The organism is Xenorhabdus sp. Sc-CR9, assembly GCF_963897815.1.
Taxonomy (GTDB): Bacteria; Pseudomonadota; Gammaproteobacteria; order Enterobacterales; family Enterobacteriaceae; genus Xenorhabdus.
In genome coordinates this window covers 1-57671 of the sequence record NZ_CAWQTY010000222.1, presented here as the reverse complement: position 1 = coordinate 57671, position 57671 = coordinate 1, and the positions used below count along the sequence as shown (strand labels likewise).

The 57671-nt window shown below is 44.7% G+C and carries 49 protein-coding genes, 1 tRNA gene and 3 pseudogenes (1 of these 53 running past the window's edge); 45 read left to right on the top strand and 8 right to left on the bottom strand.

The window, feature by feature from the left end; translation table 11 throughout:
- The 5 genes from AACQ81_RS17825 to AACQ81_RS17805 form a co-directional block, all read left to right on the top strand.
- Window positions 1-189, top strand: partial view of a pyridoxamine 5'-phosphate oxidase family protein gene (locus AACQ81_RS17825; protein ID WP_237385776.1) — the 3' end only. Its footprint begins 339 nt before the window's first position; only the last 189 of its 528 coding nucleotides appear in the window; the start codon falls outside the window, past its left edge; it ends in the stop codon at window positions 187-189.
- A 395-nt stretch (window positions 190-584) separates the two neighbouring features.
- A complete protein-coding gene (gene feoA / locus AACQ81_RS17820) occupies window positions 585-812 on the top strand; it encodes a ferrous iron transporter A (RefSeq protein WP_237385775.1) in 228 nt (75 codons plus the stop codon).
- 112 nt (window positions 813-924) lie between these two features.
- Window positions 925-3234: a Fe(2+) transporter permease subunit FeoB gene (gene feoB / locus AACQ81_RS17815; protein WP_237385804.1), complete on the top strand. Its 2310-nt coding sequence runs from the start codon at window positions 925-927 to the stop codon at window positions 3232-3234.
- A gap of 17 nt (window positions 3235-3251) precedes the next feature.
- Window positions 3252-3491, top strand: a complete 240-nt coding sequence (locus tag AACQ81_RS17810; RefSeq protein ID WP_237385774.1) for a FeoC-like transcriptional regulator — start codon at window positions 3252-3254, stop codon at window positions 3489-3491.
- A 445-nt stretch (window positions 3492-3936) separates the two neighbouring features.
- The gene (locus tag AACQ81_RS17805; RefSeq protein ID WP_237385773.1) at window positions 3937-4380 is read left to right on the top strand and encodes an OsmC family protein; all 444 of its coding nucleotides are present in this window, start codon (window positions 3937-3939) and stop codon (window positions 4378-4380) included.
- 66 nt (window positions 4381-4446) lie between these two features.
- On the opposite strand, the gene bioH is transcribed toward AACQ81_RS17805, so the two are convergent.
- Window positions 4447-5223 (bottom strand): pimeloyl-ACP methyl ester esterase BioH, encoded by a 777-nt coding sequence (bioH, locus tag AACQ81_RS17800; protein WP_237385771.1) that lies wholly within the window; start codon window positions 5221-5223, stop codon window positions 4447-4449.
- Between the two features lie 38 nt (window positions 5224-5261).
- Between bioH and gntX the strand changes: the two genes are divergently transcribed.
- The 8 genes from gntX (at window position 5262) to AACQ81_RS17760 (ending at window position 11796) form a co-directional block, all read left to right on the top strand.
- The gene (gene gntX, locus AACQ81_RS17795) at window positions 5262-5945 is read left to right on the top strand and encodes a DNA utilization protein GntX (RefSeq protein WP_237385770.1); all 684 of its coding nucleotides are present in this window, start codon (window positions 5262-5264) and stop codon (window positions 5943-5945) included.
- A gap of 59 nt (window positions 5946-6004) precedes the next feature.
- Window positions 6005-6580, top strand: coding sequence for a Fe-S biogenesis protein NfuA (gene nfuA / locus AACQ81_RS17790; RefSeq protein ID WP_237385769.1), 576 nt, complete (start codon window positions 6005-6007; stop codon window positions 6578-6580).
- Window positions 6581-6848: 268 nt separating this feature from the next.
- Complete coding sequence (gene glpE, locus AACQ81_RS17785) at window positions 6849-7172, top strand: thiosulfate sulfurtransferase GlpE (RefSeq protein ID WP_237385768.1); 324 nt, start codon at window positions 6849-6851, stop codon at window positions 7170-7172.
- A gap of 82 nt (window positions 7173-7254) precedes the next feature.
- Window positions 7255-8103 (top strand): rhomboid family intramembrane serine protease GlpG, encoded by an 849-nt coding sequence (glpG, locus tag AACQ81_RS17780; protein ID WP_237385767.1) that lies wholly within the window; start codon window positions 7255-7257, stop codon window positions 8101-8103.
- 169 nt (window positions 8104-8272) lie between these two features.
- Window positions 8273-9031, top strand: coding sequence for a DeoR/GlpR family transcriptional regulator (locus tag AACQ81_RS17775; protein WP_237385766.1), 759 nt, complete (start codon window positions 8273-8275; stop codon window positions 9029-9031).
- A gap of 267 nt (window positions 9032-9298) precedes the next feature.
- A complete protein-coding gene (gene glpD / locus AACQ81_RS17770; protein WP_237385765.1) occupies window positions 9299-10795 on the top strand; it encodes a glycerol-3-phosphate dehydrogenase in 1497 nt (498 codons plus the stop codon).
- A 248-nt stretch (window positions 10796-11043) separates the two neighbouring features.
- Complete coding sequence (locus AACQ81_RS17765; protein WP_237385764.1) at window positions 11044-11172, top strand: alpha/beta hydrolase; 129 nt, start codon at window positions 11044-11046, stop codon at window positions 11170-11172.
- A 63-nt stretch (window positions 11173-11235) separates the two neighbouring features.
- Window positions 11236-11796, top strand: coding sequence for a GNAT family N-acetyltransferase (locus tag AACQ81_RS17760; protein ID WP_237385763.1), 561 nt, complete (start codon window positions 11236-11238; stop codon window positions 11794-11796).
- 75 nt (window positions 11797-11871) lie between these two features.
- Here AACQ81_RS17760 and AACQ81_RS17755 read toward each other — a convergent pair whose 3' ends face one another.
- Complete coding sequence (locus tag AACQ81_RS17755) at window positions 11872-12741, bottom strand: hypothetical protein (protein WP_237385762.1); 870 nt, start codon at window positions 12739-12741, stop codon at window positions 11872-11874.
- A gap of 139 nt (window positions 12742-12880) precedes the next feature.
- Window positions 12881-13795: an alpha/beta fold hydrolase gene (locus tag AACQ81_RS17750; protein WP_237385761.1), complete on the bottom strand. Its 915-nt coding sequence runs from the start codon at window positions 13793-13795 to the stop codon at window positions 12881-12883.
- A 545-nt stretch (window positions 13796-14340) separates the two neighbouring features.
- Here AACQ81_RS17750 and yhfZ point away from each other — a divergent pair.
- From yhfZ to AACQ81_RS17710, 8 genes are all read left to right on the top strand, one after another.
- Entirely contained in the window at window positions 14341-15249 is a 909-nt protein-coding gene (yhfZ, locus tag AACQ81_RS17745; protein ID WP_237385760.1) for a GntR family transcriptional regulator YhfZ, read from the top strand.
- 54 nt (window positions 15250-15303) lie between these two features.
- Entirely contained in the window at window positions 15304-15666 is a 363-nt protein-coding gene (locus AACQ81_RS17740) for a PRD domain-containing protein (RefSeq protein ID WP_237385759.1), read from the top strand.
- Window positions 15667-15770: 104 nt separating this feature from the next.
- Window positions 15771-16943 (top strand): YhfX family PLP-dependent enzyme, encoded by a 1173-nt coding sequence (locus AACQ81_RS17735; protein ID WP_237385758.1) that lies wholly within the window; start codon window positions 15771-15773, stop codon window positions 16941-16943.
- A 409-nt stretch (window positions 16944-17352) separates the two neighbouring features.
- Window positions 17353-18234 (top strand): phosphotriesterase-related protein, encoded by an 882-nt coding sequence (locus AACQ81_RS17730; RefSeq protein WP_237385803.1) that lies wholly within the window; start codon window positions 17353-17355, stop codon window positions 18232-18234.
- A 129-nt stretch (window positions 18235-18363) separates the two neighbouring features.
- Window positions 18364-18726: a DUF2620 domain-containing protein gene (locus tag AACQ81_RS17725; RefSeq protein WP_237385757.1), complete on the top strand. Its 363-nt coding sequence runs from the start codon at window positions 18364-18366 to the stop codon at window positions 18724-18726.
- 10 nt (window positions 18727-18736) lie between these two features.
- The gene (locus tag AACQ81_RS17720; protein WP_237385756.1) at window positions 18737-20086 is read left to right on the top strand and encodes a YhfT family protein; all 1350 of its coding nucleotides are present in this window, start codon (window positions 18737-18739) and stop codon (window positions 20084-20086) included.
- Window positions 20087-20090: 4 nt separating this feature from the next.
- Entirely contained in the window at window positions 20091-21179 is a 1089-nt protein-coding gene (locus tag AACQ81_RS17715; RefSeq protein ID WP_237385755.1) for an aminotransferase class V-fold PLP-dependent enzyme, read from the top strand.
- A gap of 292 nt (window positions 21180-21471) precedes the next feature.
- Complete coding sequence (locus tag AACQ81_RS17710) at window positions 21472-22563, top strand: hypothetical protein (protein ID WP_237385754.1); 1092 nt, start codon at window positions 21472-21474, stop codon at window positions 22561-22563.
- Between the two features lie 420 nt (window positions 22564-22983).
- Here the strand turns inward: AACQ81_RS17710 and paaZ are convergent, their stop codons facing one another.
- Window positions 22984-25056: a phenylacetic acid degradation bifunctional protein PaaZ gene (gene paaZ / locus AACQ81_RS17705; protein WP_237385753.1), complete on the bottom strand. Its 2073-nt coding sequence runs from the start codon at window positions 25054-25056 to the stop codon at window positions 22984-22986.
- 326 nt (window positions 25057-25382) lie between these two features.
- On the opposite strand from paaZ, the gene paaA reads away from it, so the two are divergent.
- The 15 genes and pseudogenes from paaA to AACQ81_RS17625 all read left to right on the top strand — a co-directional run bounded on the left by paaA (window position 25383) and on the right by AACQ81_RS17625 (window position 40954).
- Window positions 25383-26333, top strand: coding sequence for a 1,2-phenylacetyl-CoA epoxidase subunit PaaA (gene paaA, locus AACQ81_RS17700; RefSeq protein ID WP_237385752.1), 951 nt, complete (start codon window positions 25383-25385; stop codon window positions 26331-26333).
- Window positions 26334-26395: 62 nt separating this feature from the next.
- Window positions 26396-26683 carry a 1,2-phenylacetyl-CoA epoxidase subunit PaaB gene (gene paaB / locus AACQ81_RS17695; RefSeq protein ID WP_092552587.1) on the top strand — a complete coding sequence of 96 codons (288 nt, stop codon included), beginning with the start codon at window positions 26396-26398 and terminating at the stop codon, window positions 26681-26683.
- Between the two features lie 12 nt (window positions 26684-26695).
- Window positions 26696-27472 carry a 1,2-phenylacetyl-CoA epoxidase subunit PaaC gene (gene paaC / locus AACQ81_RS17690; protein WP_237385751.1) on the top strand — a complete coding sequence of 259 codons (777 nt, stop codon included), beginning with the start codon at window positions 26696-26698 and terminating at the stop codon, window positions 27470-27472.
- An 18-nt stretch (window positions 27473-27490) separates the two neighbouring features.
- A complete protein-coding gene (paaD, locus tag AACQ81_RS17685) occupies window positions 27491-27994 on the top strand; it encodes a 1,2-phenylacetyl-CoA epoxidase subunit PaaD (RefSeq protein ID WP_237385750.1) in 504 nt (167 codons plus the stop codon).
- Window positions 27995-28008: 14 nt separating this feature from the next.
- Window positions 28009-29112, top strand: a complete 1104-nt coding sequence (gene paaE / locus AACQ81_RS17680; RefSeq protein WP_237385749.1) for a 1,2-phenylacetyl-CoA epoxidase subunit PaaE — start codon at window positions 28009-28011, stop codon at window positions 29110-29112.
- Between the two features lie 59 nt (window positions 29113-29171).
- On the top strand, window positions 29172-29945 hold the full coding sequence (gene paaF, locus AACQ81_RS17675; protein ID WP_237385748.1) for a 2,3-dehydroadipyl-CoA hydratase PaaF: 774 nt from the start codon (window positions 29172-29174) through the stop codon (window positions 29943-29945).
- A 3-nt stretch (window positions 29946-29948) separates the two neighbouring features.
- A complete protein-coding gene (gene paaG, locus AACQ81_RS17670; RefSeq protein ID WP_237385747.1) occupies window positions 29949-30746 on the top strand; it encodes a 2-(1,2-epoxy-1,2-dihydrophenyl)acetyl-CoA isomerase PaaG in 798 nt (265 codons plus the stop codon).
- A gap of 2 nt (window positions 30747-30748) precedes the next feature.
- The gene (locus tag AACQ81_RS17665; protein WP_237385746.1) at window positions 30749-32380 is read left to right on the top strand and encodes a 3-hydroxyacyl-CoA dehydrogenase; all 1632 of its coding nucleotides are present in this window, start codon (window positions 30749-30751) and stop codon (window positions 32378-32380) included.
- A 69-nt stretch (window positions 32381-32449) separates the two neighbouring features.
- The gene (pcaF, locus tag AACQ81_RS17660) at window positions 32450-33664 is read left to right on the top strand and encodes a 3-oxoadipyl-CoA thiolase (protein WP_237385745.1); all 1215 of its coding nucleotides are present in this window, start codon (window positions 32450-32452) and stop codon (window positions 33662-33664) included.
- 102 nt (window positions 33665-33766) lie between these two features.
- A complete protein-coding gene (paaK, locus tag AACQ81_RS17655; RefSeq protein WP_237385744.1) occupies window positions 33767-35110 on the top strand; it encodes a phenylacetate--CoA ligase PaaK in 1344 nt (447 codons plus the stop codon).
- 241 nt (window positions 35111-35351) lie between these two features.
- Window positions 35352-36078: pseudogene (locus tag AACQ81_RS19795) on the top strand (IS110 family transposase); the annotation flags it as partial.
- A gap of 802 nt (window positions 36079-36880) precedes the next feature.
- Complete coding sequence (locus AACQ81_RS17640) at window positions 36881-37417, top strand: hypothetical protein (RefSeq protein WP_237385742.1); 537 nt, start codon at window positions 36881-36883, stop codon at window positions 37415-37417.
- 16 nt (window positions 37418-37433) lie between these two features.
- Entirely contained in the window at window positions 37434-38690 is a 1257-nt protein-coding gene (locus AACQ81_RS17635) for an MFS transporter (protein ID WP_237385741.1), read from the top strand.
- A gap of 273 nt (window positions 38691-38963) precedes the next feature.
- Window positions 38964-40085, top strand: coding sequence for an ISAs1 family transposase (locus AACQ81_RS17630; protein WP_237385740.1), 1122 nt, complete (start codon window positions 38964-38966; stop codon window positions 40083-40085).
- Window positions 40086-40279: 194 nt separating this feature from the next.
- A complete protein-coding gene (locus AACQ81_RS17625) occupies window positions 40280-40954 on the top strand; it encodes an HAD-IB family hydrolase (protein ID WP_237385739.1) in 675 nt (224 codons plus the stop codon).
- Window positions 40955-41556: 602 nt separating this feature from the next.
- Here AACQ81_RS17625 and AACQ81_RS17620 read toward each other — a convergent pair.
- Both AACQ81_RS17620 and AACQ81_RS17615 read right to left on the bottom strand, forming a co-directional pair.
- Window positions 41557-41940, bottom strand: a pseudogene (locus tag AACQ81_RS17620) (IS110 family transposase); the annotation flags it as partial.
- A gap of 143 nt (window positions 41941-42083) precedes the next feature.
- A pseudogene (locus AACQ81_RS17615) lies at window positions 42084-42668 on the bottom strand (IS982 family transposase); the annotation flags it as partial.
- Window positions 42669-42807: 139 nt separating this feature from the next.
- Between AACQ81_RS17615 and paaX the strand changes: the two are divergent.
- From paaX to AACQ81_RS17590, 5 genes are all read left to right on the top strand, one after another.
- Window positions 42808-43737: a phenylacetic acid degradation operon negative regulatory protein PaaX gene (paaX, locus tag AACQ81_RS17610; RefSeq protein ID WP_237385738.1), complete on the top strand. Its 930-nt coding sequence runs from the start codon at window positions 42808-42810 to the stop codon at window positions 43735-43737.
- 455 nt (window positions 43738-44192) lie between these two features.
- On the top strand, window positions 44193-45374 hold the full coding sequence (locus tag AACQ81_RS17605) for a M20 metallopeptidase family protein (protein ID WP_237385737.1): 1182 nt from the start codon (window positions 44193-44195) through the stop codon (window positions 45372-45374).
- 488 nt (window positions 45375-45862) lie between these two features.
- Complete coding sequence (treB, locus tag AACQ81_RS17600; RefSeq protein WP_237385736.1) at window positions 45863-47296, top strand: PTS trehalose transporter subunit IIBC; 1434 nt, start codon at window positions 45863-45865, stop codon at window positions 47294-47296.
- 50 nt (window positions 47297-47346) lie between these two features.
- The gene (gene treC, locus AACQ81_RS17595; protein WP_237385735.1) at window positions 47347-49011 is read left to right on the top strand and encodes an alpha,alpha-phosphotrehalase; all 1665 of its coding nucleotides are present in this window, start codon (window positions 47347-47349) and stop codon (window positions 49009-49011) included.
- A 396-nt stretch (window positions 49012-49407) separates the two neighbouring features.
- The gene (locus AACQ81_RS17590) at window positions 49408-49734 is read left to right on the top strand and encodes a lysozyme inhibitor LprI family protein (RefSeq protein ID WP_237385734.1); all 327 of its coding nucleotides are present in this window, start codon (window positions 49408-49410) and stop codon (window positions 49732-49734) included.
- Window positions 49735-49825: 91 nt separating this feature from the next.
- Here the strand turns inward: AACQ81_RS17590 and rsmJ are convergent, their stop codons facing one another.
- Complete coding sequence (gene rsmJ, locus AACQ81_RS17585) at window positions 49826-50569, bottom strand: 16S rRNA (guanine(1516)-N(2))-methyltransferase RsmJ (protein WP_237385733.1); 744 nt, start codon at window positions 50567-50569, stop codon at window positions 49826-49828.
- Window positions 50570-50575: 6 nt separating this feature from the next.
- The gene (prlC, locus tag AACQ81_RS17580; RefSeq protein ID WP_237385732.1) at window positions 50576-52618 is read right to left on the bottom strand and encodes an oligopeptidase A; all 2043 of its coding nucleotides are present in this window, start codon (window positions 52616-52618) and stop codon (window positions 50576-50578) included.
- Between the two features lie 224 nt (window positions 52619-52842).
- Here prlC and AACQ81_RS17575 point away from each other — a divergent pair.
- The 4 genes from AACQ81_RS17575 (at window position 52843) to AACQ81_RS17560 (ending at window position 57495) form a co-directional block, all read left to right on the top strand.
- Window positions 52843-52937 (top strand) — tRNA-Sec (locus AACQ81_RS17575).
- A 164-nt stretch (window positions 52938-53101) separates the two neighbouring features.
- Window positions 53102-54316, top strand: a complete 1215-nt coding sequence (locus AACQ81_RS17570) for a tyrosine-type recombinase/integrase (protein ID WP_237385731.1) — start codon at window positions 53102-53104, stop codon at window positions 54314-54316.
- A gap of 434 nt (window positions 54317-54750) precedes the next feature.
- Entirely contained in the window at window positions 54751-54957 is a 207-nt protein-coding gene (locus AACQ81_RS17565) for a helix-turn-helix transcriptional regulator (RefSeq protein WP_012987855.1), read from the top strand.
- A gap of 99 nt (window positions 54958-55056) precedes the next feature.
- The gene (locus AACQ81_RS17560) at window positions 55057-57495 is read left to right on the top strand and encodes a toprim domain-containing protein (protein ID WP_237385730.1); all 2439 of its coding nucleotides are present in this window, start codon (window positions 55057-55059) and stop codon (window positions 57493-57495) included.
- The last annotated feature ends 176 nt before the right edge of the window (window positions 57496-57671 follow it).

Below are 57671 nucleotides of genomic sequence, written 5' to 3'. Positions count from 1 at the left end.
GATGAAAATATCAGGAAGAAAAAAGCCCGTCCTATCAGCGATTATCAAGGCAATGCACCCCGCCGTTTCTATGAGTTGGAAATTCAGGCCTGGTGGGTATACGATTCGGATGCTTGGAGCCAGAATCAAGATGATGATCGTGTTCAGGTGCCACTGAGCGAGTTGCTTTCATCTGCGAAAATTCAATGACAGATAAATCGCCAGTGAAAATAAAAAACCATTCAATAAATTAATGAAAAAATAAAAATCAACAAGCTCCGTTTATTATTCGGGGCTTGTTGCAGCAATAGATCCTCCCCCATACCCTGTTATCAATTCTAATTACTTATCCATAAAATGAATTTTCCGAAATTTATTAGACACTGAACATCGTCATTTATTTTCAAAAAATCACCATTAATTTGATTAATATCAATTTGTTTCATGTCAATTCAGTGATAAATAACTCGTATTGATATTGCCTATTATTATCATTAATAATCTTAATTAATAATCACCGCCATAATTTTTTCTTGTGAATTTCCCTTTATTGAGGATAATAATTCTTATAATCACTTCTCTTTTCAGTTTTAACGGAGAGTTATATGTCATTTATTCCAGAGCGCAGATATAAAATTCTGGGATTTTCTCCAGATATTAATCCGGCTTATCGACAAAAATTGTTGTCAATCGGTGTCCTGCCCGGAGCAACATTTAAAGTTATTCGCATCGCCCCGTTGGGCGACCCAATACAGGTCGAAACAACCAAATCTAATCTTGCTCTTCGTAAACAAGATTTAGAATTACTTATGTTAGATGAAGCTCTGGACTAGCGAGGCTCAGGGTAAAGTATAAACCGGGTTCAAAACAGCCCCGGCTTACTCACTTCTCTCATCTCACATAACCGGATACAGAAGTATCGCCTCCTGATAGGCAGAAAGTATGATGAAACAATTAACCATAGGTCTGATCGGTAACCCCAATGCCGGCAAAACAACGCTTTTTAATCAACTCACAGGCTCGCGACAACGGGTAGGGAACTGGGCCGGTGTCACGGTAGAACGCAAAACAGGCCACTTTACCACCCATGACCATCAAGTCGAACTTGTCGATCTCCCCGGAACCTATTCTCTCACAACAATTTCGGAACAGACCTCCATTGATGAACAGATTGCCTGCCACTACATTCTTAGTGGCGAAGCTGATATGTTAATCAATGTAGTTGATGCATCGAATCTAGAGCGAAACCTTTATCTTTCACTTCAATTGATTGAGCTGGGCGTTCCCTGCATCATTGCGCTGAATATGCTGGATATCGCCCAAAACCAGCACATCAATATTGATGTCGCGGCATTGGAGCAACGCCTTGGTTGCCCAGTTATACCACTGGTTTCTACCCGTGCCACAGGGATCGATGTACTAAAAAAAACCATCGATAATTATCCGCAAAAATCTAATCCGGTGCAGGTCAAATTTCCCGATGCATTATTGCAGGAGATCGCCCTCCTTTCCGACCAGATTGCAGACAAATTCAACCTACAGCAACGCCGCTGGCTCGCTTTGCAAATACTGGAAGGCGATATTTATGGTCTTGAAATTTCAGGACTGACTCCGGCAAATCAGGCTGAAAGCAAGATCCGGTTGCAACAACAGATTGCAGAACCAGACCTGATCATTGCGGGTGCCCGCTATGAAGCGATTAACGAAATTTGTTTGTCCGTCATTGATACCCGCACAGCGACACCAAACAAACTGACCCGAGTGTTAGACTCTGTAATACTGAATCGCTGGCTGGGTCTTCCCATCTTTCTGTTTATCATGTATCTGATGTTTGTACTTGCCATCAATATTGGAGGAGCCTTACAGCCCATCTTCGACGGAGCATCTTCCGCTATTTTCATTGATGGAATGCAATGGCTGGGCTATACACTTCATTTCCCGAATTGGTTGACCGTTTTCCTCGCCCAAGGCATCGGCGGGGGTATCAATACGATGCTGCCACTGGTTCCCCAAATTGGCATGATGTACCTGTTCCTCTCCTTCCTTGAAGACTCTGGCTATATGGCACGAGCAGCGTTTGTCATGGACAGGCTGATGCAGGCAATCGGGTTGCCGGGGAAATCTTTTGTGCCCTTAATCGTCGGCTTTGGCTGTAACGTTCCCGCCGTGATGGGTTCAAGAACTCTGGATGCCCCGCGCGAACGTTTGATTACCATCATGATGGCTCCGTTTATGTCCTGTGGTGCAAGGCTGGCTATCTTCGCAGTTTTTGCTGCGGCTTTCTTCGGAAAAAGCGGTGCGAGTATTGTGTTCTCACTGTATATGTTAGGAATTGTTGTCGCCATTCTGACCGGGCTTCTCCTCAAACATACCCTGATGCGTGGTGAAGCATCGCCATTTATCATGGAACTGCCGGTCTACCATGTGCCTCATGCCAAGACTTTGTTGCTCCAGACCTGGCAACGTCTGAAAGGCTTTGTGATACGTGCGGGTAAAGTCATTGTCGCAGCAAGTATGTTTATTGGTGCCCTGAACAGTTTCTCTTTCTCTGGTAAGACGGTGGATAATGTCAACGAATCAGCACTAGCCTCAGTGAGTAAAGTGATTACACCAGTATTGGAACCCATCGGTGTACATCCCGATAACTGGCAAGCAACCGTCGGGCTTGTAACTGGAGCAATGGCAAAAGAAGTGGTGGTTGGCACCCTGAACACCCTGTATACCGCAGAAAACATTACTAAACAGCCATTTAATCCGGAGGAATTCAACTTACTGGATCAATTGGAAGATTCCGTAGCGGAAACATGGGGCAGTCTGAAAGAGACCTTTACCCTGAGTGCACTTTCCAATCCGATTGAGGCCAGCAAAGGTGATGGAGATATGGATCGCAGTACCATGGGAACAATGAGTGCTAAGTTTGGCTCTGCCATCTCCGCTTATAGTTACCTGATTTTTGTACTGCTGTACGTCCCTTGTGTTTCCGTCATGGGAGCCATTGCCCGTGAAACCAGCCGTGGCTGGATGAATTTCTCCATTCTGTGGGGATTGAATGTTGCTTACTCACTGGCTGCGCTGTTTTATCAGATCACTATGTTTTCAGCGCATCCTGAAAAGAGCCTCATTACCATTTTGGCCGTGGTTTTATTTAACATTATGATCTTTATTGGCTTACGGCGTGCACGCCGTAAAGTCACCGTAAAGTTCAATAACACCGCAGGGCGTAGCTGCGAATGCTCAAACGACAGCTGCCACTAATTGTATAGGAGCCATGGATGATTAGTCTGCTGAAAATCAGAGATGCTGTTGTCCTCAGTGGGCGTACTGATGCAAGGTCATTGAGCCATCAGTTTTCAGCACCGCTGCCGATGGTGGAAGCCATGCTCAAGCAGCTTGTCATGATGGGTAAACTGGAGGAAGTGGACGCTTCCTCCTGCCTCAGCGGTGGCTGCAAGCACTGCCCGGAAACGCAGAAATGCGAAACTAAAGTGTACCAATTGGCAGTCAAAAATTAAGGTATTGCCTGCTTTTACCTGACGACCGGAGACACAACTCTGCCCGAATTTCCACAATTTCCACAATTTCCACAATAAAATTACTTTTTTTCTCCGATATTTTTCACTTAAACTCCCCCAAACCAGCATTAATGTGCCCATGCCGATAAATACATTGAAATACCTAATTGCGTCAGAAAAACTGTGATAAATGCTATAAATATTATATGTGCCTTATTTATTTTAATTTCTACATCAAATTCCTTATCATCAAAAAAATAACATGATTTACATTCAGACAATCAATGTAAATCATGAATTGGCTAAAAATACCTCATTCAATGTTAAACAAAAAATAGAACAATGAAGGTCAAATTTATTCATCACTCAAAAATTGAAAAATAAAAATCATTTTATTATTATCTGATGTGCTATTTATCAATATTAATAACCTGAGGATAGTAACATGCCTAAAGAGTTATTTACTGCAACAATAGAGTCAGTGGGCCGTCTCAAAATGAAATGTTCATCGCGGGATTTTACCTTTCACGTAGACGAGCCTAAAAGTCTGGGTGGCACTGATGAAGCGATGAATCCTGTAGAAGCATTACTTTCTGCTTTTGGTGCCTGCCAGTGTATTGTGGCAAAAAGTTTTGCCCGCAAGCATAAAATCAATTTGATCGATATTCAGGTCAAAATGGAAGGAGAACTGGATACCGATGGCTTTACTGGCAGAAATAAAAACGCCAAAATGGGCTTTTCCAAAATTACCTCAAAATTTTATATTAAGGCAGACAACACTGAACAGGAGATTCACGACTTTATTGATTTTGTCGAAAGCAACTGCCCTGTTCTCGATACCATCGTTAATATGCCAGAAATTGTAACTGAAATTTATACTGACAAATAAATTCGCTTATTACCCATAACAGTTTAAGGTTATGGGTAATTTAATCTTATAAATAATTACTCGCAATTATATTCTCATACTGGCAGTAAAATTTGTTAATACTTCGATAAACTCATCAGGATGAGAAATAAAAGGCGCATGGGCCGCATGACGCATAATCACGGAATGCGTATTCGGCCACTCACTATCAAGCCGTTCTGCAATTTTGCGTGGCACAAGGCCATCAAGATAGCCATAAAGACGCAAGAAAGGTAATTGAAGATACGATAATTCAGCCCTTAAATCATCAGTACGCAAAATTTCCAAACCCGCATTGAGTACCTCCACCGCCGGCATCGGCTGATTCAGTATCACTGATTTCAATATACGGGCATCCTGACGAGCACTCTCTGTTCCCAATGTCTGCAATGCCAGAAAACGTTCGACTGTTTTCTGGAAATCGGCGCTCAATTGATACTCAAAGGCACCCAATACTTCAGGTTTAATGCCCGGCCACTCTGCATCAGAGCTGAATTTTGGTGAAGATGCCACAGTCACCAAGCCTGCAATTTGTTCGGGATGATCCAGGGCAATCCTGCTCGCCACCAATCCCCCCAAAGACCATCCTAACCACAGCGCATTCTCTGGTGCCTTCTGCCATACAATATCCGCCATTTCCGCCAATGACATGGCCGAATATGATTGGCTGCGCCCATATCCAGGTAAATCCACCAGATGCAAACGGAAATGCGAAGTCAATCGCATTTCTACTGAACGCCAAACCTCTGCATTTAATCCCCATCCGTGCAGCATCACAAGATCGCAAGGAGCATCACCGATTGTCTGCCAAAACAACTGTCCCATTGTTATTCTCATCTTATTTGTCGCCAAGGAAGGGAACTATGCTAACAATGGTTGGATACTGTTGGCTATGCCATCAAAATTTGTATTTTGCCCATCATGGAATCTGCCATGTGTGCCATCAGCAATTAAAGCGGCTGCAAAATGTCTGCCCGCGTTGTGCCCAGCCTTCGGAATCCAAAGGGATTCCCTGTGGACGTTGCCTCAAGCATCCCCCTCCGTGGCAGCAACTTATCGCCATTACGGACTATGCCCCACCGCTAAGCCAACTTATCCACCGCTATAAGTACCAAAATACCCCGCAACTTGCGACAGCGCTGGCCCGCCTGTTCTTGTTGCACTGGCTGCAAGGCTATCGTGAGGGTCGCTGGCATAAACCAGATAGCATACTGAGCATTCCTCCGCACAGAAAAAAACGCTGGCAACGGGGGTTCGATCACATTGCGTTAATGGCCCATCCCCTGTCCCGCTGGCTACAATGCCCGTATCAGCCCGACCTTTTGCAACGTTCACGTGCTACACTCACGCAGCGGGGCTTATCTGCCGCCCAAAGGAAAACCAATCTTAAGCATGCCTTTCTATTGCAGGGCGATTTTATCGATAAGCATGTCGCGATTTTCGATGATGTGATCACCACGGGCACAACGCTGCATGAAGCCTCACAATTGTTGATTCGTGCGGGTGCCCGCTCCGTACAGGCCTGGGCTATATGCCGAACCTTGTAGTTCCTTTATAAATGGGCGTATTATAACCAACTAGAACAGTCAACTATTGAGCAAATGACATGATTAATATTACTGAAGCAGCGCAAGCGCACTTTGCCAAGCTACTGGCAAATCAAGAACCGGGCACACAGATCCGCGTTTTTGTCATTAATCCGGGAACGCCGACCGCAGAATGTGGTGTTTCCTATTGCCCACCAGATGCTGTTGAAGCCACTGATACCGAACTGAAATTTGATCAACTGTCCGCCTATGTTGATGAAATCAGCGAACCTTACCTGGAAGAAGCGGTCATTGATTTTGTGACCGATCAACTTGGCTCCCAACTGACCCTGAAGGCCCCTAACGCCAAAATGCGCAAAGTGACCGATGATGCCCCACTGATTGAGCGCGTTGAGTATGTTCTGCAATCGCAGATTAATCCGCAACTCGCCGGACATGGTGGCAAGGTCAGCCTGATGGAGATCACCGATGAAGGTTATGCCATTCTGCAATTCGGCGGTGGCTGTAATGGCTGTTCAATGGTCGATGTTACTCTTAAGGAAGGGATTGAAAAGCAGTTGCTACAGATCTTCCCTGAATTGAAGGGAGTGAAAGACCTGACTGAACATCAGCGTGGTGAACACTCGTATTACTGATTATTTTTCTGTTTCTATACACAATGGATTTCAAGTTGCATCGCGGCGACAAGGGAGCGAATCCCCGGGAACATAGATAACTATGTGACCAGGGTGAGCGAGCGCAGCCAACAAAGAAGCAGTTTGAAAGACGAAGTGTATAACACTTTCCACCCTCATTTCTGAGCCTTTCCAATGTAAACATTGGGAAGGCAATCAGGTCATACCAGACGACTATTAAGAAACGAATATATTGGAAAAGAAATATTAGAAACTACATTGAGTATTTATGGACCATTTTCAAACGATAAACCCTGATCAGGCTTACCAGTATTGGCTTGATAAAACCGCTCTCATGGTGGATATCCGTGATCCACAAAGTTTTCGTGCCGGGCATGCAACAGGTGCATTTCATCTGACTAACGAGACACTCAATAACTTCTTGCAGGAAGCGGATTTTGACCAACCAGTCATGGTGATGTGCTATCACGGCCATAGCAGCCAAGGCGCTGCACAATATCTTATCAATATGGGTTTTGAAACCGTTTACAGTGTCAATGGGGGTTTTGACGTCTGGCAGAAGAACTACCCTCAAGCTGTCCATACCCTATGAACCTTTAGCACACGAATACTAATTTCAATGCGATTAGCCCCTGTGCGATTAACTTCAACTTAAGGCAGAGATAAGACGAGTCATGATCCACGTAACCTCAATATCCAATCCTCGACTGGCTCAGGCTTTTATTGATTATATGGCAATGCAGGACATTCATTTGACCATGCAGCCCACCAGTGAACCCTCGCTGGTTGAACTATGGCTGGAAGATGATAGCCAGTTAAGTCTGGTTGAGCAGGAGCTTCGCCACTTTGTCCGCGATCCACTCCATGAACGCTATCAGGAAGCCAGCTGGCAAACGGGCAAATCAGGCACTCTCTTTAAATATCGCAACAACTTGAACTGGAGTACCCTCAAAAACCAGTCTGGTCCCCTGACCATTGCCATAACCTCAATTTGCACCCTCGTTTACCTCTGGATACAGATTGCCGGCACACCCGATGTCATGAATTGGCTGGCATGGCCTAACGGTGATCAACATCTGGAATTATGGCGCTGGGTCAGCCACGCCTTACTGCATTTCTCACTCACACATCTTCTCTTTAATCTTGTGTTGTGGTGGTATCTCGGCAGTCAGGTAGAGAGAAAGATCAGCGCCGGAAAACTCTTTGAAATAACAATGGTTTCTGCGTTTTTCAGTGGATGGGCACAATCATTGTTCAGCGGTTCTCATTTCGGAGGACTTTCTGGTGTGGTCTACGCACTAATCGGGTATGTTTGGCTGACTGGTGAAATTTCACCCAAGCGTGGAATCAGCATTCCCAGAGGGTTAATCGCTATCTCTGTCATCTGGTTATTGGTTGGCTATTCCGATGTATTTTCATTAAACATCGCCAATGCCGCCCATGTTTCAGGGTTAATCATCGGGTTATTAATGGGCCTGTGGGATAATTTACGTAAACAAAAAAATCAAGAATATTCCAAATAATTTTGGTCAACTATACCTAATAGATTTCAAGTTGTAGCGCAACGGCAAGGGAACTGATCCCCAAGAGCATGGCCACCTGTGTAACTGAAGTAAGTGAGCATATCCACAAAGCAGCAACTTGGAAGATGAAGGAATATAATCCATCTATGCAAACCATTAGGGGAATTTCGTGAAGCAAACTCAGCGACATGATGCAATAATCGAGCTGGTGCGCCTTCAAGGTTATGTCAGCACTGAAGAGCTGGTTGAATATTTTGATGTCAGCCCGCAAACCATTCGACGTGATTTGAATGATCTGGCAGATAAAAATAAAATCCAACGCCATCACGGCGGTGCAGCATTACCCTCCAGCTCAGTTAATACCGCCTATCATGACCGTAAAATTCTGTGGTCAGATGAAAAAGCCCGTATTGCGCAGCAGGTTGCCACTCAAATCCCAAACGGTGCAACCTTGTTCATTGATATCGGAACAACCCCAGAAGCCGTAGCACATGCACTGCTCAATCATCGCGATTTACGGATTGTTACCAATAATCTCAACGTTGCAACTCTGTTCATGGGTAAAGAAGATTTTCGCCTGATTTTGGCGGGTGGTGAAGTTCGCTCCCGTGATGGTGGCATCATCGGCGAAGCGACACTGGATTTTATCTCTCAATTCCGCCTTGATTTCGGCATTCTTGGGATCAGTGGCATTGATAGCGATGGCTCCCTGCTGGAATTCGATTACCACGAAGTCCGTACCAAGCGCGCCATTATTGAGAACTCCCGCTGCGTCATGCTGGTTGCCGACCATTCGAAATTTGGTCGCAGTGCCATGGTTAATCTCGGAAATATGAACCTGATTGATTTCTTGTTCACGGATAAAGCCCCGCCGCCAAATGTCCAGAAAATCATCGAACAACATAGCGTCAAGCTGGAACTGTGCTAATTATCTTTTGTTAACAGGCGCTCCCCACCTGAAATATGGGTGGGGTTCTCGGCTCTCCCTTCTGTCATCTCCTTCCTGTAAATGTCCTTCAGATTTGTATCCTGTAAAATCCTTATTAATCTTATGAATACGATACAAATTTGTTATCTATATCACATGAGTATGTTTTTTCTGAGTTAATAGTTGGCGATTGATGGATTTTTGATTACAATCCCTGAGCGAAAACGAACATTAAAGAACTGTTTCGAACATTTCAGAGGGTATGCAATGGAAACCAAAGACTTGATTATCATCGGCGGCGGAATTAACGGCGCTGGTATTGCAGCAGATGCTGCTGGCCGAGGACTTTCTGTCCTGCTGTTGGAAGGTCAAGATTTGGCCAGCGCGACTTCGTCTGCCAGTTCCAAACTGATTCACGGTGGCTTGCGCTATCTGGAACATTATGAATTCCGTCTGGTCAGTGAAGCACTGGCAGAACGTGAAGTTCTCTTGAAGCTGGCTCCCCATATTGCATTCCCAATGCGTTTTCGCCTGCCACACCAGCCGCACCTGCGTCCAGCATGGATGATCCGCATTGGTTTGTTCCTGTACGATAACTTAGGCAAACGCGTTAGCTTACCGGGCAGCAAAGGACTGAAATTCGGTGCAAATTCAGTATTGAAACCGTCTATCTCCCGTGGCTTTGAATATTCCGATTGTTGGGTTGATGATGCACGTCTGGTGGTTCTGAACGCGCAAGAAGTGCAAAAACACGGCGGCGAAGTGCGTACCCGCACTCAAGTCACACGCGCATGGCGTGAAGATGGTTACTGGACGGTTGAGACCAAAGACCTGGCGACTGGGGAAGTCAACACATGGCGCGCGAAAGGCCTGGTCAACGCAACCGGCCCGTGGGTGAAAAATTTCTTCGATAACGGGCTGCAACTGAAATCACCTTATGGTATTCGCCTAATCAAAGGCAGCCATATCGTTGTTCCTCGTGTTCACGATGAACCGCAGGCTTATATTCTGCAAAATGAAGATAATCGTATTGTGTTTGTCATCCCATGGAATGGCGATTTCTCTATCATCGGCACAACCGATGTTGAATACAAAGGCGATCCAAAAGAAGTCAAAATAGTCGATCAAGAGATCGATTATTTGCTGAAAGTTTATAATGACCACTTCAAAAAGCAGTTGGGTCGTGATGATGTTGTCTGGACTTACTCAGGCGTTCGCCCATTGTGTGACGATGAATCCGATTCTCCACAAGCAATTACCCGCGATTATACGCTGGACGTGCAGGATGACGAAGGTCAGGCACCATTGCTGTCCGTATTCGGTGGCAAACTGACAACTTATCGTAAACTGGCTGAACACGCTCTGGAAAAACTGACACAGTACTATCCAAACGCAGGCAAGGCATGGACTAAAAATGGTCAGTTGCCGGGTGGTGAGTTGGAAGGCCATGACCGTGATGGTTACGCCCGTCTGCTGCGTCAGCGTTATAAGTGGTTGCCGGAAGGCGTAGCACTGCGTTATGCCCGCACTTACGGCAGCAACAGCAACATCATTCTGAAAGGCGCAGACACGCTGGTCGGTCTCGGTGAGTTCTTTGGTCATGGGCTATATGAGGCTGAATTGCGCTATCTGGTCGAGCATGAATGGGTCAGACAATTGGATGATGCTATCTGGCGCCGCACCAAACTGGGTATGTGGCTCACAGATGAGCAGAAACAACGTGTGGCTGACTGGTTAGCCCAAAACACTAAATCAGCTCAATAATAAGACTGAGTTAGCATAAAAATGGTGATAATTTGTTATCACCATTTTTAATTTAGCCGTTTTTTATCGCTCATCAATATTCCTCAAAAACATATTAAGTTTCGAAATCAACCATCCCTATTTTCTATTCTAATTCTCTTATTTTTCATAAAATTGAACTGGCTATACAACGTGCAATTTTTAATTGTCGTGATAATATTCTGTAAACCATTCTGCATGAATAAAATTCGTTATTCTGGAATACATTGATGACGGTAAAAACCTATTTAATCGTACCGGGATATACCAATTCCGGGCCAGACCATTGGCAATCCCATTTAGAAAGAAAATGTAGCAGGATATGGAGAATGGCTAGTCGGGGAACACATAATCAATGAAATGTCAGATAATGAACTCATTTCCAACTGATTAATTACCAATAAATAATTTTGGAGGTATCAATGTTAGCAATCCGGAAAGCAACAATAAAAGACGCAGCACTATTATCTCAGCTACTTGAAACAAGTTATCGTTTTCATTTTTCCGGTTTATGGCGCGATCAAGGTGAGTTAGACGAATATATTGCGGGAGAATGCTCAATAGAGCAAATATCTAACTCGCTTGAAACTCCCGATCACCAATGGTTTATTGCCGAATCCCGTCAGGCTATCAGATCAGACATAATGGACTCCAGCATAAAGCATCCTAATATCATCGGATTAAGCAAAATTATTCTCAATCAACAGGTTCCTGATAAAAACTCCACAGGTATCTATTTGCATAAACTCCATTTGATGCCAAATCAGACTGGGAAAAAATACGGTGATCAACTATTTGAACATATCGTAAAACTCGGTCAGGAAAAAAAACAAAAATGGCTTTGGTTAGACGTCTTAGAGCAGAATACATCTGCCATCAAATTTTATGCCAGAAAAGGAATGAAATTCCAGAGTAGCACTCTCTTTACCACTCCAAAACAGCAAAGCACAATGTATCTCATGGCTCGTCACTTATCCGATTGACTCCTTATGCTTAATAGGTTTTTAACTCGTAACATACTTTCTTAGAAAGAAAAATAAATATATTAAGGAGTCCAATCATTGAGTGAATTTTTTGGGGTCTATTTCAATATCAGCAAACTGACGTTTTAGATCAACATCAGTGAATTCGGGCCCCGAATAATATTTGTAATACTCTAATACCTCTTTACTGTATTTTTTTCCATAGATTAAACCAGTAAAAACTTCTGCAACAAATTCATTAGAATTATTTTTCTGTATAACATAATTACTCACTTCTTCAGCAATTCTTGCTGGAATAGTATATTTATCTTGCTCACTCATCTTCCTGCCTTCCCAAAATTTGTTGTGTGATGTTTTTTGCTGTGCATGAAGTATATGTCCAATTTCATGTACGATAGTAGCAACAACTCTGGTTAAATTAGACCTGACCTTAACTTCGTGATTCAGTTGATCCGGAACGCCGGATGTATCAACTCCAATCTTACCCATATGATTTTCATTTCTAAAGCTACTGAAGCTGAAACACCCGAAAGAAAGTGGACGAGATTTAATTTTACTCACTTGTTTAATTGCATTATCATTTATATGAAGGCATGGGCTGTTAATCCATACATTATTATTTTTCAATGTATTATAAGTTTCTTTATCTTCTATTTCTGGCCATCTGACTTCAATTCTTCCGATTTTTTCTATATAAACATTAATGATTTTTACTACTGAAGGTAAATTAGACACTTTTTTAATTATTTTATTAATAGCATAACTAATATAAGTAAGATATTCCTGTCTGATTTCATTGCGGAGATCTCTTAGCCCGTCAATAATTCTAATTTCAATCCCCAAGATATAACAATGTGCCAAAACAGAATTATTATTATAATAATGTAAAAAATCTATATCTTGATGCATAATGACTTGTATTACTTTAGATTTGTTATCATCCATAGAATTCTCTTGATATTTTGGTTTTTTAGGATTAAAAAATATCTTATAATGGGAGATTAAAAAAAATGAGTATAATCAATTATAATATCCAGTCAAGAAACTTAAAATAACAGAAAATTATAAATAAAAGATATTTTCTCTATTTCTCTATTCTGTGCACACCTCCTATTCCATGCAAAAATGGAATAATCTTCTCATGCATCGCTTGCATAAATTGTGGCGGGAAACTGTGCCCCATTTTGGGAATCGGTAAAAACTCTGAGCCAGCAATACGTCTGGCAGTATCTTCTCCACAAGCAATTGGCATCAAAGGATCATCCTCACCATGCACAACCAATGTTGGGCAACGAATTTGAACCAAAAGGTCAGCTCGACAGGAATCGGTCATGATTGCCAATATCTGCCGGAGTGAACCATTGGGATGATATCCGCCGCGACGCAAAGCCATTCGCAAATGCCGGAGCCACTTATCTCTATCTAAATCTAATAATTCAGCGGGAGAAACAACAATCGCCATGATTTTAAGTTGATGGGCAATCAGCTCATCTTCACTCATGCCATCAGGCTTAGACAATAAGGCCGCAATAATTTCTGGCTGGGGACGGGGAAGATAGCTGGCTCCACTTGAACTCATAATGCTGACCAAACTGGTGGATCGTTCAGGATAGGTTGCCGCGAACCTTTGCGCGATCATTCCTCCCATTGATGCTCCGATAATATGGGCATGTGGAATATTTAACGCATCAAGCACGCCCAGCGCGTCATCTGTCATATCCTGTATACTGTAAACAGCACGAACAGGCAGCCCTAAACAAAAACGAATTTTTTGCCAAAAAAGAGAACCCTGCCGAATGTGGTCAAATCTCTGACTTAGCCCGGCATCGCGGTTGTCATAACGGATCACACGAAAACCCGCCGCTACCAATAAGCTGACCATTTCATCCGGCCAATCAATAAGTTGCATTCCCAGCCCCATAATAAGCAAAACGACTGGGCGCGTTTCTCCCCCACTATCCTCAACTTCAATCGAAATGTGATTAGCGGTAATTTTCATAAGTGGCAACCTGTTGATTTATAATCATCATCTTTCGAGTTTCAGCTATGTTGGCTTCTCTCTCTTGCTGTCGTGATACAACTCGAAATCCATTAGTTATATATAAGCGGTTAAAAATATAAATCTAAAATAATCCAACTCTAATTATTGAGTACAATGAGAGAAAAAACTAATTTTTAATATATTTAAATAAAACATCCACACCCGATATTTTATTGATTCATGCAAAAATAAGGTGCAAAATATAGGCTAACTATTCTGTAACGTGATAAATAGCACAGCAAAAATCACTATCTAGACAGAAAAATATAGCAGGCAAATAGAGATAATGTCCTTATCTCCCTTATATTCTTCCACAGAGATGATTTTTATATCTTCAGAGCAAAATTAAAATATATATTCAAAATATTGTTATATTTAGACTTATTTAATTTTTAAATTTCCATTTTTTTTGTAATTTGGATTTTAATCCGCTTTCTTTAATTCGCTTATTGCGATTTATGTTCAATTTTATGAAGATAAATAAGAACGGATAAAAACTTGCAATGATGAGTCAAGCATTCATTAAAAAAGAGGGGATTGCACAAGCATTTTTAGCTCGTTACCTCCTCTCAGAAAAATCTGGCAACCGGCTGAAAACCATAGAATTATTATCTAAAGAATGTGGTTTGTCCGTGGGTTTAATGCAGTCAGCATTAAAATCTCTCGAACAAGCACAGGCGGTTGGAATTAAGCGTAGAGGTCGTAATGGTAGCTTTCTTGCACAGATAAACCACAAACTGCTTTTGGAGTATGCCGATATCGGCAATGTGGTCTGTGCGATGCCGCTTCCTTATACCCGCGCTTATGAAGGGCTGGCAAGTGGTCTGAAAGCATTGTGTGCTGGGGTTCCTTTTTACTTTGCACATATGCGGGGTTCAGACATACGCATTGAATGTTTACTGAGTGGTGTTTACGACTTAGCAGTAACATCAAGACTTGCCGCAGAGCAACATCCAGAAAATAAAGATCTATATATTGCGCTTTCACTAGGGACACAAAGTTATACAGACAGGCATAGGCTAATCTTTCGTCATGGCGAAATGGAATCTATTCGCCGCGTCGGGTTAGATAGTACCTCGGCAGACCAAAAAATAATGACAAATCAGTACTTTGATGGGAAGGAGATTGAATTGGTCGAGGTCTCCTACCATGAATGCTTGAATCAAATCATAAAAGGCCACATTGATGCGGCTATCTGGAACGTTGGACAAGGCCATGAATTGCTCGCACAAGGTCTGATGACACAACTCCCTGACGATAGCGAGTGTTTTATCAAAGCCTCTGAAGCCGTTATCCTTGCCCGCAAGGATAATATCCCCATTCAGCAACTCCTGCATACTATGGTTGATCGGGACGTATTGCTGAGCCATCAACAAAATGTAGTCGCGGGCATCATCGAACCTATTTATTGAAACTCGATCAGCCAAAATAAACAGCTTATTAACACCTGCATATAACAAAAAGCAATGATAGAACAACGGCTAACTATCCTGCTGCAAGGTGGCGTCATCGATCAAGATATCTACGATAACATGCTGGATGTTGTGCATACTCTGGAAGATATCTGGCTCATTCCTGTCCGCCATCCACAAGGTGAAATGGCACTGACCCACATGGCAAGTGCTTTCATGCGCTCGCGCCGTGGTGAAAGAGTTTCTCCGTTGGACAAAACGATACTGGCTAATATTGAACAATCCGAACTCTACGATCAATTAATCGCAATTCACCGCTCCCTCCTTGAAAAATTTACAGTAACGCTGCCTCCCAACGAAGAAGGCTATCTGTTAGTAAATTTATATGGTTTAATGCTTTCGGGCGAAAGAAATTAGCATTTGATTACTCCATAAATATTCAAAAAAATGAAAATTAATGAATCCACAGAACGTTTTGATTTTACACAGCCTTGCAGCTTTGCAGATACGAAGGGAAGCCTATGTTTATTGATTCATTGAAAAAACAGAACCCCAAATTAATTGAAGTTGCAAAAAAACTTTGGCAACAGGGCGTAATATTGCCAGATACTTATATCATTGATGTCGATCAGGTTTTGGATAATGGTCGCCGTTTGCTGAAAGTCGCAGAACAATACGGTATCGAACTCTATTTGATGACGAAACAAATTGGGCGTAATCCGTGGCTGACTAAAAAGTTGATTGAGCTTGGCTATCGCGGGGCCGTAGCAGTTGATTTCAGAGAAGCCTATAGCCTGAGCCAGCATGGTATACCATTATGTCATATCGGCCACTTAGTGCAGATACCGACACACTTGATAGAAACCATGCTCAGGCATAACCCGGATATCATCACGGTATTTTCTCTTGAAAAAGCACAAGCCATTTCGGACGCGGCGGAAAAATTAGGACGAGTTCAGCCTGTAATGCTGAAAGTATTTGATAAACGTGATACCGTCTTTCCCTGTCAGGAAGCTGGCATCACCTTTAATGAACTTGACGCTACTGTAGATGCCTTAAAACAGATGCCAGGAATTAAATTGAGCGGCCTGACTCATTTCCCTTGTTTATCATGGGACGCGCGATATCAAACAACTCTGCCTACCACTAATTTACTCACCCTCATTCGTGCACAAAATCGGCTTGAGCAACTCGGTATTAAACTGTCACAAATCAACGCACCTTCTGCCTCAAGCTGTAGCACCATCCCACTACTGGCCAAATACGGGGCTACCCACCTTGAACCAGGCCATGCTCTGACCGGCACAATTCCCGCCAATATCAGTGGTCGGGAGCCAGAACATATCGCGATGGTTTATGTCACTGAAATTTCGCATCACTATGATGGCAACAGCTACTGCTATGGTGGGGGTTACTATAAACGTGGTCATATGAAACATGCCCTGGTTTTCCCTGAGTATTCAATCTCTCCTAAGACAGTGCGCATATTACATTTGGGCGATCCTTACATTGACTATCATCTCCCACTGTCAGGCGCACATCCTATCGGCAGTCCGGTGATCATGTGCTTCCGCACCCAGATTTTCGTGACCCGCAGCGACGTAGCCCTTGTTTCAGGGATTCAGACAAACTCCCCTAAACTTGAAGGAATTTATGACAGTCAGGGAAATTGGAAAAATAGTGGCTATGCTTAATAATCCCTAAGAATAGGTATTACATATAATATTATTCCGCTATTAAATAATGCTATTTTAGCTATAGTAGATTTCCCGCATGATTCTGCCCAACTATTTTATAGAATGTTGATGAAGTGGCTATTTTGTGGAATAGCCATTTATATCCAATAGATTTCAATTTGTTACCTGAACATTGAAAAATAAAAGAGAAATAAATTCATTAATTCTGAAAATAATCATGAAATACTAAAAACAGACCGGGGATACACCCACACATTCCGCTTCGTATTCCTCATCCAGCATTGATGCAGTTGAAGGCACACTTGAGCAGCGGGATATCAAGTTGAACATCGGGGGTGACACACTGCAATCTTCATCAAGAAATCAGGCTGTTAATCATCATTCAGCAGTAAAAACAAATAGCAGCATTGACGCATCAGGCTATACCTATGTACATGAACATTTGCATATCGATCTCTCTGGTGTAAAAGGCAGTTTAGATTGCCGATTGGATCAATACGATCTTATCGTAGATGAGCTTCGCCATCTCTACACCCTCGGGGTACGAAATATCGTGGAGATGACCAACCGTTACATGGGGCGCAATCCGGCTTTTATGCTGAATTTAATGCGTGATACCCGCATCAATATCATTGCCTCGACAGGCTACTATAAACAGCCGTTTTTCCCCTCCCATTTCAACGAACTGAGTGTACAAGCGATAGCCAATGACATGATCGCAGAAATAGAAATCGGCATTGATGGCACCAAATTAAAAGCAGGAATAATTGCAGAGATTGGTTCCAGCCTTGGGCAAATCACGGAAGATGAGAAAAAAGTATTTGCGGCGGCGGCACGGGCACATCTGGCAACAGGCTGCCCCATTTCTACCCATACCACATTAAGCACAATGGGACGTGAACAACTGGCTCTGCTGGCAGGATTTGGCGTACCTCCTGAAAATATAGCCATCGGTCATTGCGATTTGAGAGACAATCTGGACACCATCATTCCATTACTGGAGGCTGGGGCATGGGTGCAATTCGATACGATCGGTAAAAATAATTACTATCCAGACAGTGGACGTATTGCCATGTTGCAGAAAATCACCCAGTGTGGATTACTTGACCGAGTCATGCTTTCCCAAGATATCACCCGCCGTTCTCATTTAAAACGCAATGGGGGAAATGGGTTCGATTACCTGTTAACTGTATTCGCCCCCATGTTGCTGGAGGCGGGGTTTTCACAAGTGCAGATAGACCAAATGTTACGTGATAATCCTGCGCGTTTTTTCCAACACAGCACGTAAAAACTTAAATTTATAAAACATATATACGATGGATTTCAAGATGCAGCCAACAAAGTTGTAATTTGAAAGACGACGGGTATAAATTTCTAAAAACAATACGATAGAAGATACAAAGAGAGGGATAACAGCATGAGATTTGTCGTTGGTGGACAAATAGAGAAAGAGGCGATCGCGGAAGGTATTCGTCAATTGGCAGGAGACAAAGCCATTTCCATTACCATCATGCATGACATTGAAGCGGCGATAGCAATTAAGAATGGCGATGCGGATTACTATTTTGGTGCATGTAACACAGGTGGTGGTGGGGCACTGGCGATGGCAATTGCCCTCATCGGTTTGAATCAATGTGCCACTATCGGCATGCCAGGTAAGATCCTATCTGATGACGAGATAATTACCCATGTAAAAGCGGGCAAAAAAGCATTTGGTTTTACAGGGCAAGATATTGATATCGTCCTGCCTGTGATCATCAATACCCTCATCTCACTGTAAGGAGCCTATTATGCAACATCTTCATGAGTTCCTGATGAGATTGATGGAAGTTGACCCTTTCAAGGCTGGGCTATTGGCCACAATTGGTGCCATTGCCGCCATGATGGCAAACCGTGGTATCGCCGTTTTTCATGATGGCCTGCGTCCTCTCCTGCCGGAATACCTTGAAGGTCGAATGAGCCGCAAAGTGCTCGCCGCAACCAGCTTTGCTCTGAGCATTGGTTTGGTTGTCGGTTTTGGCATTCCTTTTTCTCTTACCGCACCGATTGTTCTGGTTCACAGTCTGTTACTTGGTACTGATATGATAGGTATCTGGTGTGCCAACAGCCGAAGAGGATTTGTTGCCTCTGGTGTTATCGGTGCCTTGTATGCCATCGCTTTGCTGGCTGGTCTGCGTTCGGTAGTAGAACTCTTTGCCATGCTGCCAGTAAATTTCACCGACGATCTCAAGAAAGTAGGCGATCCGATTATAGCCTGTTTTGCCCTGTTCCCGGCGATGGTTGTTGGTTACCAATATGGCTATCGCAAAGGGCTTTTGGTTATGCTCACCGCGCTGGTGGGCTATCTGGCGACCAAAGCGGTTGGCCCACTGAGTTTTGGCGGTATGATCGAAAAGCCCGTCAGTATCGATCCTAATGGTGCAGCGCTGCTGCTATCAATGATTGCCATGTTCTATTTTGCCATGCGTGAACGTCCCGCCAAATCCGCAGAACAAAAAGGCTCTAATGAAGTCTTGGTCGGACTATTTTCAACCCGCATAGAACGCATCCAGAAAAACAAATGGCTACTGATCCTGTGTGGCGGGCTGACTGCCAGTGCAGCAACCATGTCCTTCAGCCTACTGGCGGAAGGCCCTGTTTCTCTGCAATTAATGGCACAAGGCGAGCAAACCAACGCATTGCTGGTAGCACTGGCGCGTGCTATTGGATTTATCCCATTGGTAGGAACAACAGCCATAGCCACCGGTGTTTACAGCCCGAATGGCATGAAATTTGTGTTTGTCGCGGGTCTGGCAACCAACAATCCGTGGATTGCCTTTGTCGCTGGTGGTATCACCATGTTCATCGAAATCCAACTGTTGGCGAAAATCGCAATCTGGCTGGATAAATACCCTGGTGTGAAAGCGTGTAGCGGACATATTCGTACCGCGATCACCAAAATGCTCGAAGTAGCCCTGCTGGTTGGTGCTATGATTGCCTCTAATGCTATTTTGCCGGGTATGGGCTTTATGATCGTAGCGGGTATCTATCTGCTCAACCGTACTTCCAAACGACCTTTAGTAGAAATGGCCATCGGCCCGATCGCAACGATTACTGTCGGTATTCTTGCAAACTTGCTCTTTCTGCTGGGAATAAAATAAGCAAATGAAAACCTACCCATTACAAAGTATGACGATGGCACAAGCACAACAGCAACAATTCAGGCTGGTGGATATTATCTGTCGTCACTTTCCGGGGGCTGATTTTCTTTCTCAAGGTGATCTGGGGTTAGTCCCAGATCTTCACCAGCCACGGATGACCCGACGCATTGAAGCAATCATTGCAGAATTTTTCAGTGCTGAAGCAGCGGCCTTTGTCAATGGGGCAGGAACAGGGGCATTGCGTGCGGGGCTGGCTGCTTTAGTCAGCCCCAACGCTACATTACTTGTGCATAATGCGCCGATTTATCCCACAACTAAAGTGTCGATTGAACAAATGGGGATTCACATCGTCCGGGCAGATTTCAATCACACAGAACACATTGTGACTGCCATCCGGCAATACCAACCGGAAGCCTGTCTTGTCCAGCACACTCGCCAGCAGATGTCTGACCGTTATTCCCTGCAAGACGTGATCGATACCCTGAATCAGCACCACATTCCTTCGTTGGTGGATGATAACTATGCAGCCATGAAAACGGCACAAATTGGTTGTGAATACGGTGCGGCTCTTTCCACATTTTCTTGCTTTAAATTATTGGGACCACAAGGCGTTGGGCTTGTTGTTGGAAAACAGGCCGCCATTGATAACCTGCGCCACAGCATGTATTCCGGTGGCTGCCAGATACAAGGTTATCAGGCAATGGAAGCCTTGCGTGGCATGGTCTTTGCACCAGTTACACACGCAGTGCAGGCAGAAGTTAACAACGAATTGGTCACTCGTTTGAATCAGGGAGAATTATCACAAGTAAAACAGGCGTTTCTTGCTAATGCGCAATCGAAAGTATTATTAGTGGAATTTCACCAACCGATCGCAGAAAGCGTGCTTACTGCATCCCATGCACTTGGAGCACTGCCTTATCCGGTGGGTGCAGAATCAAAATTCGAAATTCCCCCTCTGTTTTACCGTATTTCCGGTACTTTTCGCCAAACAGATCCCACACTGGAACAGCACATGATCCGCATCAATCCTAATCGCAGTGGTGCAGATACCGTGATGCGTATTTTACAGGAAAGCTGTCGATTAAAATGTTAGAAGCAAGAAACTCAAATAAACCTTAACATCAAGAGACCAATCATCTAAAGAATACCTATCTGCTTGAAAGATAGCAGATATAAAATCATTATTCATATAATGTGACGAACATCACTTTTTTATACTAATGTATCTGGAGAATATATCGAAAAATATGGAAACAGTATAATCATTTCCTATTATTTACTTACCCGATTAAAATATATATCCAATGGATTTCAGAATGCAGCAAAGCCAACAAAACTGTAATTTAAAATACGAAAGATATAAATAAAATCATTGAGAGGGAAATATGCCAAAAAACATCATTTTTCTATATGGAATGCTAGACGAGAATCGTAGATATATCCATGAATCAGTCATTCCAGGCAAAGAAAACGTGAATAAAGATAATATATACGTTACGTTAAATTCATTAACTATGGCTTTATCTTTAGAGGGTGAAATAGGAATAAGAAAATTTTTCGAAAATACACTGAAAGTGAAAAAGAGAATGGCAGAATACCATAAAAACATTATAAATTATAATATAACAAGAACCCTCAATGAAAATGAATATAACAAAAATATGCTGATTACAAAAAGCGTCTCAGAAGTTTTATTGAATAATTGGCTTGAATTTCTATATCAAAATAAAGAGCGGTTATCGATAAGCAAAAGTCTGATAAGAAAAAGTGCCAAAGATTCAATCAAAGGTGACTATAAGTCAAGATTTCTCAATAAAAATCTAAGTAATTCACCACCCAATATCAAAGTTAATGGTTATACTGAATTCGATGATAACAGCTATATTTATTGTCTAAAAAATCCAGATAAAAATCGCATTTCCTCAATTGATAAAGCCTTTGATACATTTATTAGTCAAGGAGATAAAGAAGGATTCAGATTCTTGGTAGATCTTGATACGACTGTGACAATCTATACAAATAAAAATGAAAATAACTATATAATAAAAAGCTTTATTTCTGCATTTTTAAGAAAAGCGTCTAAATTAACATTAGATTGGCTAAATGAAGAAATAAGAAACCCACGTTCTTTTATTAATGGGATGAGATTTATTACTGATTACATCAGTGAAAACAATGATAATTACTATGCAGATACACTAGATAATGTTCACCCATTTAACCCTTTCCATCATAGTTACCAACTGGGTTATAGTAAGAAAGATGAACTAAATTATCTTGACGCTTCCAATAATTTTTACCCAATCACTTTTTCAGAATATCGACACTTCAATAAAAATGACTATAGTAATGAAAATATTAACATGACAACAGTAAATATCAATATCAACGAAGTGGTCAAGGCAAAAATAAATAAATCTATACAAGATAAGAAAGCGAAAGTATTAGCTAAGAGAATAAAAAATTATAACGCCTGATTATAATTAAATTGAAAAACCAGATAACTGACACACCACCTGTTACTGCATTACATAAAGTATTTACATAAGGTATTTCATCTGTTTTTATTATCTACCCACTATTTTTGAGCAACAATACCAGAAAAGAATACATCATCAGGCGTTAACAAGTGAATTAGCGTACATCACTTCTCTCATCAATACATCAGTTTCTATTATCATCAATTTTATACCTCAGTCAATTCAGTCAATTTATCTAATTAATGACAGACTCTTAATATTTTAAATTACTTGCAAAGCAAAGAGGAGGAATACTCAGATGAAGATCCATTCACTTAAAACCTGACAAAATAATGTCGATATTTTTGAAAATAGCCTGAGGCTTTCCTCAGGCTGTTCTATTTCCTGACGTTAAACGCGTTCAGGTTTACTTATTGCCTATACCGACGCGGCAAAATCCCCCAATTGCCGTTCTACCAGAGTCAGGATACTGTAAAGCGCTACAGGTTGTTGCTCCTGATTGAGAATTTGTACATCCCACATCACGACGCCATGTGGTTTATCTTCTGGTGTTTTCTGGGCTTTTTTAATTTTCTTCTTGCACGTCAGACGTACTTGAATAGTATCACCAATTTTGACGGGTTCAATGAAACGCAGGTTTTCCATGCCATAGTTGGCAAGTACAGGGCCAACCGCGTCATCAACAAACAAGCCTGCAGCAGCCGATATAACAAAATAACCATGAGCAACACGTTCGCCGAACAGAGATTCAGCCGCGCCAATTTTATCCATATGGGCATAAAAATGATCCCCGCTCAGGCAAGCAAAGTTGACGATATCCGCTTCGGTAACAGTACGGCGCGCCGTCAACAGACTTTCACCTATCTCAAGCTGCTCGAAATATTTACGGAACGGATGTACCGGATCTTCTTTCACTTTCGCACCACGGACCCACTCACGACCAATCGCAGCCAACATGCTTGGGCTTCCCTGAATCGCAGTACGTTGCATGTAGTGTTTCACCGCACGCAATCCCCCCAATTCTTCACCGCTTCCCGCACGTCCCGGGCCGCCATGTACCAGCATGGGCAGTGGGGAACCATGCCCCGTGGATTCCACAGAAGCTGCTTCATCAAGAACCAGCATACGGCCATGGGCACTCGCGGTTGCACGAATGACCTGGACTGCCACCTGCTCATCCGCTGTCACCAGTGAGCCGACTAAACTCCCTTGCCCCATCATTGCCAATGTGATGGCCTGCTCAGTATCCTGATATGCCATCAGCGTAGAAACTGGCCCAAAGGCTTCCGTATTATGTACCACCTGATTTGTCATAGGATCCGCACAATGGAGCAGAGTAAGTGGATAGAATGCGCCATTACTGTTGCTGTTACCTGTCAGCACCAGTTTGTCCAGTGAACCGCCACATAAAAGCTCGCAGCCGCTATTCAATAATTCATTGACCTTCGACTGTACTTCATCACGCTGTTCTAGGTTAATCAACGCCCCCATGCGAACTTCTGGCAAAGCAGGATCACCGATTGCCACACCGGACAACCGCTTGAGTAACGCTTCTTTTACTGTTTCCATCTGATCAGCAGGCACAATAATCCGTCGGATAGCGGTACATTTCTGCCCAGCTTTGACGGTCATTTCGCGGACAACTTCCTTGATAAATACCCCGAACTCCGGCATTTCAGGAGTCACATCCCCGCCTAAAATGCAGCAGTTGAGAGAATCAGCTTCCATCGTAAAGGGAATGGATTTCTCTATCAGACGAGGATGAGCACGCAGCGCCTGCCCCGTCCGGGCTGAACCTGTAAAAGTTATGGCATCCTGATAATCAAGATGATCAAACAGATCGCCAATACCCCCGCAGATCAACTGCAAGGCTCCCTCCGGTACCAGACCACTGTCGATGATCATTTTCACCATCGCCTGTGTCAATTGAGCGGATGCTGTTGCAGGTTTAATAATCGCCGGCATACCCGCCATCCACGTTGGTGCTAATTTTTCCAGCATTCCCCAACAGGGAAAGTTAAAAGCATTAATATGCAGAGCGACCCCGGGACGGGAAGTCAGTACATGTCGAGCCACAAACTGAGACTGTTTGGACAGCGGGATCATCTCATCTTCCGGCCACAGGGTATCATCCGGCAACTCCCGTCCTGCCAATCCGGCATAAGAGAACAGTGTCGCAACCCCTCCTTCAATATCCACCCAGCTATCTGAACGGGTCGCACCCGTCTCTGTCGAAATAGCATATAATGCTTCTTTGTTGACAAGCAGGTGCTTTGCAACGGCTTTCATCATCTGCGCACGTTGCTGGAACGTCATCGCCGCCAGCGCCTTTCCCCCTTTTTCACGGGCATATTCTAAACTCTTTGCCAATGGCAAACCTTCTGAAGAAACTTGATACAAGGCCTCACCGCTTACCGCATGATGAATCGTTCTGGTATTGCCCTGCCCATAAGCCCAAGTTCCGCAAATGTAACTCGTTAACTGTTGCATTTTTTTCTCCATCAATCGCATTAATGAATCAATTATTAAGTAACAGCATGATATTTATGTATCATATTTTACGATAACAAGACCACCAGAAAGAATAATAAAATTAAAACATTCTCATTCTATCCCTGATTTATATTATTACCCCATCTAAAAACAAAAAAATAAGTATATGTTTTTAAACCAATTAAAAATAACATTGTGATGAGGGCGACAAATATACAACATTAACATTTGATATTTTTGTTAACAGTTTATAAATTTACAGTTAAAAGTGATTCGTTTTTTAATTTAAAAATAGAAAATAAGAATCATAAATGGAGTCCAACATGACAACTGACCCACTTCAGGCTCATTTTGATGCCCGGATCGCAGCGGATCTATCCATTGAGGCTAAAGACTGGATGCCTGAATCCTATCGCCAGAACCTGATACGCCAGATCAGTCAACACGCACACTCGGAAGTGGTCGGCATGTTACCGGAAGCAAACTGGCTCACCCGGGCACCGACACTGCGCCGTAAAACCGTGCTGCTCGCCAAAGTACAGGATGAAGCAGGGCACGGGCTGTATCTCTATAGTGCCGCCGAAACACTGGGGTGTACTCGTCAAGATATCTATCAAAGACTATTAGATGGCAAGATGAAATACTCCTCTATATTTAACTACCCCACACTTACCTGGGCGGATGTTGGTGTCATTGGCTGGCTGGTGGATGGCGCAGCCATCGTCAATCAGGTCGCCTTGTGCCGAGCTTCTTACGGTCCTTATGCCCGCGCAATGGTGAAAATCTGCAAAGAAGAGAGCTTCCATCAGCGACAAGGTTATGAAGCCGTCATGGTTCTGGCGAATGGCAGTGAAGCCCAACGCGCGATGTTACAAGATGCTATCAACCGTTTCTGGTGGCCTACGTTGATGATGTTCGGTCCCAATGACAGCGATTCGCCCAACAGCGCCCAAAGTATGGCGTGGAAGATCAAGCGGTTTAGTAATGATGAACTCCGGCAGAAATTCATTGATAACACGGTGCCCCAGTTGGAAGCGCTGGGTATGACCGCGCCCGACCCGGAACTGGCTTGGGATGAAGCAACCGGACATTACCGCTTTGGTGAAATCAACTGGGGCGAATTCTATCAAGTGCTGAAAGGACAGGGCATATGTAACCACGAGCGGCTGGAAGCCAAACGGCGGGCTTGGGAAAACGGAAGCTGGGTACGCGAAGCCGCTTCTGCTCATGCCAAAAAAATAGCTGACAAAAAACGGGCTGCACGGTTCGTCTAACCAGTTCACCTAACTCATTTTTTGCGTTATCTGAACAGAATCGGAACAGGAGAATAAAGCTAATGAACGATACCGATTGGCCACTGTATGAAGTCTTTGTCCGCAGTAAACAGGGGTTAGTTCACCGTCATGTCGGCAGCCTCCATGCGGCAGATGATCAAATGGCACTGGAAAACGCGCGTGATGCTTACACCCGTCGTAATGAAGGCTGCTCTATCTGGGTAGTGAAGTCCATTTATCTGGTGGCTTCACAACCCGAAGACCGCAGCGCTTTTTTCGAGCCATCGGAAAATAAAATTTACCGTCATCCGACTTTCTACACCATCCCTGATGGCATCAAGAACATGTAGGGGAACGGCAATATGAATACACACAGCGTTTCATCACTCAACCATGATTTGTTTAATTACGTGCTACGTCAGGGAGATACACCATTAATTCTGGCACAACGCCTGTGCGAATGGTGCGGTCATGCACCAGAGCTGGAAATTGACCTTGCCCTGTCCAATATCGGTCTCGACCTGCTGGGGCAGGCGCGTCATTTTCTCAGCTATGCAGCTACTCTTTCAGAAACAGGATTCGATGAGGATCATCTGGCATTTTGTCGTGATGAACGTGAATTTCTCAACTTGCTGCTGGTGGAACAGCCCAACGGCGGTTTTAACTACACCTTGGTGCGCCAGTTCTTTATCGATGCCTATCATTTTTTGCTGCATCAGGCTCTGGGGCAAAGCCGTGATCCCCAACTGGCCGCCATCAGCAACAAATCATTGAAAGAAGTGGAATATCACCTGCGATTCAGCCGGGGCTGGATGATGCGTCTGGGCGATGGAACGAAACAAAGCCGCCAAAAAATCCAGCAATCGCTCGATCAACTGTGGCGTTTTACCGGCGAACTGTTCCATTGTGACGAAATAGAGCAGCGGCTGGCTGAAGAGGGTATCGCCGTTGATCCCCGAACCCTGCATAAACCCTGGCTGAAAATCGTCAGCGAAACACTCACAGAAGCCACTTTAGAAATGCCACCGGAATCACCTTACCGACAAGGCGGCAAGCAAGGCCTGCACACAGAACATCTGGGATACATGCTGGCAGAAATGCAATACCTGCAACGTACTTACCCTGACTGTCATTGGTAATAAAACGCGGAGGGGACGATGGAACAGCAACTAAAAACATTACAGCAGCCGGAAGTCCATCAGATCTGGCAATGCCTGCACCAAATTGCCGACCCAGAACTGCCCGCGCTCTCCATTACCGACCTCGGCATGATACGCACTGTCACGCCCTTGCAATCGGGCTGGCGGGTGACATTTACCCCGACATATTCTGGTTGTCCGGCAACGGAGTTTTTGCTCAACGAAATCAGCAACACACTGACACAAGCAGGCTTTTCCCCCGTCTATATTGAGGTAAGCCTGACACCCGCGTGGACAACCGACTGGATGAATGCAGATGCCAGACAACGCCTGCGAGAATCCGGCATAGCCCCACCCCAAGGGTTGGTTTGTGAAAAACGAACTGATGCGGAACCCATCACCTGCCCGCGTTGTGGCAGCCATGAAACCGAAAAAATCAGCGAATTCGGCTCCACCGCCTGCAAAGCCCTTTATCGCTGTCAGCAATGTCTGGAACCGTTTGACTATTTCAAATGTATTTAACAAGGGAACAGAAGATGGTTACTTCTCATCAAACACGTTCACATAGCTTTCACCGTTATAGCTTTCACCGCTTAAGTATCTCTGCCATTGAACGGGAAACACCGGAAGCCGTGACCGTCACGCTGCATGTCCCCAGTGAGCTAAAAAAACATTTTAACTATCAACCGGGCCAGCACCTGACACTTAAGGCCCGGGTGAACGGTGAAGAGCTGCGCCGCTGCTATTCCATCTGTAGTTCACCGCTGGATGGTATATTGCAAATTGGGGTCAAAGCCATCTATCAGGGTCGTTTCTCGACTTTTATCAACCAACAATTGAAAGTTGGCGATGAACTGGAAGTTATGCTGCCACAAGGCAACTTTGGCCATCGTCCCATTGCCACCCAACAAGGGCGTTATCTGGCTGTCGCCGCTGGTTCCGGTATCACACCGATTCTATCAATCATAAAAAGTACGTTGGCACTGGAACCGGATAGCACGTTCACCTTGATTTACGGTAACCGCACCAGCCGTTCGGTCATGTTCAAAGAAGTGCTTTCCGATCTTAAAAATCGTTACCTGAGCCGTTTTCAGGCACTGTACCTGTTCAGTCAGGAAACAACCGATAGCCCGCTGTTTAACGGACGCATTGATACCGGACACCTGCACTGCATCGGCAAAACCCTGCTCAATTTTTCCCAATTTGACCACGCTTTTCTCTGTGGGCCGGAAGCTATGCTGGATGATGCCCACTCTGCGCTGGAACAATCGGGAATACCGGCCAAATGCATCCACAGTGAACGTTTCAATACCGGACGCGCCCAGATAAGTCCCCGCACCATCAATCTTGCTGAACGCAGCGATATCCCTGTCGAAATTCATCTGGATGGACGCACCTTCAACATCACCATGAACGCCGAAGATGACAGTATTCTCGATGCTGCCCTGCGCCAAGGCGCAGATTTGCCTTACGCCTGTAAAGGCGGCGTATGCGCGACCTGCAAATGCCAGCTTAAATCCGGTGAAGTGGATATGCATGTCAATTACAGCCTCGAACCCGATCAGTTGGCTGCCGGTTATATCTTAAGCTGTCAGTCATGGCCGAAAAGCGATGGCGTCGTTGTGGATTTTGACGTTTAAGTTCATTGCGTTTAAGTACATTGCATAGTTTAAGTACATTGCATAAATGAGGAACGAATATGAGCCAGGAATGGATTTTATGCCGCCAGCAGCAAAGAGTACGCACTCTGACCCTCAACCGTCCTGAAGTGCGTAACGCCCTCAGCAATGACTGCCTTGAACTGCTTGTCCGGCAGTTAGAACAGGCAGATGAGGATGAAGACACAGGTGCTATTGTTATTACAGGCTCATCGCGCTTTTTCGCGGCAGGTGCTGATCTGAAAGAACTACAACAACAGACCGTAGCAACAGCCATGACAGACCGCCGTCCACAACTTTGGCAACGCTTAAACAACATTAACAAACCCCTGATTGCAGCGGTCAATGGCTACGCCCTTGGTGCCGGCTGCGAATTAGTGCTGGCCTGTGATCTGGTGATTTGTGGGGAAGGTGCCCGTTTGGGCTTGCCGGAAATTACTCTGGGGCTGATACCGGGGGCGGGTGGGACGCAGCGTCTCATCCGCAGCGTCGGCAAGGCGCTGGCTTCCCTGATGATACTGACGGGTGAGTCCATCAACGCCAAGCAGGCACAACAAGCAGGAATGGTCAGCGAAGTGTGCACCGATGACCTGACGTTAGAACGTGCCGAACAGATAGCCCAACGCATCAGTGAACTTTCTCCGCTGGCACTGCGGGCAGCCAAAGCCGCTCTCAAAACCGCACAGGAAACCAGCCTGTCACAAGGGTTACTCGCCGAACGCCAGCAGTTTGTCGCCCTTGCGGGTACGACCGATCGTCAGGAAGGCATTGCTGCCTTTCTGGAAAAACGTAAACCAACATTTAAAGGATCTTGATAGATGGAAAACATGCCCGTGGTACTCACCAATATTGAGGCTGGGGTCCTGAGCATCACACTTAACCGCCCAGAATATCTCAATAGTTTTAACGAGGAATTGCATCAACAATTAAGTAAGGCAATGGATATTGCGGAACAGGATGAATCAGTGCGCTGTGTTCTGCTTACAGGAGCTGGACGCGGCTTCTGCTCTGGACAAGATTTAAATGATAGAAACACCGTTATTTCTGATGGCGGCATTCCCGATCTCGGCAAATCTGTTGAACGTTACTACAATCCGCTTATCCGACGCATGACTTCCTTGCCCAAGCCCATTATCGGAGCCGTCAACGGTGTTGCGGCAGGGGCTGGTGTCTCCCTTGCACTAGCCTGCGACATTGTGATCGCGTCCCGCACAGCCAGCTTCATTCAGGCCTTCTGCCGCATTGGCCTGACACTAGATTCCGGCGGCAGTTGGTTATTGCCCTATAAAATCGGGCATGCCCGTGCAATGGGGATGGCATTGTTGGGAGAAAAAATCAGCGCAGAACAAGCCTTGGCATGGGGCATGATCTGGCAAGTCGTCGAACCTGAGGAATTAGAGAATAAAACCCGGGAAGTCGCACAACATTTAGCTGCCCAGCCTACAGTGGCACTTGGCTGCATCAAGCAATCCACTTACGCCGCAGCCAGCAATACCTTAGAGCAACAACTTGACCTCGAACGCGACTTACAACGTCAATGCGGACACAGTGAAGATTTCCGTGAGGGAGTGAGTGCGTTCATTGAAAAACGTCAGCCAAAGTTTCAGGGGAAATAGCGATGAAAACGCCACCACTCAACGGTCCCATCGCCGTCATTGGTGCGGGAACAATGGGCATCGGCATTGCTCAGGTCGCGGCTCAGGCAGGACATTCTGTCCTGTTGTTTGATGTGAGTGGCGAAGCTGCACGTCATGCGCTGGATAATCTCCACACCCGTCTGAATCAGCGGGTGGAGATGGGGAAAGCAGAGGCGGGCGCAACGCAGGTCCTGCTACAGCGTATCACTCGGGTCGATTCATTGCAGGCACTGGCACCTTGTGTGCTGGTGATTGAAGCCATCATCGAACAATTGGAAGCCAAACAAAACCTATTCCGCCAACTGGAATCCATTTGTTCAGCCCGAACCTTGTTTGCCAGCAACACTTCGTCACTGTCGATTACCGCCATTGCCCGTGAACTGTCTACGCCACAGCGCATGGCAGGGCTGCATTTCTTTAATCCGGCCCCCTTGATGAAACTGGTGGAAATCATACAGGGTCTGGAAACTTCCCTCCAAACCGTGGAAACACTTAAGGTTCTCATTGCAGATTGGAAAAAACAGCCCGTGGTCTGCCGCTCCACTCCGGGGTTTATCGTCAATCGCATTGCCCGCCCGTTCTATGCGGAAGCCCTGCGCGCATTAGAAGAGCAAGTCGCCAGCCCCCCAACACTGGATGCGGTCATGAAAGAGTCCGGTGGCTTTGCGATGGGACCATTACAACTGATGGATTTGATCGGGCATGATATCAACTACGCGGTGACCGAATCCCTTTTCCACGCCTTCTACGGCGATCCCCGTTTCCAGCCTTCACTGCAACAAAAAGAGTTAGTAGATGCAGGCTATCTGGGTCGCAAACGCGGTCGTGGGTTTTATATTTATGATATAAAAGGAAATGATAAAAAGAAAGATACCCAGCTACAGCCTAAAATAGAGCCTAAACAGCCCAAAGGACAAAAACTGCCAATGCGGATCAGAGCAACGGGCAATTGGGTTGCTTTACCTCATTTTGTCAGCCTGCTACGGCAACCCGATTTACAGAAATATAACATCGTCTTTGAAGAACACAAAAATGACCGGTTCCATTCTCCCACCTTGCAGCTTGATGACGTCATCTTGATACTGACCAAAGGGAGAACATGTGCTCAGATCACTGACGAAATCAGAGTACCGGTGATGCAGTTTGATTTGTCTGCCAATCATCAAACGGCTTCCATTATCACGCTCAGTACTGCCTACCAGAATACACCCCAGCAAACAGCAAAAGTGATTAGTTTTATACAATCGCTGGGCAAGCAGGTGATCCTTCTGCCGGACTATCCCGGCTTGCTGGCAATGCGCACTGTTGCCATGTTGTGCAACGAAGCGCTGGATGCTGTCAATAAAGGCATCGCCAATGCGGAAGATATCGATCTGGCGATGCGTTATGGCGTGAATTATCCCATCGGCCCACTGACGTGGGGTGAACAAGTGGGCTGGAAGCACATTCTCACCACGCTGGAAAACCTGCATAAATACTATGGAGAATCCCGTTACCGCCCTGTACCTCTTCTGCGCCAGCTGGCGGCAGATCATGCCAGATTGCAACTCTCCCGGCGGCACGAAGACCATAAACACAAAAACAATAATAAGGGGAGCAGCCATGCGCGATAACACCACCCACCAACAGGCCCGCCACCATATTGAAACCTTAATTCAGAAAAACAAGCCGGGAGAAAAATCATGACTCATGCGTTTATCTGTGATGGTATCCGTACCCCCATCGGCCGTTATGGCGGTGTACTTTCCGGCCTGCGGGCTGATGACCTGGCTGCCCTGCCTCTACGGGCATTGATGACCCGTTACCCTAAACTGGATTGGGGACAAATTGATGATGTGATCCTCGGCTGTGCCAACCAAGCGGGGGAAGATAACCGCAACGTGGCCCGTATGGCGCTGTTGCTGGCGGGATTGCCGGATTCAATATCGGGTACAACGGTTAACCGTCTGTGCGGCTCCGGTCTGGATGCTCTGGCCTTTGCCGCCCGCAGCATCAAAGCGGGTGATGCCCAACAGGTATTGGCGGGGGGTGTTGAATCAATGACCCGTGCCCCTTTCGTCATGGGCAAATCTGACAGTGCATTCAGCCGCCAAACGGAGATTTTTGATACCACCCTCGGCTGGCGTTTTATCAACCCAGTGATACAACAGCAATTTGGCACAGATTCCATGCCGGAAACAGCAGAAAACGTCGTGGCCCAGTTTCAAATTAGCCGGGATGATCAAGATGCTTTCGCTCTGCGTAGCCAGCAACGCGCAGCCAACGCACAACAGCGCGGCGTACTGGCGGAAGAAATCATCCCCGTGACTCTGCCTTCACGCGGTAAAAAAGGCACAGCAACGATCGTCTCACAAGATGAACACCTTCGCCCTGAAACTACATTAGAACAACTGCAACAGCTCAAAACCCCATTCCGTACTGACGGCACCGTGACCGCAGGTAACGCATCCGGCGTCAATGATGGCGCGGCGGCGCTCATCATCGCCTCAGAAACGGCAGCATTACGGCAAGGGCTGTCACCACGGGCACGCATCATCGCAACGGCAACATGCGGAGTAGAACCCCGCATTATGGGGATCGGGCCAGTACCAGCCACCCGCAAAGTACTGGAGTTGACCGGCCTTGGCTTACATCAAATGGATATCATTGAGCTGAACGAAGCCTTCGCTGCGCAATCACTGGCCGTACTGCGCCAATTGGGTTTGCCTGATGATGCAGAACATGTCAACCCGAATGGTGGCGCGATTGCACTGGGCCATCCGCTGGGCATGAGCGGTGCACGCCTTGCGCTGACAGCGACACTGGAACTGGAACGGCGTGCAGGGCGCTATGCTTTATGCACCATGTGCATTGGCGTAGGACAAGGCATCGCCATGATTATTGAACGTATTTCATAGCACCAATTTATACCTGATAACTGATTAAAAAACTGAACCAACACCTGCACATAACTACAAAAGCAACCTGTTACAAACAAATCAACAAAAGGACAGGAAATTATGAGCAACAACGTACATCATCTCGATCAACATTTAAAACAACACCTGCAACAACATCTGGACCCGATGGAATTCGCTTCACGAGATGAAATTCAGGCTCAGCAAGTTGAGCGCATGAAATGGACTCTCAATCACGCTTATCACAGTGTTCCCATGTACCGCCGCAAGTTTGATGAAGCAGGTATCCATCCGAGCGATTTCAAACAACCCGGAGACATCCAGAAATTCCCTTACACCACCAAACAAGATCTGCGTGATCACTACCCTTTTGATACCTTTGCCGTTCCAATGGAACAAATTGTACGCATCCATGCCTCATCCGGTACAACAGGACGGCCTACTGTCGTGGGTTACACCCGGCAGGATATCGACAATTGGTCAGATCTTATCGCCCGTAGCTTGCATTTTGCAGGCGTAAGCGCCAAAGACAAAATCCACGTTGCCTACGGCTATGGTCTGTTCACAGGAGGATTAGGCGCTCATTACGGTGCAGAACGGCTGGGAGCGGCAGTTATTCCGATGTCCGGTGGCAATACAGAAAAACAGGTGCAACTGATTCAGGACTTCAAACCTGATGTCATCATGATGACACCCTCCTACTGTCTGACACTGCTGGATGAACTGGAACGCCAAATGGGCGGAGATGCCAGCAAATGCTCATTGCGGGTCGGCATCTTCGGGGCGGAACCGTGGACGGCCGCCTTGCGTAACGAGATTGAAACACGCATGGGTATCAAGGCATTGGATATCTACGGCCTGTCCGAAGTCATGGGACCGGGCATAGCCATGGAATCTCTGGAATATGCCGACGGCTCCACCATTTGGGAAGATCATTTCTATCCAGAAGTGATTGATCCTGAAAATCTGAATGCCCTGCCGGAAGGAAAAACCGGAGAACTGGTTTTAACGACTCTCACCAGAGAAGCGATGCCCATGATCCGTTACCGTACCCGGGACCTGACACGCTTACTGCCCGGAACGGCACGCAACATGCGTCGCATGGACAGGATCACCGGACGCTCCGACGATATGCTGATCATCCGTGGCATCAACGTCTTTCCATCCCAAGTAGAAGAACAGATCATCCGCTTTAAAGAGTTGTCTCCCCACTATCAACTGGAAGTGAACCGCAACGGCAACCACGATTGCTTATCAATCAACGTGGAACTGAAAGAACCTGACCTGCTCAACCACGAACAATGCCTCGAACTCTGCCATCAGCTTCGTCATCACATTAAATCGATGATCGGACTCAGTACCGATGTCAGTATCGTCAACTGTGGCGTGCTCCCCCGCTCAGAAGGCAAGGCTGTTCGGGTCATCGACAACCGACCGCATGAATGATCTTTTGCCACCACAAGTTCAATGATGCCGAATTGCGGTGGCACTTCAACACCATTTTCCCAACACCATTTTCCCAACACTATTTTTTCCCAATACTGTTTTCCCTAAGAGCCTTTATATAGTTAACCTGAATTCCGTTTAAGCCGTCACTGAAAGTTTTCTTCCATTTTAGGCAGTAAGCAATTACACCACCTAAAACGGTCAATAGAAATAATGAAATGGACACCTCCCCTAAACGGCTAAACTGACGGTTTTCATTGCGCAACAACCCCCTTCAAAAATTGTCATGGAAGCCTGTGGTAGTGCAAATTATGGGAGTCGCCAATTTAAATGCTTTGGTCACGAAGTGAAGCAAATCAGTCCCCAATATGTCGCTCCCTTCAGAATGGGTAGCAAAAATGATAAAAATGATGCCATGGCTATTGTGGAAGCAGACAGTCGTCCGAGAATACGTTATGTGCCGGAAAAAACACAGGCACAGCAAGATATTCAGTCTTTGCATCGGGTTCGCCAGCGGCTAATGAAAAACAGAACGGCGCTGATTAATCAAATCCGGGGATTAGGCTTGGAATATGGCATTGCTATCCCAGAAAGCGCTCACAAAGTTGAGCAATGTTTGCCTGAATCTGGAAAACGCGGAAAATGACCTGACTCCAATGAGCCGTGAACTGTTTCAGGAACTGTTGTTTGAACTCAAAGAACAGCAGCAACGTCTGAAGGAACTGGATAAACTCCTCGATCACCTAAATGCGCAACAGGAAGATATCGGGCGGTTACTGACACTGCCGGGTATCGGTACGCTGGGTGCATCGGCTCTGATGGTCGCCTTGGGCGACAGCAAAGACTTCAAAAATAGCCGCCATTTTGCCAGCTATCTGGGACTGGTGCCAAGAGAACATCGCAGCGGAGGAAAAGTCAGGTTTAATGGCACTGACAACAAGGAAAATCACATCAATCAGATCGTACTGACGATTAATATCAGAGCGGGTTTCTTTAACAACAGATAAATGTTCAATTAGGGTCATAAGCAAGCGATTAGAAGAGAAATAAGGCTAATTAGATCATGCTATTATTTTTCATTCAATAGGTGTTAAAAAGTATGCTCGCGCCCTGATTACCGGGTTAATGCATTAATCCGGTAATATGGAGAAGACAAGCGCAGCGCGTCAGTATTCTATAGGCCAATATGATTATTGAGCCAATACAGTAATGCGAAAAAATCACTTCTCAGAAGTTGATACAACGTATTAAATCACATTACATGTGTTCATTCATGCAGTTACTTCTATTAGCATTTTGTTGATGCTATATTTATTTTAATATTATTTCTATGAGAGTTAAAATAAGGCTCATTATTTTCTCGGAAAAAAAATTATCTAAGGTAGGTTTTTAAAACCCCCATAGTTATCGAATTTAATAGCCATGACTCCTAAACAAGTTGAGTCTATTTTTTCTTTTTTATCAAAGGATAGTTCATGATTGTAACATTTAAAATAACTGCCCACATTCAATTAATATTAATGAGCTAACGTTATATGTTAATTATATATGAATGAAAGTAGAATGAGTTCAGATTACAGCGGAAACATAGGGTTATAAAATATGCTGAACTGATAAGATCATATAAAACAACTCTAATTATATAAAATTAGATTACATCTAAATATAAGTTGTTTATTACGAAATTCATTCCCATGATTAATTTCACTCAGAATGTGATTGTTAGTTGATGTAAATGAATTTGTCACAATAAGGTTAAAAGGAAAGATAATGACTGATATAGTCGTTGTGGGAGATCGTTTTGCTGAATTCAGTGAAAATGATAACGTATTTACTTTTTCTCAAGCGTTGAAATTTCTCTCCGCTGCTAAATATGAAGATAATTATCAGATTATCTTTGGGCAGGGGTTATCCAAAGAAAACATTGAGGAAATTAAAAATTCTTTATGTCGTGACACTGATAAAAAATTGCTATTAAACCATTCTCCCTTATTATGGGAAAAAACTCGGATTACGCATAAACATAAAAAGAAAAATGTTCTTATTTCTAAAACCATTAAAACAGGGGATATCTCATATCAATGTCATTTGTTGATTGATGACGACTGTGCGGAAATGACTGTCAGGTATTTTCGCCCAGGATTAAGAGGGGATTTTACTGCTGAATGTATTATCAACGTAATACAAAACAGCACTCTGTGCCTGTTCGTTACTATTAAATTTAGCGCAGTTGACAAAGAAAACCTAAGTTTAATTGAACAACAGATGGCAACAAAATCTCTCAGTCATCTGTATTTAATTAGTTAATTCGAGGAGTGCAAAAATGAAAGAAAAACCAGGAATTATTAGATATTTGATATTGGTAGCACTACTTGATTTTATTGGTTTGGGTATGGTGGTAGCGATATTCCCACATATGATGATCTCTGATGCTGTCTCTCTATTCCCGAACGATTGGGAGCACCAAAAAAAGGTGATTCTACTGGGAATTTTCCTTGCCATCTACCCGCTTGGACAGTTTTTTGGTGCTTCCATTTTGGGAAAAATGTCAGATAGTTATGGCCGCAGAAAGATGATGCTGATGACTATTGCGGGCACTGCAATCGCTTTTTCCATCAGTGCTTATGCCGTTATTGAAGCATCAGCGTGGCTTTTGTTATTTAGCCGTTTGTTAGCAGGGCTGATGGCGGGTAACGTGGCAATAGCACAAGCAAGCATGGCTGATATCAGTTCACCGAGCAATAAAACGAAAAACCTTACGATGATCCAAACTGCATTGGGTCTGGCTTGGGTCATCGGGCCACCGGTCGGAGGCTGGTTAACCCATTTTTCTCTGGGGCAATTCAGCGGATATATGACGCCATTTGTTATTATGGCTGCCATCTTTACTTTGTTATTCATTTATACGTTGGTTGCATACCCCGATACGCTAGAAACGCATACCCAAGAAAAAATAAATGCTTTTTCCGGCTTGGTGCAAATTGCAAAAGCCTACAGCCACGCTGAACTGAGAACTGCATTTGCTATCTGGACGATTTTTGTTGCAGGTTGGTGGTTATTTGAATCTTTCCTGCCCGCTTATCTGCTGGATATTTACCGTTTCAGCTCATTTCAGATTGGCACCTTTCTAGCGTCAATGGGGGCAACCTACGCGCTGTTCCAATATATTGTGGTAAGACACGTTGCCAAAGTCGCTAAACCTGAAAATATGGTGCGATATTCACTTGTGGTGTCATCACTTGCTGTCATGGCAATTTCAATGGCGAACAATGTGATTTATCTGCATATCTTAATTACCCTTTTCGTTACCTCTATGGGCTTTGCATTGCCTGGCCTGATAAGCAGTATTTCAAATCTTGCACCAGAGAATGAACAGGGTGAAATCATGGGTTCTATCAGTTCCATTCAGGCACTGGCCACGCTGATAGTCATGTTGTTGGGGGGCTTCCTTGATACCACGAATATTCGTGTAACCGTGGTGGGTGGCGGATTATTATTGTTAATGAGCTGGCTACTTTTTGTAGTGCGCCTGAAAGCTATTAATCGCAAAGCCATTAGCGACTATAAGGAGCTGCAATGAAAAGCCATTCGGAAAAGAGATAAATGATATTTCAATTTACTGGAATCAGCAGCGAATTTCGCATGTCGACTATCGTCAGTTGAACTGTTGCTATCAGTATATTCTTGCCATTCCCCAACCGGAAACTGAGCGGTTGCTGGAAGAGTATTTTGTTGAGGTACCGATTGCAGTGGAAAATTACGGTAACACCGGCCCTGCCAGGGCAATTGCATCTAAAATTCATTGACAAAGATTGAACTTCATGTCGTTATGCAGCTTTTAAAGTCAACCCTTATGTCCTCTGTCAGCCCTTTGTTACAGCATTTTGCCTCACTTGAAGACCCTCGTGTTCAACGAACTCAGCTGCATAGTCTAGAAAACATCCTGACTATCGCCATCTGCGCTGTGATTTGTGGTGCTGAAGGTTGGGTTGAAATCGAAGAATTTGGCGAATCTAAACAGGACTTCTTTACCCAATTTCTTGATCTCAACAATGGTATTCCCTCTCACGATACCTTTGGTCGTGTCTTTGCTGCACTTGATACTCAGGCTTTTGCCGACGGCTTCACCGCTTGGGTATCTACGCTGGCCCAAGGAATAGAAGAAGATATCGTCGCCATTGATGGCAAAACCCTGCGTCGTTCACTCGATAAAGCCAACGGCAAGGCAGCAGTCCATCTGGTTAGCGCCTTTGCCTGCACCAATCGCTTAGTCCTGGGGCAAGTGAAAGTGGATAGCAAATCCAATGAAATCACCGCGATCCCTAAGTTACTTCGCCGGTGGGTTTTATCCGGAAGTCTGGTGACGATGGATGCGATGGGGTGTCAGAAAACGATTGCTCGTCAGTTAGATGAAGCGGGAGCCGGTTATATCCTGCGCCTGAAAGAAAATCATCCCCACTTGTATGATGATGTCAGCCGTTATTTTGATGATGTCTCATCCCAACAGGCCCCCCTGTGCGAGTATGAAGAAGTGGATGCCGGACATGGCCGCATTGAGCGACGCACAGTACAAATGACCTCTGCTGATTGGTTGCCAGAAAAGGCGGCTTGGTGTGGTTTACACAGCATAATACGGGTGAGCCGTGAACGTCATGTAGGAAACGAGATGAGTCGGGAGAATTGTTATTTTATCAGCACGTTATTCCCGACTGAAGTTCAACGAGCCGCGACAGCGATCCGCAGTCACTGGCAAATAGAAACGCAACTCCATTGGTGTCTGGACATTGCATTTAATGAAGATCAGCAGCGGATGCGGGAGGGCAATGCGGCGGCTAATATGGCATTACTCAATAAAATCGCGTTGAATTTACTTCGGTTGTCCCCTACCAAAGCAGGGATTAAAGCCCGCCGCAAACGGGCGGGTTGGGATGACAAATATCTGCTTACGGTATTGGGTAAAGCCCAGCAAATTTAGATGCGATTGCCCTGCCGGCCCTGCATCCATCCCCCTGACTCTTTGCCATCATTTAAGTAACAACGGACAACAACCTGGAACCACTATTATGTCAGGGTTTGGCGTCGGCTTGTCTTGGGGAACGGTAGGGCTCAGCCTAAAGGATATTCGCGTATTTCCTCCCTTAACCTACGTCAGCTGAAGGAAACTTTGTTATGTCGTACTGTGTATTTTTAGATGTGGATGAAACGTTAATTAACTGTAAAACCCTGCTGGCTACGTTCAGATATTATTTGAACGAAGTGCATGGTGCTCCAGTGGGTGAAGCACGTTTTGCTTATATAATGGACACCCTATCTGATGCTCAGGCTGAAGGTCTCAACGATCGAGCTAGTTTAAATCAGCTTTACTACCGACACTTTGCCGGCATTGACGTAGCCAGTTTATCCGCCACCTGTGAATCTTGGTTTAATTCTATCGGTATAACACTGTTGAAAACCCAAGTATGGGACGAAATAGTACATCATCATCATCATCATCATCATCATCATCAGCATAATGCCCATATTGTGCTGGTGTCAGGTTCATATCACGCATGTCTGCAACCGCTTTCTCGCTATATCAAAGCTAATGCCGTCCTTTGCACCGAACTGGTTAGTACACAAGGCGTGTATACCGGGGAGCTACAAAGCTACCCGGTCATTGGCGAGGGTAAGGCTCGGCACATCACGGATTATATTATTCAGCATCGACTATCTTTACGTGGTTCCTTCGCTTACGGCGACCATCAGAGCGATGTACCCATGCTGGAAATGGCAGATAAAAAAGTGGTTGTCGATAACCACGACCTCTACTCTACCCTCTGTATTCGTTGGCCTGAACTGGAATAGATCAACAGTCAGCAAGAAGTAATACGATAGAAACTTTCTTTTTCAGATACAAATAGTACCATATTTTAGTTGATATGCCGCTTGGTCGAATATCTACATATTGACTTGTAGTTGAACAATCGTTCATGTCATCCATAAAGCTTTTTAAGGTGATGAGCAGAGGAAAAATGATGGTATGTTTTTTTCACCTTAACACAGAACAAACATTTGACCTCGTTCAGCCCAACCGATAAGGTATTTAGCTGTTACTCGTGGAGGATCTGCGTTAAACAGCGAAATAATCTATGGTCTTCCCCGTTTTTGCAACACTCATTTTGATGTATGGTTGGCTTGCTTAAATCTATCCGGCGTCTCTATGAGTATGGATACCCGCGCCACGATGAGTTCTGCGCCTGATGAACCTTAAAAACTCCCCGGCTTCAATGAGCCATTTTGTTTCTTAGGTTATTCATCAGGCCGATTGGCTGTTCATGTCATCAATAATCAGTCTTCGCAAAACCAGATGGATAACGTGTATTTCACTGTTTAATCATCAAGTTATTGAGTCAGCCAGCCTCTATTAGGCCTGATACTTATTTTGCCGAGTGGTGATTGCCCAAACGTGATTCTCTGACACGATGCAGTACTCTCATCGCCTGTTGCGTCTCCGTTCTCGGCTGGACAAAACGCATTGAGGGGCGTGATGCCGCTTCACATATCGCCTCTGCATCAACGAAATCATTTTTGTTACTTTTGACAAAAGGACGAACAAACTGCGGAGATATCAGCTTCGCATCATGGCCTAAATCAGCGATCCGGCGAGCCATAAAATGTGCACCCGCACAAGCTTCCATCACGACGGTAGTCGATATACACCCCGCTAAAAATTCCATTAATTTTGTGCGGGTAAATTTTTTACGCAGCATAGTCTTGCCGAATTTGTCCTGACAATGGATATGGAAAGAATGCTTGCCGAGATCGATACCAATAAGTGTGACGTTTTGCATGATGGACTCTCCAGAAAAAATACTCTATAAAGAGTATGGTTCACAAGGTGGGGAAGACCATCTCATTAACTCCCGTAGCCTGCAAGGGAGAGCAAATATTGCGGTACATCTGCACACTTTTGGAAACAAATATCGCTGGACAACAACCTTCCGATGTCACCATAAAGAGAACACGTTAATTCTTTTACTAATTCGCGAACCAGTTCCCGATCATCCACATGACCGGCGGTGACTTTGAGTGCCAGAATTTCGCCCTGATGGTTAACAATCAAGTGTAATTTGAAACCGTAAAACCACCCTATCGAGGTTTTTCCTCGCTGTGCCACCCCCTCAAACACCTTATAGCGGGGAATACGGATGTTATGACACACACGCAAACTCGTGGAATCAATAAAAGCAATTCCCGTGGGTTTTCCTTTTAATTGAGTCAGATAACTGCACAGTGGCACTAAAACGGAAGGGGCGACACTGACAAAACGGGTATAACTGAGCAGGGTTGGAAAATCGTGATGATGGTATTTCCAAATATGCTCCAGATAAAAATGTTTAAAATCAAGGTCATATGACATATGAAAGAGGATCAGGATGGTCATCATTTCACTGGGATACATGTGGCCTTGTCTGCGGCGTAGACGATGCCCCTTATCGAGACAAAATTGCTCCCATTGCGGAATGAAAAAACGACAAAAGTCATCGACATCGCAGAAAATTTCAACTAATTTGTTCATTGCCTGTTCCTTTTTAGAGCGGTTTTTGGTGTACACCAAAATTTTGCTCTTGGAACAGACACTTCGCCAATCCTTTATCCAGAATTCGGGCTAGTTATGCTAATGTCATGACACACTTTTGAGCAAATGACAGAGAAATATGGCACAAAAACTCGACGACTTTATTCAGCATGCCCTCGATGCCCAACCTATCAGCGGAACATCGCTGATCATCTCCTTATATGGGGATGCACTCAGCCACCGTGGCGGGGAAGTCTGGCTTGGCAGTCTGAGTCTTCTGTTAGAACCGATGGGTTTCAGTGACCGCTTCGTACGGACCGCTGTATTTCGCCTGCAAAAAGAGAAATGGCTTGAGGTAGAGAAACTGGGGCGGCGCAGTTATTACCGCATCACCGAACGCGGCATGAATCAATTCCGCCATGCAGAAAGTAAAATCTACCTCGGCGAGCCACCTGAATGGGACGGCAAATGGGATCTGCTGCTACTGGAAGGCACCAGCAAAAATGAACGTGCCCGACTGAAAAAAGAGTTGAGCTGGCTTGGATTCGGTCAACTCAACAACACTCTGATGGCGGCGCCAAGCAGTTCCCGAAGTGATATCCCTGCCCTGTTGGGAGAACTCAACGCCAGCGATTCCGTTATCTACTTCCGCGCCGATTATCCCTATCCACGTTCGGAACAGAGCCTGAAAGAGCGCGTCTCTGCCAGTTGGTCACTGGAACAGGTATCACAGCACTACCACGAATTTATCATCTCCTTCCGTCCCTTGATGGCACTGCTGCGGGATTGCCATGAAGAAGACCTGACACCGGAACGCGGCTTCCAGCTACGCCTGCTGCTGATCCACTTTTACCGTCGGGTGGTGCTTCGCGATCCACTATTGCCGGATGCCCTGCTGCCCACACAATGGGAAGGGCAGATTGCCCGTAACTTATGCTTCAATATCTATCAGCGCATTGACCCAGCTGCAACACGTTACGTCAGCGAACACTGTGAAACAACCATCGGTCAGTTACCCCCACCTGCGGCGGCGTACTACCGACGTTTTGGTGGCTTACACATCAAATAACCACCTGACTATAAGCGATTATTATGCCGGGCGTAAAAATCGGCGACGGCGCTGTTATTGACACTCGCGCATTAGTGACCAAAATTGCTTTTACCAAACTGTTGCAGATCTCAAACAGTTTGGTAATTATTATCACGTTGAAAAACAGATATAAGCATATTATTGGGTTGAAACTTAAAATGTTTGGACGGTTATATTGCTACGAGAAATCATGAATTGAATAGAAACTGATAAAAAACCATTTTATCATCATGCTATTTGAAATATTTTTAATATTATTTATCAATATATTGTTGTCAAGCGAGATATAAAAATTGGCCTTGCTACCATACTGAACTTATCTATTATTTACAATGATCATTGGCATAATATTTCCGGATGAATTGATGTGTAATAAATTCGAAATATGGAGAAACCTTTACTCAAATTATATTCAGTATAAAAGGGAGTAATCTATGAACGAGAATAAATATAACATAAGTGAAAAACTGTTCGCATTAAACGAATTCAGTAAAAAAACACGGCAATACTTACATAGAATTCCTGAATTATCGGGTCAGGAATTTAAAACATCTCAGTATTGCCATAATTTAATGCGTAATTTTGGTTACACCATCAAAACGTATGAAGGCTATACCGGTTTTATTGCTGACTTAATCATTGATCCGGAAAAACCGCTGATAGCATTACGCGCCGATATGGACGCTCTTGCTATGTCTGATATGACCAACAATGAGTATACCTCTATACATCCGGGCCGCGCCCATAACTGTGGTCATGATGTTCATATGACTGCCGCTCTGACTGCGGCCAACTATTTATCACAACATCAGGATAAGATGGATGCCAACGTACGTTTTATCTTCCAAATGGCCGAAGAAGATGTATACGTTCCCGGAGCGGATAAAATGGTCGAACTGGGTTGTATGGAAGGAGTCAGTGAAGTCTACGCACTGCATAATAACGCAATGCAAGAAACCGGACGTATCGATTTAGGTACGGGAATCATGTCCTCATGGGGAACAGCATGGACATTGGATGTATACGGTGTTTCCACCCATGCCTCAGCCCCCCAGAATGGGTTAGATGCCATCCGTGAAGTCGGTCGTATCCTTGATTACATGGATTATATCGTTGCCAAGAAAACAAACCCTTTCAGTCCTGCAGTACTCAGTTGCGGAGTGATAAAAGGAGGAACCGTCTCTAATGCCGTAGCCGACCACGTTCATGCTAAGGGAACTATCCGTGCAATGGATGAAGAAACGCATAGAATCCTAAAAGATAGTTTTCAAGAAATTCTTGCCCGCAGCAAGGATGGAGGATTTAAAACCGCAATCACCTATGCCGGTTATCCCCCAGTGGAGAACCACCCTTATGCACACCAGCGTATTCTGGAGGCTGCAAGCAAATTCTTGCCAGACGAAAATATTAACCCAAATAGTAGTCCCATAACTGCCAGTGAAGATTTCAGTTATATGATTAACGCCACTAAAGATCGCATCGGTGCAATGTTCATGCTCGGCAGCGGTAATACAGAAAAAGGAATCAGTAACTATCTGCACTCGAATCCTTATTTTGTTGACGATGACTGCATGTTGGTTGGGGCACAAATTTTTATTAATCTTGTAACGCATTAATTATTTTTCGCGTCCGGTAATGGCAGTACAAGCGGATCTGAGTTCTATTTCTAGATTAAAATATATCCCCGCCGCAAGCAGCGGGGTATTAAAATATGAAAATAAACTATCACCTTTACCGATAACAACAAAACCATTTATCTGGGTTGTGACTCGACAGAGTGTGAACCTTCCTTTATTTTATTCACCTTTGAGGTCATCAACCCATAACCCCAGGCTATTAATTTCATAACAAATTAAAAACAATGTAATTAATAAGAATTACAAATATAAGAGTTCTTTTAATGTCAATTGTGTGGCATAAAGTGTGATCCAAAACTCAAACAAAAAATATTTTTATATTAAAAAGTGTCAAATCTGACTAGGATAAATCTGCTATTACTTCAGTCTATTCATTATCTCATCACGAGAGTAATCATTCTGTTAATCGCATTGTTAACCTAAAACCCCCATTATTTATAACTCCTGCCATACCAAGGAGAAAAGGCATGAAGAAAAAACAAATAAATCAAAAGGATGTTGATAAACTTATCACCCTGATTGGCGGAAAAGAAAATATCGCTTCTGTCAGCCATTGCATTACCCGCCTCAGATTCGTTCTTAATGCGCCAGAAAACGCTGATGCTAAAGCTATTGAAGAACTCCCCATGGTCAAGGGTTGTTTCACCAATGCCGGGCAATTTCAGGTGGTTATTGGGACGAATGTGGATGTCTACTATAAAGCTCTGCTTGAAACCACAGGGAAACAATCTGTTAATAAAGAAGAGGTTAAACAGGCAGCTCGCCAAAATATGAAATGGTATGAAAATGCAATTTCACATTTTGCCGAGATCTTTTTCCCGCTATTGCCCGCCCTTATTAGTGGTGGTTTAATCCTCGGTTTTCGTAATCTTATCGGGGATATCCCATTCAGTGATGGTAAATCGCTCGCACAACTCCACCCTGTTTGGCAAAGCATCTATGATTTCCTCTGGTTGATCGGTGAAGCAATATTCTTCTACCTCCCTGTGGGTATCTGTTGGTCTGCCGTTAAAAAAATGGGCGGAACTCCTATTCTGGGGATTGTTCTGGGGATTACGCTGGTTTCCCCGCAATTGATGAATGCTTACCTGCTTGGACAGCAAGTCCCTGATGTCTGGAATTTTGGCTGGTTTACTATCTCCAAAGTCGGTTATCAAGCGCAAGTCATTCCTTCCTTATTGGCAGGCCTGACATTGGGATGGATTGAAACGCGTCTGAAAAAATGGGTGCCGGATTACCTCTATTTAGTTATCGTCCCTGTCACTTCTCTGCTATTAGCAGTTTTCCTTGCCCATGCTCTGATAGGCCCTGCCGGACGCACTATCGGTGATGGTGTTGCCTGGGCAGTGAAAGGGCTGATGACAGGTAGTTTTGCTCCCATCGGTGCCGCTCTGTTCGGTTTCTTCTATGCTCCGCTGGTTATTACAGGTGTACACCAAACTACTCTGGCAATCGATCTGCAAATGATTCAGAGTACTGGCGGAACACCGATCTGGCCTATTATTGCGCTATCCAATATTGCCCAAGGTTCAGCCGTTGTCGGTATTATCTGGGCAAGCAAGAAACAGAAAGAACGAGAAGTTTCCATCCCTGCGGCGATCTCAGCCTACCTCGGAGTGACTGAGCCTGCTATGTATGGTATCAACCTGAAATACCGTTATCCGATGTTCTGCTCAATGATTGGCGCTGGTCTGGCTGGGCTGGTTTGTGGTCTCAATCATGTGGTTGCCAATGGCATCGGTGTTGGTGGAATACCGGGCATTCTTTCCATCAAGCCTCAATTCTGGATGGTTTATCTGGTTGCCATGCTTATCGCAATCGTTGTGCCATCAGTGCTGACCATTCTGGCTTATCGCAGAAATGAACGTAAAGCTGCCCTGACCGGCGAAATAACTAATTAATTTATTAAATTCAATAAATTATCAAAAGTATTAAATTAATAGGTATAGTTATGACCGAACAAAAACCGTGGTGGATGGATAGTGTTATTTACCAGATTTATCCAAAAAGTTTTCAGGACAGTACCGGAAAAGGTACAGGAGATATCAATGGTATCACCCAACGGCTGGATTATTTACAGCACCTCGGTGTTGAGGCTATTTGGATAACCCCTATTTATCCATCTCCGCAAGTTGATAATGGCTATGATGTTGCCGATTACTGTGCCATTAACCCTGATTACGGCTCCATGGAAGACTTTGATAATCTGGTGCAAAACGCCCATCAACGTGGTATTCGCATCATTTTAGATATGGTTTTCAACCATACATCAACTCAACACCCATGGTTTCAGGCTGCTCAGGATATTCATAGCCCTTACCGCCAGTTTTATATCTGGCGGGATGGCGCTGAGAATTCCTTACCCAATAACTGGAAATCCAAGTTTGGCGGTAATGCGTGGCAATGGCATGCAGAGAGCGAACAGTATTACCTTCACCTGTTCGCAGTAGAGCAAGCCGATTTAAACTGGGAACATGAACCCGTCCGCGCCGAATTGAAAAAAATCTGCGAATTCTGGGGTGATCGCGGAGTGGATGGCTTGCGATTGGATGTCGTTAACCTTGTTTCAAAACAGCAGGATTATCCTGATGATGATCGCGGAGATGGTCGTCGATTCTATACTGATGGCCCACGGATACATGAATTCCTGCAAGAAATGAGCCGTGATGTTTTTCAACCGAAGGGGTTGATGACAGTTGGTGAAATGTCCTCTACCAGCCTTGAACACTGCCAGCGTTATAGTGCATTGAATGGAACGTCATTATCCATGACATTCAATTTTCACCATCTGAAAGTGGATTATCTGAATGGAGAGAAATGGACTCGTGCGAAGCCTGATTATGTTGAACTGAAAAAGATTTTCTCAACATGGCAACAGGGGATGCATCAAAAAGCATGGAACGCCCTCTTCTGGTGCAACCATGATCAGCCCCGTATTGTTTCCCGATTCGGCGATGAACACCAGTACTATAAAATATCCGCTAAAATGCTGGCAATGGTGCTACACGGTATGCAGGGTACTCCGTATATCTATCAGGGTGAAGAGTTGGGTATGACTAACCCACACTTTATGCGCATTGAAGACTATCGGGATATCGAAAGCCTGAATATGTATCAAGAACATATTGAAAAAGATATGCCGTCAGACGAGATTCTGGCAATTTTGGCGCAAAAATCTCGTGATAACAGCCGAACTCCCATGCAGTGGGATAGTTCAGCGAATGCCGGTTTTACCACAGGTACACCATGGATTACACCTTGCAGTAATTACCCTGAGATTAATGCTGAAGCTGTATTGCAGGATAAAGACTCAGTCTTCTATTGCTATCACGATTTAATCAAGTTGAGGAAACAGCAACCTGTTCTGACATACGGTGATTATCAGGATCTGCTTCCAGAACATCCGTCATTATGGTGTTATTTACGCCGCTGGCAGGATCAAACTCTGTTGGTTATTGCAAACCTTAGTGATAAAACACAACTGTGGTCACCTGAGCTTTCTCTCATACACAAAGACTGGCAAGTATTAATCAGTAACTATCAATCTTCTGTGAGTATCGAAAATGAAAGCAAGATCAAACCTTATGAAGCAATATATTTAATATCCTCAGAGTAATATTATTTATATATTGCCATTTTACATAGTGGTTTGTTTATAAAATGCTTTAAATATCATGCCTCATTAAATATAAATTGAGGTATGATATTTTTACCCGAACACATTATAAATAAAAAACACGAAAATAACTTCAAAATTCACCTCGATATTTTCAATCTTCTGCTACTCTTCTGCTACACTTGAAAAACAGCACATAAAAAAATCAAATACAATCACTCTCTAATATTGGAAGATAATTATGTCTAACCACACAAATATAGTTGGAATGACATCCGGTTATCCTGCAAATTAGACGCAACTGGCAAAGCACAGTCATTCACATACGAAAAAGTCGTACCACCAAAATTGCAAACTGGGCCGGAGCCTGTCGTTCCTCCTCATAAGGAGAACTAAATGAAGTATTTCTTTTTTCTATTAATTATCTTATCACCGCTTAGTTTTGCTGCCAGTTTTGATTGTGCCAAAGCCAAGACTCCTGATGAAAAAGCCATTTGCTCCAGCCCAAAACTAAATGATCTGGATGTGGAAATGAGTGTGAAATATCACTTTCTGCGAGGATTATTTGCCATGGGGGTATCGGGCGAAATGTATGATAACCAAACAACATGGCTGAAACAACGGCAGAAGTGCAAAGGAGATACGGCTTGTCTGATGCAAAGTTACCACCAACGCATTAAGCAACTTGATACTTTGTATAATTCAATAGAGAAACCGATTTGATAGAAAGAATGAGAAGCTTAAGGGGGATTTTCTTTCCTGATACGAATAAACCCCATGAGGACATAGGGCTTATTCCTTTAACAAAAACAGTTCAACAGGGATAAATATCGAAGCGGTGGTTTTTGGTTGTAATTGCGGCTGAGGCTTTAACGTCTGCCAGTGGTTCAGCATAGTCAGGCCTTTTCACCACAACCCTGCGTTTTGCCAGAGCACGAGCGGGTTCCAGTAAACTATCCGCATCCTCATCAGCACCCACCAGAGATTGAAAAACACGCATCTCTTTTTTGACCAACGCACTCTTTTGCTTATGCGGATACATTGGGTCAAGATAAACAACATCCGGTTGTGGAGTGATATCCGTCAATGCTGTAATACTTGAAGCATGGATCAGCGTCATGCGCTCTTTCAACCAACCGCCTATTTTTTCATCCTGATAGCCCCGTTGCAGGCCATTATCCAGCAATGCCGCCACGACAGGATTGCGTTCCAGCATTCTGACCTGACAACCAATACTGGCCAGAACAAAAGCATCCCGCCCCAATCCGGCGGTGGCATCCACAATGGTGGGCAAATAATCTTTCTTGATACCCACAGCTTTGGCGACCGCTTCGCCACGACCGCCACCAAAACGGCGACGGTGTGCCATTGTTCCCGCTACAAAATCGACATAAATCCCGCCCAGCTTCGGCTCATCGCGCTTACGCAATTCCAGCCGTTCGGGAGTCAGTACCAGAGCCATGACTGAATCTTCATCATGAACCAGATTCCAGCGTTCAGCCAATAACGATAAGGCGCTGTTATCAGCGCCTTCTTCACAAATCAAACAAATCTTCACAAGTTATTATCCACCGATGCCGTAGCTCTTCAGCATAGCATCCAGTTTTGGTTCACGGCCACGGAAGCGTACAAACAGCGCCATTGGATCTTCTGAGCCACCACGGGACAAGATATTGTCAAGGAATGATTGACCTGTGGTGCGATTGAAAATTCCCTCTTCAGAGAAGCGGGAATAGGCATCCGCTGCCAGAACATCAGCCCACAGATAGCTGTAGTAGCCTGCGCCATAGCCGCCGTTAAAAATATGACTAAAGGAGTGCGGGAAACGTCCCCAATCAGGAGATGGTACAACAGAAACGAATTTTTTCACTGAGCGCAGCGTTTCCAGAATTTGTGCTCCCTTGGCTGGGTCATAATCCACGTGCAGGCGGAAATCAAACTGACCAAACTCAAGTTGACGCAGAATTCGCATAGCAGCCTGATAATTTTTGGCGGCCAGCATATTATCCAGCATTTCCTTCGGCAGTGGTTCCTTCGTTTCATAATGACCGGAGATAAACGCCAGCGCGTCAGGCTCCCAACACCAGTTTTCCATAAACTGGCTTGGACACTCTACCGCATCCCACGGTACGCCATTGATACCGGCAACATCCAGAATTTCAATCTGGGTCAGCATCTGGTGCAATCCGTGCCCGAACTCATGGAACAGCGTTGTGACTTCACCGTGCGTGAACAAAGCAGGCTGGTCACCGACTGGTTTGTTGAAGTTACAAATCAGATAAGCAATAGGATTTTGCACCTCGCCGGAAGCGTGGCGCATTCTGTCGATATAATTGTTCATCCATGCACCGCCACGTTTATTTTCACGGGCGTAGAGATCCAAATAGAAACTGCCTAGCAATACCTGCTTATCATCATACAACTCAAAGAAACGTACATCAGGATGCCATGTATCTACATCGTGGCGCTCTTTGGCAGTGATGCCATAAATGCGGCGAACGACTTCAAACAGCCCTTCCAGTACACGTTGTTCAGGGAAGTATGGTCGCAATTCTTCATCATTGATGGAGAAGTCATGCTGTTTCTGCTTCTCGCTGTAATACGCCAGATCCCATGCATCCAGCTCATCAACCCAGTAGTGAGATTCAGCAAAATCAGCGAGTTCTTCCAACTCTTCCTTACCTTGCTGGTGAGCGCGTTTGGTTAAATCGCTCAGAAAATCTAGCACTTGCTGAGGTGTCTTAGCCATTTTTGTGGCGAGGGAGTTTTCAGCATAGTTCTTGAAGCCCAGCAATTGAGAGAGTTCATGGCGCAACGCGAGGATTTCAGCCATGATTTCACTGTTATCCCATTTACCGGCATCAGGCCCTTGATCGGAAGCACGAGTCGTATAAGCGTGATACATTTCTTTGCGCAGGTCGCAATCATCGGCATAAGTCATGACTGGCAGATAACTTGGCGCATTCAGCGTCAGCAGCCAGCCATTCTGATCTTTGGCTTCTGCGGCAGCTTTAGCTGCGGCTTTAGCACTTTCAGGCAGGCCGTCCAGATCACTCTCATCAGTAATCAGCTTGGTCCATCCCATTGTGGCATCCAGCACATTATTGCCAAATTTCGAACCCAGCTCAGATAAACGGGCAGTAATTTCACCGTAACGTTTCTGTTTTTCTTCTGGCAAGCCAATACCGCTCAATTCAAAATCACGTAAGGTATTTTCAACCGCCTTACGCTGTGGCTGGGAAATAGCCTCAAAGTTATCACTTGCTTTCAGCGATTTATACGCCTGATATAACCCTTTGTGCTGTCCCAGCCAAGTATCAAATTCGGAGAGCAGGGGCAGGCTTTGCTCATAAACTTCGCGCAGCTCAGGGCTATTCTTGACCGAATTAAGGTGAGAAACCGGTGACCACACACGAGAAAGTTTATCTTTCTCTTCAGAGATGGGCTGACACAGATTATCCCAAGTAAAAGTCGAGTGTTGGGATAAAATATTTTCAATGACCTGACGGTAGTTGGCTAACGTCTCTTTCACAGCAGGCACGACATGTTTCGGTTCAATTGCAGAGAATTTAGGCAATGCAGAAAATGTCAGTAACGGATTTGTCATAATGAGCGCCTTTTATGTGTAGTTGGGTATGTACTGAGACCAGCCATTATCCCAATGGGTTGTTGACGATAGATGGGGATAAGATAACGTGAGTTCAATGCTAATGCCGCACTTTTATGATAAGAATTCCGCTCTTTTTATATCAGAGATCTGTGATGTGATGAAGGAGTTTAGATGTTTCGGGAGACACGCTATAATCCTCGTTCCTCATCAGTTTCCTTAATGGAAGATCATCGTCCCCGGTGGGGCGGCTGGACTTCAAATCCAGATGGGATCGCCAGCGATCCCCGGCAGGTTCGACTCCTGTGATCTTCCGCCATTTGTTGTCTAGTATCGTCTTTTGCTTTCAATAAAAACCTTTAATTTCATCAAATTGATTGGATTGTTAGTCTTATTTTGTCTAACTTAATCTATTGAAATCCACTATCAATTGGGGGTATATATAGGGGTATAAAATGTACCCTCTAAAAGAGATACCCCCAAATGAAATTAACCGCCCGTCAAGTGGATACCTGTAAGCCAAAGGAAAAAGACTATAAATTGTCTGATGGTGGCGGTTTGTATCTGTTGGTTAAGCAAAGTGGTTCAAAATATTGGCGGTTGAAGTACCGAATTAACCACAAAGAGAAGCTACTCGCATTGGGTGTTTATCCCGATACTTCTTTGGCTGAGGCAAGAAAGAAACGCGAGGAAGCTAAGAAATTAATTGCAGAGGGACAAGATCCAAATATTGATAAAAAGCAGAAGAAATTAGCCAGTCAACACAAACTAAACAATACATTCGAAGCTATCACGAGAGAGTGGCATAAATCCAAAGCTGACAGATGGTCATTACGTTATCGTGATGAAATTATTGATACCTTTGAAAAGGATATTTTCCCTTATATCGGTCATCGTCCCATATCAGAAATAAAGCCTTTGGAATTACTTGAAGTGCTTAAAAAATTGGAAGCCAGAGGTGCATTAGAGAAAATGAGGAAAGTTCGTCAACGTTGTGGCGAGGTTTTTAAATATGCCATTGTTACGGGACGTGCGGAATATAACCCTGCCCCCGATCTTGCCAGCGCACTGGCTTCACCTAAAAAACAGCACTTCCCTTTTTTGACCGCACAAGAGTTACCTTTTTTCCTGAAAGACTTATCTGCTTATACAGGTAGTGTAATCACAAAAACAGCAACACGAATTATTATGCTTACGGGGGTTAGAACGCAGGAGTTACGTTATGCGAGATGGGAAGATATCGATCTTGATAATGCTATTTGGGAAGTCCCTGAGCATATTATGAAAATGAGACGGCCTCATATCGTTCCATTATCTCAGCAATGTGTCGTATTGCTTAAAGCATTGAAGTTAATTACAGGTGATTATCCGTTGGTGTTTATTGGCCGGAATAATCGCAGTAAACCGATAAGTAAAGAAAGTATCAATCAGGTAATAGAGCTTTTGGGATACAAAGGAAGGCTTACAGGCCACGGCTTCCGCCATACCATGAGCACTATCCTGCATGAACAAGGCTATAACACGGCTTGGATTGAAACTCAGCTTGCCCATGTTGATAAGAACAGCATCCGGGGAACTTACAATCACGCCCAATATCTGGATGGTCGTAGGGAAATGCTGCAATGGTATGCAGACCATATGGAGATGCTGGAACGCGGTGAAAATGTCTTGATCGGAAAATTTGGCAAAAGGGTGTAAAGATGCGGTGATTTTTTACACACCTGTGCCCGGGGCACAAGCGACTGTTTTTCATACTATCTACAGATGGCTGATACAAGAACGTAAAGGTACGGTTGTTTTTCACACCACGTTGGTAGTGCCAACAGAGCTATTTTTCATACAGCTTAGATATGTGGTGCTTTTTTATTCTTTGTTGGCAGTGCCAACAAAGTTATTTTTTTATACAGAACATGGATGATGGATGTTTTTTAGACTGTGTTGGAGGCTCCAACAGTGACTGATTTTCATACAGAATACAATTGGGGAGCTGATACTCCCTATAAACCGATAAATTTCACAAATGGAGTAAACAATTAATGCTGTTCATTTAATCTTGCTTTTTAAATAATCCGCCTGTCATCAAACAACGTCCACGATGAGCGCTCAGGGACTCGGTAACAGGAGAAAATAATATGACAATGACAGCACCGAAAGAAAATCTTATTCGTTTGCCCGAAGTTCAGCGCAGAACGGGTTATAGCAAGGCGTGGATCTACAAATTGATCAGCGATGGAGAATTCCCGAAACAAATCAAACTCGGCTCTCGTTCTATCGCGTTTATCGAATCAGAAATTGATAACTGGATTGCGCAGCGTATCGCGGGATCACGGGCGGCATAACACATGACATAAGACACGTAATATAAAAGAGCAACGCCCCAGTGTGCGACGAACACAACTGAGGCGTCTGACCAACAACCGTTAATTGAGGTAACGATGATGGCTGATATACAGCATACCCAAACTCACCCTAAATTTACATCTTCAGATAAGACAGCTCGTCAAAAACCGCTCGACCTGATCCAAACTGTGAAAAAATCTGCCATGTATCATTGGGAAAATCTGTTGCCTGCGTGTGGCATCGATATCCCGGCGAAAGACAAGCATGGAGCCTGCCCGATTTGTGGCGGTACTGACCGTTTTCACTTTATCGACGATCATCATCATGGCAACTGGCATTGCCGCCAGTGTGATACGCCGAACTATAGTGATGGGCTGGATTTGGTAGCAAAAACCAAAGGAATCTCTATTACTGAAGCGGCTAAAATTGTTGCGGATGTACTGGCATTACCTCTGCCTGAACCCAAACCAGCCAGAAAAATCATTCAAACAACACAGCCGATTGCCGACAGCGTGGCGGCTCTGATGGCGCAGACAGTTGCCGGACAATCTCCCTATCTGACCGCAAAGGGGCTGCATTACCCTAATCAGCGACTGCTGTCTGATAATTCGGCAGTGTTGCGACTCGCAACACTGGACGGAAAAGTAACAGGTGCGCAGATCATCAAACCGAATGGCGAGAAAAAATTACTCACTGGCAGCCAGAAGAAAGGTGCATTTATTGCTCTGTCAACGCTGGAAGAACGTCCCGATACGGTCATTATTACCGAAGGTTACGCCACGGCACTCACGGTTAACCAACTCTGTAAAGGGACTGTTTTGGCAGCACTGGACGCAGGCAATGTGTTCTTCGTTGCTCAATCAGTCAGAGAAAGCTGGCCGGAGACGAAAATTATTATTGCCGCCGATAACGACTGGCATCATTCCGGTGAACTGGATAAAAACGGTAAACCGAAAGTGAATACCGGTAAAATCTCGGCAGAAAAAGCGGCCATTGCAGTGAATGGCTGGATCACGTTACCGCCGACAGAACATAAAGCCGATTGGGACGACTACCGCCAACAACACGGTGTAAAAACGGCAAAGCAGGCGTTTGCTCAGGGACTTTATCAACCGGCACCCATAACGAAAAAAGCTGCGATCCAGCCCAATGATGCCGAATCGTCAAAACTGACCTTATGCCAGATGGGAGCCAGTCAGCGCGGAGAAGTGTTACTGGCACGTTATGACGGTGATTTGGCATTGGATGGCGCTTCGGAAACTGTTCATCACTATGATGGTATTGTCTGGCGTCCGGTCAGTAACCGCGATTTACAGCGGGAAATGGTGGCGGCTTTTATGGAAGAAAAAATGCCGTACTCACCGCACGGTATCAGCGCTGCTGTGGATGCACTGAAATTACAGCTTCCCATGATGAACTCGCCAGAACGCCATTTAATCGGGTTCCGTAATGGGGTATTTGACCTGAAAATCGGTCATTTCCGGCCTCATCACAAACATGACTGGCTGCTGCTTGCTAACGACGTTGAATTCAATTCCCCCGTTTCGGGGGAAACCCTGCAAAGCCATTCCCCCCGATTCTGGCATTGGCTTAGCCGAGCAACGGCACACTGTGAAAATAAAGCAGAAAGAGTGCTGGCCGCGCTGTTTATGGTGCTGGCAAACCGTTACGACTGGCAGTTGTTTCTGGAAGTTACCGGCGCCGGAGGCAGTGGTAAAAGCATTTTTGCTGAAATTTGTTCAATGCTGGCAGGCAAAGGCAATACGGTTTCTGCCAGTATGGCCGCACTGGAAAACCCACGGGAGCGGGCGCTGATTGTCGGATATTCGCTGATTATCCTGCCCGACCAGACCCGCTATGTGGGCGACGGTTCCGGCATCAAGGCCATCACAGGCGGGGATGAAGTCGCCATTGACCCGAAGCACAAACAGCCTTATTCAACCCGAATTCCTGCTGTGGTGCTGGCAGTGAACAATAACGCCATGAGCTTCAGTGATCGCAGTGGCGGAGTGTCGCGGCGTCGGGTGATTTTCAACTTCTCCGAAGTCGTGCCGGAAAACGAACGTGATCCGCTTCTGCGGGATAAAATCGCGGCAGAACTGCCTGTCATTATCCGGCAACTGCTTCACCGGTTTGCTGACCCTCAAAAAGCACGGCAACTGTTAGCGGAGCAACAAAAATCCGCAGAAGCACTGGATATTAAACGCGGTACAGATCCGCTGGTCGATTTTTGCGGCTATCTGGTGGCTTCCCATGAAGCTGATGGATTGTTAATCGGCAATGCGGAAATCGTGCCGTTCAATCCCCGCAAATACCTCTATCACGCCTACCTTGCCTATATGAAAGGCAACAACCTGAATAAACCCATTTCCGTGACCCGATTCGGTATGGATATGCCGGGCGCACTGTCCGAGTACAGCCAGCATTACCTGCGTAAGAAAAGCAAACAGGGCATTCGCAGCAATCTGAGTCTGAATATCGATACCGCTATCGAATGGCTGCCGAAACTGACAAGGGATAACCTGCCAGAAGAATAACTTTTTTCACACAAATAAAGATTTCCTAAAAATATAAAAAAGTGTTCACTACTGTTCACCTTATGATTTAAACCAGATATATCAATGTATTGTAGGGTGAATAGTTATTTTTAAACTGTTCACAAGTCTTCACCTCTGTTCACCTTTTTCTGATTTAAAGGTGAAGGGTTGAGTGA

Excerpts from the sequence above, each read along its gene's own strand:
- AACQ81_RS17640 (WP_237385742.1), top strand. The coding sequence starts at position 36,881 with ATGACTGATATAGTCGTTGTGGGAGATCGTTTTGCTGAATTCAGTGAA.
- AACQ81_RS17715 (WP_237385755.1), top strand. The coding sequence starts at position 20,091 with ATGAAAACCTACCCATTACAAAGTATGACGATGGCACAAGCACAACAG.
- AACQ81_RS17590 (WP_237385734.1), top strand. The coding sequence starts at position 49,408 with ATGAAGTATTTCTTTTTTCTATTAATTATCTTATCACCGCTTAGTTTT.
- AACQ81_RS17750 (WP_237385761.1), bottom strand. The coding sequence starts at position 13,795 with ATGAAAATTACCGCTAATCACATTTCGATTGAAGTTGAGGATAGTGGG.
- AACQ81_RS17570 (WP_237385731.1), top strand. The coding sequence starts at position 53,102 with ATGAAATTAACCGCCCGTCAAGTGGATACCTGTAAGCCAAAGGAAAAA.
- AACQ81_RS17810 (WP_237385774.1), top strand. The coding sequence starts at position 3,252 with ATGATTAGTCTGCTGAAAATCAGAGATGCTGTTGTCCTCAGTGGGCGT.
- feoB (WP_237385804.1), top strand. The coding sequence starts at position 925 with ATGAAACAATTAACCATAGGTCTGATCGGTAACCCCAATGCCGGCAAA.
- paaK (WP_237385744.1), top strand. The coding sequence starts at position 33,767 with ATGAGCAACAACGTACATCATCTCGATCAACATTTAAAACAACACCTG.
- pcaF (WP_237385745.1), top strand. The coding sequence starts at position 32,450 with ATGACTCATGCGTTTATCTGTGATGGTATCCGTACCCCCATCGGCCGT.
- paaC (WP_237385751.1), top strand. The coding sequence starts at position 26,696 with ATGAATACACACAGCGTTTCATCACTCAACCATGATTTGTTTAATTAC.
- gntX (WP_237385770.1), top strand. The coding sequence starts at position 5,262 with ATGCTAACAATGGTTGGATACTGTTGGCTATGCCATCAAAATTTGTAT.
- paaX (WP_237385738.1), top strand. The coding sequence starts at position 42,808 with ATGGCACAAAAACTCGACGACTTTATTCAGCATGCCCTCGATGCCCAA.
- AACQ81_RS17635 (WP_237385741.1), top strand. The coding sequence starts at position 37,434 with ATGAAAGAAAAACCAGGAATTATTAGATATTTGATATTGGTAGCACTA.
- paaF (WP_237385748.1), top strand. The coding sequence starts at position 29,172 with ATGAGCCAGGAATGGATTTTATGCCGCCAGCAGCAAAGAGTACGCACT.
- yhfZ (WP_237385760.1), top strand. The coding sequence starts at position 14,341 with ATGATGAGTCAAGCATTCATTAAAAAAGAGGGGATTGCACAAGCATTT.
- AACQ81_RS17665 (WP_237385746.1), top strand. The coding sequence starts at position 30,749 with ATGAAAACGCCACCACTCAACGGTCCCATCGCCGTCATTGGTGCGGGA.
- AACQ81_RS17760 (WP_237385763.1), top strand. The coding sequence starts at position 11,236 with ATGTTAGCAATCCGGAAAGCAACAATAAAAGACGCAGCACTATTATCT.
- bioH (WP_237385771.1), bottom strand. The coding sequence starts at position 5,223 with ATGGGACAGTTGTTTTGGCAGACAATCGGTGATGCTCCTTGCGATCTT.
- AACQ81_RS17725 (WP_237385757.1), top strand. The coding sequence starts at position 18,364 with ATGAGATTTGTCGTTGGTGGACAAATAGAGAAAGAGGCGATCGCGGAA.
- AACQ81_RS17735 (WP_237385758.1), top strand. The coding sequence starts at position 15,771 with ATGTTTATTGATTCATTGAAAAAACAGAACCCCAAATTAATTGAAGTT.
- glpG (WP_237385767.1), top strand. The coding sequence starts at position 7,255 with ATGATCCACGTAACCTCAATATCCAATCCTCGACTGGCTCAGGCTTTT.
- treB (WP_237385736.1), top strand. The coding sequence starts at position 45,863 with ATGAAGAAAAAACAAATAAATCAAAAGGATGTTGATAAACTTATCACC.
- paaA (WP_237385752.1), top strand. The coding sequence starts at position 25,383 with ATGACAACTGACCCACTTCAGGCTCATTTTGATGCCCGGATCGCAGCG.
- paaD (WP_237385750.1), top strand. The coding sequence starts at position 27,491 with ATGGAACAGCAACTAAAAACATTACAGCAGCCGGAAGTCCATCAGATC.
- AACQ81_RS17605 (WP_237385737.1), top strand. The coding sequence starts at position 44,193 with ATGAACGAGAATAAATATAACATAAGTGAAAAACTGTTCGCATTAAAC.
- paaZ (WP_237385753.1), bottom strand. The coding sequence starts at position 25,056 with ATGCAACAGTTAACGAGTTACATTTGCGGAACTTGGGCTTATGGGCAG.
- AACQ81_RS17720 (WP_237385756.1), top strand. The coding sequence starts at position 18,737 with ATGCAACATCTTCATGAGTTCCTGATGAGATTGATGGAAGTTGACCCT.
- AACQ81_RS17805 (WP_237385773.1), top strand. The coding sequence starts at position 3,937 with ATGCCTAAAGAGTTATTTACTGCAACAATAGAGTCAGTGGGCCGTCTC.
- AACQ81_RS17710 (WP_237385754.1), top strand. The coding sequence starts at position 21,472 with ATGCCAAAAAACATCATTTTTCTATATGGAATGCTAGACGAGAATCGT.
- AACQ81_RS17740 (WP_237385759.1), top strand. The coding sequence starts at position 15,304 with ATGATAGAACAACGGCTAACTATCCTGCTGCAAGGTGGCGTCATCGAT.
- AACQ81_RS17765 (WP_237385764.1), top strand. The coding sequence starts at position 11,044 with ATGACGGTAAAAACCTATTTAATCGTACCGGGATATACCAATTCCGGG.
- paaE (WP_237385749.1), top strand. The coding sequence starts at position 28,009 with ATGGTTACTTCTCATCAAACACGTTCACATAGCTTTCACCGTTATAGC.
- AACQ81_RS17560 (WP_237385730.1), top strand. The coding sequence starts at position 55,057 with ATGGCTGATATACAGCATACCCAAACTCACCCTAAATTTACATCTTCA.
- AACQ81_RS17630 (WP_237385740.1), top strand. The coding sequence starts at position 38,964 with ATGTCCTCTGTCAGCCCTTTGTTACAGCATTTTGCCTCACTTGAAGAC.
- AACQ81_RS17755 (WP_237385762.1), bottom strand. The coding sequence starts at position 12,741 with ATGGATGATAACAAATCTAAAGTAATACAAGTCATTATGCATCAAGAT.
- paaG (WP_237385747.1), top strand. The coding sequence starts at position 29,949 with ATGGAAAACATGCCCGTGGTACTCACCAATATTGAGGCTGGGGTCCTG.
- AACQ81_RS17565 (WP_012987855.1), top strand. The coding sequence starts at position 54,751 with ATGACAATGACAGCACCGAAAGAAAATCTTATTCGTTTGCCCGAAGTT.
- treC (WP_237385735.1), top strand. The coding sequence starts at position 47,347 with ATGACCGAACAAAAACCGTGGTGGATGGATAGTGTTATTTACCAGATT.
- feoA (WP_237385775.1), top strand. The coding sequence starts at position 585 with ATGTCATTTATTCCAGAGCGCAGATATAAAATTCTGGGATTTTCTCCA.
- glpD (WP_237385765.1), top strand. The coding sequence starts at position 9,299 with ATGGAAACCAAAGACTTGATTATCATCGGCGGCGGAATTAACGGCGCT.
- paaB (WP_092552587.1), top strand. The coding sequence starts at position 26,396 with ATGAACGATACCGATTGGCCACTGTATGAAGTCTTTGTCCGCAGTAAA.
- AACQ81_RS17625 (WP_237385739.1), top strand. The coding sequence starts at position 40,280 with ATGTCGTACTGTGTATTTTTAGATGTGGATGAAACGTTAATTAACTGT.
- nfuA (WP_237385769.1), top strand. The coding sequence starts at position 6,005 with ATGATTAATATTACTGAAGCAGCGCAAGCGCACTTTGCCAAGCTACTG.
- prlC (WP_237385732.1), bottom strand. The coding sequence starts at position 52,618 with ATGACAAATCCGTTACTGACATTTTCTGCATTGCCTAAATTCTCTGCA.
- glpE (WP_237385768.1), top strand. The coding sequence starts at position 6,849 with ATGGACCATTTTCAAACGATAAACCCTGATCAGGCTTACCAGTATTGG.